Origin of the sequence: Microcoleus sp. Pol11C2 (assembly GCF_036701505.1) — a bacterium.
GTDB lineage: Bacteria > Cyanobacteriota > Cyanobacteriia > Cyanobacteriales > Microcoleaceae > Microcoleus.
Genome location: NZ_JAUBQX010000029.1, coordinates 20,111 through 77,781, shown reverse-complemented (window position 1 = coordinate 77,781; position 57,671 = coordinate 20,111). Strand labels below are relative to the sequence as shown.

Sequence of the window (57,671 nt, the reverse complement as noted above, 5' to 3'; positions counted from 1 at the left end):
CGAAAATCGCCGCGTATCGCGCACAGAAAAGGACGGCAAAGTTATCACATTGGCGGATAGATACGAGGGAAAAAGGCTCAATAGCCCGAACGATTTGGTCGTTAAATCCGACGGCAGCATTTATTTTACCGATCCGTCCTACGGTGTTAGTAAAGACCAGGAAGAATTGGGCTTTTATGGTGTTTACAGGCTGGCACCCGACGGGAAATTAACTCTGCTGGTTAAGGATTTGGTGCTGCCGAATGGCATTGCCTTTTCACCAGACGAGCAAAAGCTTTATGTTAACAATTCGGAAGCGGGATACATTGCTGTTTTTGATGTGAAACCGGACGGAACTGTGACCAACCAGCGGCTTTTTGCGGAGTTAAAAGATGCCGCTACTAAAGGCGGAGTTCCCGACGGTTTAAAAGTTGATTTAGAGGGGAATGTTTACAGCACCGGGCCGGGGGGAGTGTGGATTTTATCGCCGGATGGCAACCTTTTGGGGAGGATTTCTGTACCTGAGACGGCGACTAATTTGGCTTGGGGAGAAAGCGATCGCAAAACGCTTTATATTACGGCAAATACAAGTCTGTATCGGATTCGCCTTAAAATTGCGGGTGTGCGGCCTGGAAAATGATCTAAAATCGGGCGAAGTTGAAAGTAAAGCAGTTTTTATTAGGGGTAATTGACCGGGCATGATATAATCGTAGGTTTGAGAATCAGTCATTCCCGATTCTTTAATCTCGAATCTCAAATCTCTAATGGTATTAATAGCTCGGTTGCACAAATTTCTAACTGCTACAGTCGATCGCAAATCCCGATCGCACACAATATTTTGGTTGACTTTGAGCTTGACATTTGCTGCACTTTATGCGGTTTTAGGACTCAAGCAAGCCTTCAGGGCCGAGTATATGGTGCAAGACGATGCGAGGCAGCACGTTTTCTGGATGATGCGGTTTGTCGATCCTGAATTATTCCCCAACGATTTCATTGCTAATTACTTTCAATCAGTCGCCCCCGCAGGATACAGCACGCTCTACAAATTAGCCGCAACAGTTGGCATTCATCCGCTATTTTTTCACAAAATATTGCCGCTATTTCTCGCGTTAATCTCGACTTATTACTGTTTTAGTCTTTGCCTAGAAATGCTGCCAGTGCCGATGACTGGATTTATTGCATCTTTGCTGTTAAATCAGCATATGTGGATGACTGACGATTTGGCTTCTACAACGCCAAGAGCTTTTATCTATCCGATATTTCTGGGTTTTTTATATTATTTGTCGCGCAGTTCGTTGCTGCCTTGTTTGGGGGCGATCGCCCTTATCGGACTATTCTATCCTCCTTACGCCTTGGTTGCTGCCGGAATTTTAGTTTTGCGCCTGCTATGCTGGAAAAACGGCGGTTTGCGCTTGTCGGGCGATCGAACTAATTACCTATTTTGCACTACAGGTTTGGGAGTAATCTTTTTAGTAATGCTGCCCTATGCCTTAGATAACTCTGAATTTGGCCCAACTTATACCGCAGCAGAAGCAAAGCAAATGGCCGAATTTGCACCAGACGGCAGAAATGCTTTTTTTCGTCCAAACCCCAAAGATTATTGGTTGACAGGGCGGGGCAGCGGAATGTTTCCCAAGTCGCTGTTTACGCCTGTAACTCACTGTGTCGGGCTGTTATTTCCGCTGCTGCTGTTTTTGCGATCGGCTTTTCCCTTAGCAAATCAGATTCAAAGCAAAATCTGGCTTTTGCTTCAGCTATTTTTAGCATCCTCGGCGATGTTTTTTGCGGCTCACGCTACCATTTTTAAGCTGTATCAACCGGGTCGCTATACTGCCTACAGCTTGCGATTTATTGTTGTGTTGATAACTGCGATCGCCCTCACTTTAATTATCGATGGAGTCGGTCATTGGGCATTAAAAACCGCAACAACATTTGATGTAAAAAATCTAGTTGCACTAATTACGACAGCGATTATCGCTGTCGCAGTGGTGCTTTATCCCTGCTTGGCAAAAAAATTTCCCACAGTCGGGTATATAGAAGGTAAAAAGCCGGCTTTGTACAAATTTTTTCAGCAACAACCTAAAGATATCTTGATTGCTTCAATCGCGCCAGAGACTGACCATTTGCCAACATTTAGTCAGCGTTCAGTTTTGGTTGCAAAGGAATATGCAGTGCCTTATCAGAAAGGCTACTACAGCAAATATCAACAGCGACTTAACGATTTAATTCGCGCTCAATACACTCCCGATAGATCTGTAGTGCAAAATTTTATTAATCAATATGGAGTTGATTTTTGGATGCTCGATCGCAATGCTTTTACTCTTCAGTATATAAAGGATGATGGCTGGCTAAATCAATTTGATTCTACACCCGAGGCGAGCCTTTCTCTAGAACAAGGGAAAATTCCAGCCTTAGCTTCAGCAATGACAAGTTGTGCGGTTTTCCAGAATGAACTTGTAGTCGTTTTGGATGCGTCTTGTATTGTGAAATAGGCTGAGATTTCAGACGATGCAGAGCCTCGGGCTAGGCATTCATAGCCTAGCTTTGAAACTATCAAAAACCGGGTTTCTTGACTCAAAACTCGGTGGTTAGGTTGAACGGAAGGCCAAAAAAATATTTCATATCCTCAAATTAGTAGTTTAGTGATTTGTAGGGGCAATCCCCTTGCGGTTGCAACTCCTGATGGGTGATATTGCGGATATCGTGCAATTAAATAATCTCCTCAAAGGTGAATATAGATCCGGGGTCTGCTTGGTAGACAATGAAAATTCCACAAAAGCTCGATCGCCAATTATCTCTTTAACAAAAACATGGCAACACTTTACGTCAACCCGCAAATAGGCAGTGATGCCGCAGCCGGCACCCAATCGGCCCCATTCAAAACTATAGCCCGCGCGATCGCCCGCGCTGCATCGGGAAGCACTATTCAGTTAGCACCGGGAACTTACAGCGCTGCTAGTGGCGAAAAATTCCCCTTGGAAATTCCCTCGGGAGTAAAAGTTATTGGCAATGAAACTAACAAAGGTAGAGGCATTCTGATTCAAGGCAGCGGCAAATTTGTCAGTCCCACCGCTGCGGGCCAAAATATCACGATACTGCTAGCAACTAATTCGGAATTGTGCGGAGTAACTGTTACTAATCTCGATAGTGGCGGCACGGGAGTCTGGATTGAGTCAACTTCTCCGACTGTGGCTAACTGCACTTTCACACTTTGTAAGAGCGAAGGCGTTTTTGCCACGGGAACTGCTAATCCTGCGATTCTCGACAACATATTTGTGGAAAACTCAGCCGCTGGGGTGATTATGGCGGGAACTGCTAAAGGAGCAATACGGCGCAATATTTTTCAAAAGACGGGTTTCGGCATTTCTCTGCAAGCTCAGTCGGCTCCTTTGATTGTTGATAACCAAATTTTGGAAAATCGCTCCGGTATCGTTTTAGCGGGGGAATCTCAGCCGGTTTTACGCAAGAATCGCATTGAAAAAAATACCGAAGACGGTTTGACTGCGGTGGGGAAGTCGCTCCCAGATATTGGTACTGCTCAAGATTTGGGCGGCAATATTTTTCAGAATAACGGTGGATTAGACTTGCAAAACGCGACTGGGGTTAAGATTTCTGCGGTGGGAAATCAGCTCAATTCTTCGCGGGTAAAAGGTTTATTTGATTTGGGCAATGTGACACCAACTCCGACTCCTGGCAAGCTACAGTTTAGCGACATCAGCACGCATTGGGCGAAGGATTTTATCGATCGCTTGGCAAAGATGAATATTGTTAGCGGGTTTCCCAACGGCACTTTTCAACCTTATGAGATTGTAACTAGAGCTCAGTATGCGGCTATGCTGGCGAAGGCGTTTGAATTGGTGCCGCGCCGTGAGGCGACGGTTTTTAAGGATGTGGCGGCGGATTTTTGGGCCAAGGGAGCGATCGACCAAGCTAATCGAGCTGGCTTTTTGGCTGGATATCCAGACAGCACGTTTCGCCCGGAGCAGAATTTGACTAGAGTTCAGGCGATCGTATCTTTGGTAAACGGCTTGCAGTTGGCGGGCGGCAACCCCAATTCTTTGAGCGTTTATGTCGATCGAGCTCAGATTCCCAGTTTTGCCACCGACGAGATAGCAACCGCCACAGAGCGCAAAATCGTGGTCAACTATCCCGCGCGCGAAAAGCTTTCCCCCGCCCACGACATCACCCGCGGCGAGATATCCGCCCTCATCTACCAAACTCTGGTAGCCACAAAGCGGTCTGAGCCCATTAACTCTCCCTACATCATCTAAGGGAATTGGGAGACAAGAGAGAGGATAACTTGGGGTACAAAGAACTCACATCTTGCACCCTTCTCGATTAACACGCTTTCCGGCCTGTTCCACAAAGAGTAGATTTTCTTGTGGGGTGGGTAGGAGAGCCCGCTCTGAAAGGATTATTGACGATGGTGCAATATCTCAGAAGTACCAACCCCTCTCCCCTTTCTCTTGTCTCCGATTTCCCCATTCTGCCCCCCTCTCACCCACTGCCACTCTCCCAAGTCTTGATTTGCGAGTACCCGAATCGTTTTATGATTAAACATTAAGAAATTAAGCAATCCTTAAGGTTCGACTGTCAAATTATGGCTAAAATTCAATTTTCTCGGGGTATAGACGAAGATGCTGTGCCCGAAGTGCGCCTAACCCGTTCTAAAACGGGAGCTCAAGGCACTGCCACGTTTATCTTTGAAAATCCCAAAGCTCTCAGCAGCACCAGTACCGAAGACATTACTGGAATGTACATGATCGACGAAGAAGGCGAACTCCTCACTCGCGAGGTTAAGGCTAAGTTCATCAACGGTCAGCCTGCAGGTTTGGAAGCTCTTTATCTAATGAGAAGTCCCGCAGAATGGGATCGATTTATGCGTTTTATGGAACGCTACTCGGAATCAAACGGCTTAGGATTTAGCAAGGCATAATGGGTAGTTGGTAATTGGTAATTGGTAATTGGTAGTTAGCCGATCGCCGGTTGCCGGTTGCCGATTGCTTAGAAGAAGAAACTATGACGCAAATTCCTCACCCCGACTTATCTAAAATAACCGTAAACTGCGCTATCATTACTGTTAGCGACACCCGCTCGGCGGAAACAGACAATAGTGGCTTGTTAACTAAGAAGCTGCTAAAAGATGCGGGTCACTCTGTGGTAGCTTACACTGTTGTTAAAGATGATGCGGCCAAAATTGTATTGCAAATGCAGGCTTTTTCCCAGCGTGAAGATGTGGATGCAATCATTTTTAACGGCGGCACGGGCATCGCTCCCCGAGATACGACCTATGATGTGATGGAGAGTTTGCTTGACAGGATTTTACCAGGATTTGGGGAAATATTTCGGTTTTTGAGCTATCAAGAAATTGGTTCGAGGGCGATCGCCTCTCGCGCAGTTGCAGGCGTGTATAAAGGCAAGTTAGTCTTTTCTCTTCCGGGCTCTAGCAATGGCGTGAAACTAGCTGTGGAAAAGCTAATTTTACCTGAATTAGTTCACTTGGTGACGCAGTTGCGCGGAGGGTGAGAGCGAAAGTTCGGTTAATGGACTGACAATCAAGAAATTTGGTTAGAAGTCGCCCGAGGCATCCGTAGAGCGAGAAAAAAGCTCGCTCATCCTCATCGCCAGCCCCCGGGTTTAGCAGTGAGCTCGCTTTCTTCAATCTAAAATCTCCAATCTCAAATCGACTGACTGCATTCACCGCAAGAAACGGGTGGCTTTGAGCCTACTCTATGGCTAAAGTAAGGAAACATCAAAATTCCCTCGATTTAGACTAGATGATTTCGATGCAGAATGCGAGTGTCTATGCTAGCGAAGATTATCACCGGATTGCTCGGGCGATCGCCTTTATGCGACAACACCACCTAAACCAGCCGAATCTGGCAACTGTGGCCCAGCACATAGGACTGAGTGAATATCATTTTCAACGGCTATTTACTCAATGGGCCGGCATTAGCCCCAAGCGGTTTTTGCAATATCTGACAGTTGAATATGCCAAGTCAAAAATCACTCATACTAAAAGCCTTCTAGACCTGACATTGGACGTGAGGCTATCGAGTCCAGGACGATTGCACGATTTATTTGTGAACTTAGAAGCAATGTCACCAGGGGAGTTCAAAACAGGCGGAGCTGGTTTACAAATTCGCTATGGCATTCATGATACCCCCTTTGGCACATCTCTAATCGCGACAACTGCCCGTGGTATTTGTAATCTTTATTTCTTGGAGACAACAGACGAACAAACCGCCGCACAAAGACTGCGATTGGAATGGAAAAACGCTGAAATCATTCGTGATGAGCAAGCCACTCAATCATTGCGTGACCTGATTTTCAATTCAGAAACTCTCAGCGAGCAAAAACCACTAACGCTCTTGGTAAAAGGCACTAACTTTCAGATTCAAGTTTGGCGAGCACTTTTGAAATTGCCATTTGGTGCGATCGCCACCTATCAAACTATAGCTCAAATGGTAGCACGCCCAACTGCTGCTAGAGCTGTAGGAAATGCGATCGGTAACAATCCGATCGGCTATCTAATTCCATGTCACCGAGTAATTCGAGAATCTGGAGAACTTGGTGGCTATGGCTGGGGAATAGAGCGTAAAACAGTCATGTTAGGTTGGGAAGCTAGCCGTACAATCTGCGATTGATTATCCTTTTGGTTTGTTTGCGCGGCAATTATGAACCGCCCGGTAGGGAAAGCCTAAATAGCCTTCTCGACCGGATTATACAGTCCTACTTGAGACTCCGATTGTAGAAATCAGCAACTTTGTCAACGTACCTCTTTGGGTTAGTATTGTAGCTTTCTGGATGTTTGTTCGCATTGGTTTCCCAATATTCGGCCGAAGGATATGCTTCTCGAAGTTGGCGAGCGTTTTGTATAGGCGTATAAGGATCGATCGCACTATGAATAATCAAAACAGGCCTAGGGAAAATACGACCTATCTCCTGCACTGGCTTAGAAGAAGTTAGATCGTATCCAGTCAACAAATGTCCAAACATCATGGTAGAAAGAAGAAATATCCCAGGTAATCCTGAAGCTGAGTGCCAATGCTTCTGAATAATTGGATAAACCTCTGCGTAACTACTGTCAGTCACCACTGCTCCGATGTCAGAGTCATCTGCTGCTGCTCCAATTACAGTAGCAGAACCCATTGAAAAACCTAAAACCCCAATCTTTTTTGGCTTAAAGCCCCTGGTTTTAAGCCAATCCACTGCTGCAATAACATCTCGCCTTTCTGTAATTCCAAAGGTAAAGCGAGAATCAGCACTTTGCCCATGTCCTCGCAGATCGATCATAAGTATCGAAAAGCCTTTTTGATTCATAGCTGAACCAAACTCGGCAAACTTTCCAGCAAGCTCACAAGTTCGACTGGAATTCAATCCATGCACTAAAATTAATACCTTGTCTGTTGCTTTTTCTGGAATAAACCAACCAGCAATCTCCACGCCATCAGGTGTAAGAAATTTTACATTTTCAGGAAGAACAGCAAAAACAGATGCTTTAAGAGGGTCAAAGCATCTGTTTGGCTTTGAAAGAGTATGTCCTGCATAAGCGGAGATGCCCAAATAGCCCCCCAGTAAAAATGCTGAGATACCAGAAACTAACTTGATAAAAAGATGTTTTTTGACTTTCATCTATTTTGTTACCTAGTTCTTGAAGATTGCTTTAAGCGAATGTTCTATTCATAGTTCTGGGATAACTTACGCTCAGAAACCCGGTTTCTACCCAATGTCGATCGATCGCAGATAAATTTCAGGGTGCAAGGTCGATCAAAAACTTCGCAGTATGTCAAAATACACTAGAAATATTGTGTTTCGCCAGTTTTGCAATGACGCTGCCTACCGGATCTCGTTCTCCTGCTTTGTTCCAAACGCTTTCGCTGGTAGCTGATCCGATCGCATTTTTCGATCGCTACTCTGCCAAATACGGCGATACATTTACCGCCCGCGTGTTGGGGCCCGCTTCGCCCCCCGTGGTGTTTCTGGGCCGTCCAGAAGCGATTCAGGCGGTGTTTACGACCTTAGCCGATGCCTTTGAGTTTGGCAAAGTGACCAACGTATTTCGCCCGCTGGTGGGAAATGAATCCCTAATTATGAATGAAGGGCCGCGACATCTGCGACAGCGACAGCTATTAATGCCCGCGCTGCATCGGGAACAGTTGCACAGTCAAGGGCATTTGATTGTTGATTTGACGAAAAAGCAGACGATCGACTGGAAAGCCCCAGATGCGATCGCAGTCCGCGAAGAAATGTCAGAAATTTCGCTGCAAGTAATCTTGCAAGTCGTGTTTGGATTAGTGCCGGGAGAGCGCTACGAACGGCTGAAACAATTGCTCAGCAACCTTTTAGAGGCGATTACCTCTGAACTGTACTCGATGCAATTTTTCTTTGAACCGTTGCAGCAAAATTTGGGGCCTTGGAGCCCGTGGGGGCAATTTTTGCAGCAGATGGCGCAGATTGACTCGCTGATTTATGCGGAAATTGCCGAGAGGCGATCGCATTCTCTCGATTCGTCTCGCACGGATATTCTGTCAGTGTTGATGATGGCCCGCGACGACAGCGGCGAATCCCTCGGCGATCGAGAATTGCGCGATCAGTTGATGACGCTGTTGTTGTTGGGACATGAAACGACTGGATCGGCGTTGACTTGGGCGTTTTACTGGCTGCATCAGTTTCCCGAATGTCTCGCTAGATTGCGGCAGGAATTGGATGAATTAGGCGAGAATCCCGATCCGATCGCGCTTTCGCAGTCGCCCTACTTAACAGCAGTCTGCAAGGAAGCGCTGCGGGTTTATCCAATTGCCTTAATTTCGCAGCCGCGCAAGGTGAAACGGACGATCGAACTCGAAGGCTATACATATCAACGGGGAACGATTTTAATCCCCTGTGTCTATTTGGCGCACCGTCGCCCTGAAACCTACGAAAATCCGACTCTATTCAATCCCGATCGCTTTTTAGATCGCAAGTTTTCCGCCTCTGAATTTTTACCGTTTGGAGGCGGGAGTCGAAGCTGCATCGGGATGGCGTTATCGATGTTTGAAATGAAGCTCGTTTTAGCAACGGTGCTGTCTTCGCGTGAGTTTGTATCGAATCTCGATCGGCCCATTCGTCCGGCGCGCCGGGGAATCACCTTTGTGCCGCCCGATCGGTTTCGATTAACGGTTGTGGGCGATCGGCGTTAGATTCAGTAAAACGCCGTGTCAAGAAAGATAGGTTATTCTATAAAAATCCCAGCAACTTTGTCTCCATTCATAGTCATGTGTGCCACAAATTCATCTCCCCCATCTTCAAAACTCAGCTTCCACAAATAAATCGGAGAATTACCTTGTTTTATCTCACCAAAATAAGTAATTGAATATCCCTTTTGCAGGCGTGAAGCGAGCTGCTCGCTAACAGCGTCAAACATTTGTGGTGTAATGCTCGCTTTGTAGCCTGCATCGCCCACTGTGGTAAAAAGCTCGTAATTTTTCGATGCAGTGGCATCCAAAATAACATGCAAACAATTGATGACGTTTTCAGAGGGGGCTGTCGGGTTCATGATGATGTCCTTCTTTTAGGATTTTATTAAAATGTCTAACAAATGGCGCTGTGAATAGCTTCTACGGCTGTCCAATATCAAATCCGGTAGGATGGGAATTATTTATCGGTAGGGGGCGCGATCGCAGGAATGTTTAAATCCACAGATTAGACTATTTACACTCAGGCACCGTCCCAAGGATTAAATAATATCTATGTAACTTTACCATTTATAGCAGTTTTCAATCGAATTAAATAAATACAGCTTTAGACACGGCACTGCCGTGTCCTATCCGATATCTGTACTTCACTATACTGAAAACCGCTATATTGCCTCAGCAACAATAGTGCGGTGTCGGACTGTATTGCAAGTAATTGTCGGCTGTGCAAAACCCGAATCAACTAAAGCTTGCTCAATATCCAACCCAAAATACTGATCCAAATAAGGCTCCGTACTCTTGAGCAAAGTCAAAATATAAGGAGGCATTTTGGCATAAACTTCCGACTGAGGATTCATATCCATAATTGTCAAATGTCCACCAACACGCAGCAAACGCCTCGCTTCCCGGAACACTTCTCTAGTAGCTTTCTGCGGCAATTCGTGACAAACTAAACAAATAGAAACTAAATCAAAAGCAGCCGCCGGCAAACCAGTAGATTCAGCAGCAGCGTGAACCCAAGTCGGAGACTTTTGATTGGAAAATTCAGATTCTCGCTGTTGAGAACGGTATTTAGCAACTGCTAAAAAATAAGGCGACAACTCCACCCCAGTCATCTTCGCTTCCGGGTAAACCTCCCCAAGGGCAAAGGTACTCATTCCCACACTGCATCCCAAATCAACAATATCTTGCGGCGAAGAAGCAATTTTAGATTTGATGACTTCGTGATAGCTGGCGCGGAGTTTAGCATCGCCTTCTGCACCCGCTTCGGGCCAAATTCCCGCGTGAACTGTACGGGCGGCAACTTCAACTTCTGTAGCAGCTTCCCAACTCATATTACCTTGTTCGTAAGCATGGAATGAAGTTAGATAATATTTCGGGTAAACAAGATCGGGATTTTGGACGCTGAGCAATTCTGCATCCCAATTGCGAGCTAAAAGTGCTTGGGCTTCTTGTCGCCAATGCACTCCGATTTTTTGTGCTCTTGTTATCATCATTTCCCGCGCTTGGTGCTTAGCTAGATTAGCCAAAGGTTTGATGGAGAGTAAGCCATTTACTAAACGCGAGGCTAATCCGGGAGTTTTGTTAACTGCAACCGTCATATTTTATGTTTTTCTATTTTGCGCCCTCTATTTTAACACAGTGCGAGGATTTTGAGTCAATCGATATAATGAAACTTAACTTGGTGAGGGCGAGTGAAATGCAAATGTTTTGTGAAAAAGATTTTTTTTATGAACCGCAGAGAACGCAGAGTTAGAGAAGAGAGAAAAGAGCAGAGGATTGCAAAACTGGATAGGGTCGTGTAATATTTATTTGCGCTTACCTACTTAGTGCTGGAGAATTAACCGGGAATCTGGAATCGGATTTTCCGAAGCTGGAGTATTTGGAAGAACACTTTAAATCGGGCTATTCAGGAGTTTGTGATGAGCAAATCTATTGTGGAATTGGTTGACAATTTGCCGTCGGGTGGCGTCACTGTGATGATGCTCAAATCTCTCGATTTTGTAGTTCCGGGGGAGTGGAACAATATCACGGGTTTTGATAATACTATTCAAGCGGTGACAGGAGAAACAAAGCGCAAATTAGTTGGGAAAATTCGCGATCGCGCGATCGAGCTTTACGCTAACCCCAACGAACCCTATCAAGGCGTAGTCAGGCTTTACCAGTTAGCAGACAGCGCCGACAGTGCCTTAGGTGCAACGGCTATGGCGAATAAAATCGGCGAAAACATCGGCTTTCTTTCCTTTCTCAACCGCCTCACTCCCAAAGCTGACACAACTCAAACGATCGACTTGTGCGTCAAAGTGGCGATCGAGCTAATTGCCTTCTGCAAACTTAACAATATTTCCCTTGACAATGTGGGAAGCTTTGGTAATTATTTATCTCATTACAAAGGCGAATCTCTGATGCGGATGGCTGCATTAGTTTGTGCTGACGGTTTAATTCCCCTTGGCCCGGACTGCATTAGAGTAGCACAAAATACCCTAGGCGGATTGAATCCTTCAACCTTGCAGCAAAACTCAACATTCCAAAATATCAGCAACCTAATTCCGGGCGCAAATAATTCACAAAAGTTCGGATTTGTGACAGCAACTTTCGCCTCAGCCCAAGGTTGGATGAACAATTTAGTACAGTCTCGCGGCTTAACTCCCGCCATAGTTTTAGGCCATCTCAAGCAATACATTGATGTTACCGATGACAAATTGGATTATGTGGCGGCGTTTTTAGACATGACTACCAATTATTACGAACATACGGGAATTCAGACGGTTGCTCGCCGATTGATTGATCGAGCTTATGGCGAAATAGCCTCTGGCAGAGCCTAGAAAACTCGTTCTCAGGTGAGGGAACAGAGCAAGGCAGAGCCAAAGCATCTACGTTCCCAGGCAGAGCCTGGGAACGAGAGAATAAACCTCGCAATGTGAGTTAAAATAAGCAGATTATGTTAGCAAACCTATTTTAATCGCATTGTGAAAAACAAATCGCTTCCTTCATCCGTAACAGTCAAGCTAGGCAAATTTGTCTGGACATCAATGTGGCAATTAATGATGTCAAAACTAGCGCCGCCCGATCGCACCGGAGCATACATTCGCCCCACCAGCAGTTTCCGCAACTTTGTCAGCACTGCACCAGACAACCCTCACGGGCCCGCTGCGGGACGGTATCGCCTCTTGGTGGGTAAAGGGTGCCCTTGGGCGCACCGCACTCTGGTGACGAGGGCGCTCAAAGGGCTTGAAGATGCGATATCGGTGTCGCTTGTCTATCCCTCGGAAGGGGGAATGTGGGTGATGGAGTCGGAGACTTTTGGCTGCAACACGATGCCGGAACTTTACCAGTTGGCTTTACCGGGCTATCAGGGGCGGTGTACTGTGCCGGTGCTGTGGGATGACTCGAAAAAGACGATCGTCAATAACGAGAGTTCGGAAATTATTGTGATGCTAAACTCGGAGTTTAACGAGTTTGCTAGCAATCCTCAACTGGATCTTTATCCTCTGGATTTGCGAGAACAAATTGACGAGTGGAATGAGAAGATTTACCAATCGGTGAATAACGGCGTTTATCGCTGCGGTTTCGCGCAATCTCAAGCTGCTTATGACTCGGCTTGCAGTGAATTGTTTGCTGTTTTAGACGAGATCGATCGATCGCTCTTGAGGAGTCGTTACCTTTGTGGCGATCGGGTGACTTTAGCAGACGTGCGGCTTTTTACTACTCTATTCCGTTTTGATGCAGTTTACTACAGCTTGTTCAAATGCAATGTGCGCCGCATTCAGGATTACGAGCATTTGGGAGCTTATCTGCGCGATTTGTACCAGTTACCGGGAGTTGCTGGCACTTGCGATTTGGAGGCTGTGAAGCGCGATTATTACGGCAATTTGTTCCCGCTGAATCCCGGCTGCATTATCCCCGCTGGGCCCGATCCGGCGAGTTTGCTCAAAGCTCACGATCGCGCAGGGCTCAGAAACCGGGTTTCTTAACAAAATCGGGGGTGAAAATGCCAGAATTATCGCAGAAACCCGGTTTCTTGGATGGTCGCGTGGGGAGTCAAAAACCTCATGTAGCTCGTTACCAGGCTCTGCCTGGTAACGAGGAATTTTGTTTGAGTCCGCGCAGGCGGACTTTGTTTGTTTAGCCCCGAATTCTATTCGGCGGGTTCTATTCCGTAGGTTCCTAGCTTCCCGATAAAATCTCTTCGAGTGCTAATTTCAGCGTGGGATATTGATATTTAAAACCGCTAGCTAAAGTTTGTTTCGGCAACACTTTCTGCCCTTCCAAAACAAGTTTTGCCCCGTCTCCCAAAAGCATTTCTAAAGCAAAACCTGGCACCGGCAACCAAGAAGGCCGCTGCAAAACTTCCCCTAAAGTTTGACACAATTCATTCATCCGCACCGGATTCGGTGCTGTCGCATTCAAAACGCCTTGAACTTGCGAATTTTGCAAAGCATACAAAATTAAATCAACCACATCCTCGCGGTGAATCCAAGAAAACCACTGTTTCCCAGTGCCGAGGGGGCCGCCAGCAAATAGTTTAAAAGGTGGCAGCATTTTTGCCAACGCGCCTCCCATTCCCAAAACTATCCCCAGCCGCAAAATTGCTAGCCGCGTTCCCGCATTTTTTGCAGGTTGGGCCGCTGCTTCCCAGTCTTTGCACACTGCTGCTAAAAAATCGTTTCCCGCAGGGCTAGTTTCGTCAAACTCAGCGGTTTCGCTGGTTCCGTAATAGCCGATCGCCGATGCGCTAACAAACACCGATGGTCTAGGATTAGCATTGACGATCGCCTCCACCAATTTTGCCGTCGTCAGTCTGCGACTGTCCAGAATTGCTTGCTGGCGCGCCTCCGTCCACCTTTCCTCCGCAATCGGAACCCCTGCTAAATTGACAACAGCGTCGCAGCCAGCGATCGACTTTTGCCAATCACCAGACTCCGCTGGAGTGTAGGCGACAACTTCCAAATTCGGATAAGCTGAAGCGGGAAAAACTCGGCCAGCCTTCGCCGCATCCCTGCTCAAAACCACCACTTGATGTCCCGCAGCTTGCAGCTTCTCCACCAGCCGGCTACCTACAAATCCCGTTGCTCCCGCGATCGCTACTTTCATCTTTTACCAATAATGCACAGTTCTAGCAGTTTAGACGATCGTCCAAACTTGTTTTGAATTATACAAAAATAAAGAGCAGCCTCGATCGCCTCCCCACAAGCTTTCTGTATTTTGATTAAACTGATATGGGACGCGAGGAAAACAAACCATGCCTGCAAAAAAATCAAAGCTTCTAATTGCTGCCTCCATCGCCGCAGCAGGTAGCGCTGCGGTCTACTTTTACTTCCAGGGTTTGAGCCAACAAGTATCTAACCCTCAAGACAGCGCCAAAGTTGTACCCGACGAAGCAATGATGGCCGCGTTCATCTCCCCCAATCCCCAAGCGTTGTCAAAGTTGCAGCGATTTGGCACGCCAGGGGCTCAAAAGTTGGTCGGGATGGGTTTGAAGACCTTTCAAGAACAAAGCTTGGCAGGCACTCAAATCGACTTTGACAGGGACTTAAAACCTTGGCTGGGGGGGGCGATGGTCGCTTTGTTGCCCCCTGATGCTGCGGCAAAAACCGAGCCTCCTAAGCTGCTGGTTGTAGTCAGCGTCAAAAATAAAATTAGCGCTTGGAATTTTGCGAATAAATTAAAATCTCAGCCCGGTGCAACTACTCAAGAAACCGAGTATAAAGGAGTTAAAATTTCTGAGATTGCAGAGCCAACTGGCAAGCGCTACAGTGTGGCTTTGCTGAACGACCAATTAGTGATGGCTCCTTTGAGAAAGCCTGTGGAATTGGCGATCGATACTTTTAAAGGAGAACCCTCCCTCGCTACGCAGCAGAGTACAACTAAGTTTTTTGCAGAGAGTGCTGGTGTCAAGAATCCGATCGCAACTGTTTATATTGCTGATTATCCTGCTGCAATTGAGCAATTGAAAGCTAATTTGCCCGCAGATATTCAGTTGCCTTGGACAGTGTTTTCGCAGTTCAAACAAGTTAAGTCTTTGGTAGCGGGAATTGGAGCGGATAGTGAGGGATTGAGGGTAAAAACTATTGCTCAGTTAGACCCGAAATTCGTGCAGCAAAATCCACAAGTCGCATCGAAATTGTTGCCCAGATTTCCGGATGAAACTATTGCTTTAGTCGGCGGCAAGGGAATCGATAAAATTTGGTCGCAAGCAACCGCTGAGGCAAAAGATAGCCCGGAAGTTGACAGGGGAGTTCAGCAGGTGAGGGATAGTTTTAAGCGGTTGGATCTGGATGCGGATCGAGAGGTTTTTGGTTGGATGAACGGGGAATTTGCGATCGGGGCGATCGGTTCCAATCAAGGGATTTTGTCTCAGTTGGGGATGGGGGCGGCGATGATTTTTGAAACGAGCGATCGCCCTGCCGCCGAAGCAACTCTGAAAAAGCTCGATGCGATCGCCAAAAGCAATCCTACAGTCAGTGTCGCCCCCAGACAAGTTCAAGGCAAAGAAGTTACGGAGTGGCAAATACCCCAGCAAGGCACTTTATTCGGGCACGGTTGGCTGAATGAAAATTCTGTGTTTGTAGCTTTCGGCGGGCCTTTAGTTGATGTGATTACTTCGACGCCACCGCAACCGTTAAGCAGCAGTCCGAGTTTTCAGGCGATCGCTACTTCTTTACCGCGGGCCAATCAAGGTTATTTTTACATAGATATGGAAAAAACCATGTCTTGGGCTAACCAATATTTGCTCGCAGTACAGCCAAATTTAGTTTCCCCGCCCGTCGCTGAATTGCTGAATTCTCTCCGAGGAGTTAGCGTAGCCACAGCTTCTACACAACCGACAACTGCTGAGTTGGAGATGCTTTTTGCCTTGAAATCTAACCGGTAATTTTTCCTTCTATCCTTCTATCCCTTAAATCTCGATTCACTGCGCGTGGCCGGAGTTTTTCCTGACCAAAAAAAGATGCTGCCCTCCACAGAGGGCAGCTACTCAAATAAAGCATCTTAAAGTCTCTCAAAACTTCAGAATTAACCTTCAGACATTCCGGATTTATTCGGCAATTGCAAGTCATCAGGATCTACATAGTGACAAACTGCTTTGTCCATGCAAATCAAGGCCCAGCCAGATTTATCGATGCTCATCAATTTGTAAGAAGCGGGCTGAATAAAGAAACCTTTGTGGTTGCGGGTTGCTGGTTTGATGTTAACGTGGCTGTCATTGCTCATGTTTTTACAACTCCTAGTATTATCGTAGTAAAATCTGAAAACCGCTGAGCGGGTTTGTCAATCGTCTAAGTCTTCAAATACTAGCACTGACTTTCTGAGTTTTCCATAAAGTTATTTATTGATTTATTACGATGTCGTAATAAACCGCAACGCCACTTTCGTCGCTCCCCGCCCACACATCGACTTGTTTGCGGGGTTACGGCTCCAGAAGCCACTGTTTAACGCGGGCGAGACTCTTCCAGTCGGGTTTTCTGCTTAATCCTTCTTCAAAATTTTTTTTAACTTCGTCGAGCAACTCTTCGGAAGCCATCAGTAATTGCTGAGCCACTTCTACATGGGGGCGCACTCCTTTCTCTTTGAGATCGAGGATCGCTACTGCTAGATTGATTCGAGCTTGAGGGTCGTGAGGGTTCAATTTAACGGCGGTTTTCGCTGCCTTTTGAGCCGGTGCGGGTTTATTTTCTAACAGGTAGAGCCACGCGAGGCTAGCCCAGGCATTGCCATTTTTGGGAGCTTTCTCGCACACTTCTTTAAACACGGGGATCAGATTAGCCGGGGCTTCGCCAGCTTGGTAGCGATCGAAACCGTCTTTAAACAATTCTTCAGGGGTCATTCGATTTTAGATTTTAGATTTGGGATGTTGCATGGAAAAGGGCATGGGGCAGTTAACAACTTTCTGCCCCATGCCCTCTTTTCCGATTTATGTAGAAAAAGAACTGCCACAACCGCAAGTTTGAGTTGCGTTGGGGTTAGTAAACTGAAAACCGCCCCCGATCATAGCATCGCTGAAGTCGAGAACCAAACCGTAGAGATAAAGAATGCTCTTGCGATCGCAAACTACCTGAAAACCGTCGTAGTCGAATACTTCATCGTCGGATTTCACAGTGCTTGGGTCTGCGAAATCCATCACGTAGGACATTCCAGAGCATCCGCCCTGGCGCACCCCTACCCGCAAGCAAAGGTCTTTACCTTGTTTTTCTCTCAGGGCTAAAACTTGACGGACAGCAGAGTCCGTCATTTGAATGCCCCGCTTTTCAGAAATGGCTTGAGTCATAATTTGCCGAACTCCTGAGACTGTCTAATGCTAAGAGTTTAATCTTATTGCTCCATTGTACAGGCATTCGCCAGAAGGCATTCGGTTAAATGCTGAAGGCAGAATTTTTAGCTTCTAATTTTTAATTCCCGTGGGGCCTCGTTCCCAAGCTTGATGCCCTCTCCCCCTATAGGGTTTATGATTGAGAAGCAGCGGTTGACCGACTACCGGCACCGCAACAATGCTTCACTCAACGGGCTTACTCTATGGCAGCGCTGAATCGCTCTACTCTTCGTCGGCTACAAAACTTACCTCAAATTCCCAGCGTGTGGGAGGGCGATCGCCGACCCTTATCTAATGCTGACTCGCACATGATGCTAGATGACGATGACGTTCTAGAAGCTGGTGGCGAGTGCATTCTCTGGGTCGATGGCTCCGAGGGAGTCGTGAGGGCTATGGACATGGTAGGCCCAGATGCCGGCCCAGAGGCGATCGTCCGAGCCCTGCTACGGGCAATGGAACATCCCCAAAGCCCGGCTCCTGCAGGTCGGCCCCAAAAAATAGTAGTCAAAAACCGAGAAATTCAATTTTATCTGCGGGGCGTACTTCAAGATTTAAGCATTTCCATTGACTACGTGCCGGAATTGCCCTTAATTGACGAAATATTTCGCGGCATGGAAGAGGTCGCGATCAACAGACCTCCTGAGTTGCCCCCTCAGTATGCTGAAGTTTTAATGGAAAAAGCTGCTCAAATTTGGCAAGATGCTCCGTGGCGAACTTTGAGCGAACATCAAATTATATCTATTGAAATCAATCAGTGGGATGTCGCCAGCCTCTACGTGTCCGTATTGGGGCAAGGCAGAATGGATTACGGAGTTTTACTGTACCGCTCTCTAGAATCCTTGAAGCGGTTTCGAGAACGAGTCGTCAACGATGAATCTTTTGAAGATTTAGAACAGGCTTTTTTAGGGCAAGACTGTTTGTTTGTTACCTTTGAAAGTGCAGCAGATATTGATGAGGACGACGACGAGGACGAAATTGATTTAGCTGATTTGCCTCCATCGGAAATTGAACCCAATTTCGGCAACCTACATCCTTTAGAAGGATTGCGATCGATTCTTTACGAAGAAGAAGCCCTCACGATGTTAGTTGCTCTCGAAGCATTTCACCGCTTTTTCCGCAACGCCCGCCGGAAATTGGGTTCAGAGACTTTTCCCAGTCTTAGCAGCCGCTACCGCATCCCAGTTCCGCAGCCTGACGGAGAAATTCAACAGGTATCCGTTAAAGTTTCAACGATGCCGGATGTGTCAGACGAATTATTACAGATGCTCGGTGATGATGACGATGATGACGAGGATGATGATGATGAATTTGACAAGCCACTGCTGCGGGACGATTTGGTGCCGCAAAATTCATTTTTGAGTCTCGGCGCCGTACCTTGGGAAACAGTAGAGTTCCTGCGCCAAAGTGTCCAGTTTCACCAAGGTGCAGAAATTGATATTAATACAGCCGGAGATGGTTTGCCGGTGGTGATGATCCAAACTTCTCATCCGAAGGCAAAAACTATGATTCAGGATTTGAAAGAAGCTGGAGGCGTGAAGGGGATTGGTTTTAATCCGGGCGAAAATCCTTTTCAGGATGAGCAATATGACTTGGGTATTCTGCAAACTAAAAATGGGGAGCTGTATTTGTTTGGGGAGTTTAATGAAGACGATCCCGTGCATCAGGAAGCTCGCAAGAAGTGGGATCGCCGCTGTAAATTAACCAACGGTTGGTGCGGTTTGATTATTGCTAAAGGGTTGATGGGTGCTTCTCGCGGTCAGCCTCAGTTTAAGGATATGATCGCTTTGCTTGAGGTGCGCTGGGTGTCTGCTAAAGACTTGGGAATTGGCCCACTTCAGTTGATGCCGATGTTTTAAAGTTAGTTGACTGTTGACTGTTGACTGTATGACTGTTTTGAGAAGAAAGAGGTAAAAGTAATTTGTAAGGTGCGCTGGAGCGCACCATAGTTGTTAAATTTTCAAAGAAAATGATGATGTCAAATTCTGCTCAAAAGCGAGAAGTGTTAGTCGCCCTTGATACTGAATTCGCGGATAAAATAGACAAACTTACTGATGATTGTACGGAGACGATCGAACAAGCTCTCCGTCTCTGGTACGCTAAGCAAATAGAAGATAAGTTGGGAAAATTTTATCAAAACCGCAGCCAAGAAGATATTGAGTTTGAGGAAGAAGGGGCAACATTTGCTCAGGAACAAATGGAAGAAATTTTAATAGAGGAAGGTCTTTGAGACAATGACAGAAACTTATCCGCGACAAGGCGCAGTTTATCTTGTTAGAGCTTTGCGAACGATCGGGGATACCAAAAAGCGTCCTGTTGCCGTTGTTTCCATAGATAGCCGGAATGAATTGAGCCGTACTGTACTGATTGTCCCTTTTACTAGCGATTTGAGAGGGGGCGAAACTCCGACTCGGGTTTTGATTACGGCACGGTGAAGGAGGGTTGGAATCTGACTTGCTTGCTGTCTGCGAGCAAATTATAACTGTCCAAAAGACTTATCTGGAACAAGGCCCTTACGGTCAACTTAGTGCCGATGTCCTAGCAAGAATTCAGAGGGGTGTACAAGTGTCGATCGGCATTTATGAACTTTGAATGTTTCGGAAATTCTAAAATTTGTTACAATCTGTAAAAATACGGGAAAGGATAGGTAAAATGCGGGTTGCGATCGCAGGTGCGGGACTGGCTGGAATGACCACAGCAGTCGATTTAGTGGAGGCCGGCCACGAAGTAGAAATTTTTGAATCCCGCCCCTTTGTCGGCGGCAAAGTTGGCAGTTGGGTAGATCCCGACGGCAATCACGTTGAAATGGGTTTGCACGTTTTCTTCGGCTGCTATTATAACTTATTTGCCCTGATGAAAAAAGTGGGGGCTTTTGACGATTTGCTCCTCAAAGAACACGTCCACACTTTTATCAATCGAGGCGGCGAAACTGGTTCTTTGGATTTTCGGTTTCCGGTGGGTGCTCCTTTGCACGGGTTGAAGGCATTTTTTACTACATCCCAGCTATCCGTACAAGACAAAATTCAAAATGCGATCGCCCTGGGAACTAGCCCGATCGTCCGAGGTTTGATAGACTTTGACGGAGCAATGAAAACTATCCGCGATTTGGATAAAATTAGCTTCGCTGACTGGTTCCGCAGCCAAGGTGGCAACCAAAACTCGCTCAAAAGAATGTGGAATCCGATCGCCTACGCACTGGGCTTTATCGACACTGAAAATATTTCTGCCAGGTGTATGTTGACAATCTTTCAATTCTTTGCATCAAAAACCGAAGCCTCTGTCATGCGGATGCTAGCCGGTTCTCCCAATGAATATTTGCACAAACCAATTGTGGAATATTTGGAAAGCAAAGGAACGAAAATCCACACGCGGCGCCGAGTTCGAGAAATCCAGTTTCAAGAAGGTGCAGAAACTCATGTAACTGGTTTGGCAATAGCTAGCGGCGAAACGGAAGAAACTATTACCGCCGATGCTTATGTTTTTGCATTAGATGTGCCGGGAATTCAGAAAATATTGCCTCCAGCTTGGCGCAAATGGTCAGAATTTGACAACATTTATAAGTTAGATGCGGTGCCAGTTGCTACAGTACAATTGCGGTTCGACGGTTGGGTAACGGAACTGGAAGACGAAGCCAAGCGCAAACAGTTGAGCCATGCTGTAGGAATCGATAATTTGCTGTATTCAGCAGATGCAGACTTTTCCTGTTTTGCAGACCTAGCGCTGGCAAGTCCCAAGGATTATTATAAGGAAGGACAAGGCTCGCTGCTGCAGTTGGTGCTGACACCGGGAGATCCGTTTATTAAACAAAGCAATGAGGCGATCGCCCAACACGTACTTAAGCAAGTTCAGGATTTATTTCCGTCAGCGCGGGAACTAAATATGACTTGGTACAGTGTAGTTAAGCTCGCTCAATCTTTGTATCGCGAAGCACCGGGAATGGATGTTTTCCGCCCTGCTCAAAAAACTCCGATAGCCAATTTCTTTCTAGCAGGAAGTTACACTCAGCAAGACTACATTGATAGCATGGAAGGAGCGACACTTTCAGGTCATCAAGCAGCTAAGGCCATTCTCGAAGCTTACAGTCATTAGTCATTAGTCGTCTCGCTCCCCCCTGAATAAGCAGGGGGGGAAAAGAGCGTTATCAAAGTCCTCCTTATTAAGGGGGATTTAGGGGGAGCGAAAAATCGACTACAAGCGATATTCCTCGTTCCCAGGAATAGCCTGGGAATGCCTATCAGGAGGCTCTGCCTCCCGTATTTAGACAGAAAACGCGAAGCAGAGCAATAGTGAAATGGCTTACCAGGCACAGCCTAGTAACGAGAAATCCACAATCTAAAATCTACAATCTAAAATCTAAAATCGCATGACTGATTGGTTAGAACACAGCGTCCAAGTAGAAATAGCAATTCCCATCGAATTAGCGTGGCAACTCTGGTCAGACTTAGAGCAAATGCCGCGCTGGATGAAGTGGATCGAATCAGTTCGCATTCTCGAAGACAACCCGGAATTGTCGCGCTGGAAACTCGCAACTGGCGGGTTAGAATTTAGCTGGCTTTCTCGGATTCTCAAAGTAGTGCCACATCAGATAATTCAGTGGGAATCGGTAGACGGTTTGCCAAATCGGGGTGCGATCAGATTTTACGATCGCAAAAACAGCAGCATTGTCAAACTGACGGTAGCTTATGGAGTTCCCGGCTGGCTGGCAAAATTGATGGACAATTCATTTCTAGCGCGAGTAGTTGAATCGACTCTTATGGCTGACTTGGAAAGGTTTAAAGAGTATGCTCTGAACGTTAAAGCGACTTCTTGAATTCTGATGACTAAAGTTATGACTACTAACCAGTTTGTAGTCATGATTTTAGTTTTTTAATTTCTAAATTAGGACTTATGCACCCGAACAAAGAAACCGGGTTTTTGAACCGAGAGTGAAAGTTTTAAGCAAATATTTGGGTTAAACACCAGGTTTCGGGTCGCCCGTGCGTCCAGGACTATAATTGTAACGCGAGAGTCGATCGGCCTTTTGCCTCAGTATCATAGAGAGATGCTGCTGATTCCTTCTCGGTTCAGTTATGAGTTACTGCCTAAACCCCGCCTGTCAAAACCCGCAAAATGCCGATCGTACCCAATTCTGCCTGAATTGCGGCTCCAAACTGTTGCTGAGAGAACGTTACCGCGCCATCAAACCCCTCGGGCGCGGCGGTTTCGGTCGGACTTTTTTAGCAATAGACCAAGACAAACCCTCAAAACCCCGCTGTGCAATTAAACAGTTTTTCCCGCTATCTCAAGGTACCAGCAGCAGCGAAAAAGCAGCAGAATTATTCAACCGAGAAGCAGTGCGGCTGGACGAATTGGGGAAACACCCGCAAATTCCCGAACTGCTGGCGCACTTTCAGCAGGAACGCTATCAGTATTTGGTACAGGAATTTATAGAAGGTCAAAATTTACAGGAAGAGTTGGCGCGGACTGGGCCTTTCAGCGAAAGTAAAATTCTCAGTCTGCTGAAGGATTTATTGCCAGTATTGCAGTTCGTGCACGATCGCAGTGTAATTCACCGAGATATTAAACCGCCCAACATTATCCGGCGCCGCATTTCTCAAACTCCCATCATTTATACTTACCCAACATTAACCGGGGAATTAGTTTTAGTTGATTTTGGCGCTGCAAAAGTTGTGGAGGGTTTGAGAGAAACCGGTACAGTCATCGGTTCTCCCGAATTTGTGGCGCCGGAACAAATTAGAGGTCAAGCGGTTTATGCGAGCGATTTGTACAGTTTGGGAGTAACTTGCATTTATTTGCTGACTCAAATATCTCCTTTTGATTTGTTCGATCTCAATCAAGATGCTTGGGTTTGGCGAGACTTTTTGAAGGTTCCAATCGATCCGAAATTAAGTCGCATCCTCGACAAAATGATTGAATCGAGTCTCAGTCGGCGCTACAAATCTGTAGCTGAGGTATTGAAAGATTTGCAGCCGCAGCAGTCGGCGGCACAGGTTCCGACTCCGGCGGCCCCTGCTATTTCCATGCCGCAGAGGACGCCTGTGGTGCAGAATGCAGTGCCGCCAACGGTTGCAGGCACAATCATACCTGTGCCGCCGATGCAGCGGGTTGTACCCGCACGCGCGCCTACTTGGAGGTGTGTTCATACTCTGGTAGGGCATTCTAATGCTGTCACGTCGGTAACTTTCAGTCCTGATGGCGCGACTTTAGCTAGCGGCAGTGAGGATAAGACGATTGAGATGTGGAAGTTGGATGCGGGTAAGCGGTGGTACACCCTCACGGGTCATTCTGACTGGGTGACTTGTGTGGCGTTTAGTCCTGATGGCGCGAGTTTGGCTAGTGGCGGCCGGGACAAAATGATTCATATTTGGGATTTGAATAAGGGTAAGTGGTGGTACGCTTTGGCTGGTCATTCTGACAGGGTTGCTGCTGTGGCCTTCAGTCGGGATGGTCAGGTTTTGGCTAGCGGCAGTCGGGACAAAACTGTGCAGTTGTGGAATTTGAATAAGGGAAAGGGGATGTCGGCTTTGACTGGTCACGCTGGCGGGGTGGAAGCCGTAGCTTTTAGTGCTGGCGGGGAGTTTTTGGCTAGTGGGAGTCGGGACAAGACTGTGCAGTTGTGGGATTGGCAAAAGGGTCGATCGATTTGTACTCTGGCGGAGCACGGGGATTGGGTGCGGGCGATCGTTTTTGCGACTCCCCCCAGCCCCCCCTTGGTAAGGGGGGGAGTAGGAGAAGGATTAATTTTGGCGACGGGGAGTCGGGATGGTACGGCGAAGCTGTGGCGGGTGGATGCACAGGCGCGTGGAACGCTGTTGCGGAGTATGAGGGACAATTCTGGGGATGTTTTGTGTGTGGCGTTGAGTCCCGATGGTCGGGTTTTGGCGACGGGGAGTCGGGATGGCACGATTTATTTGTGGGATGCGGGTACGGGGGGTTTGCTGGAAATTCTGACGGGCCACGGGGGGGAAGTTTTGTCGGTGGCGTTTAGTGCTGATGGGGAGAGTTTGGCTAGCGGTGCGGGCGATCGAACTGTGAAGATTTGGCGGGCGATCGGGCATTAGGGGCGATGTCAAGAGTGCCTGCTTAAAAATCTTATATTTATGCTTGACAGGCGATCTAGTGTTCTGCTACATTAGGAATTCGTGAGGACGCATAGCTCAGTTGGTTAGAGCACTACGTTGACATCGTAGGGGTCACTGGTTCGAGTCCAGTTGTGTCCATACCTAAAACCCGCCCAGAGAGCGGGTTTTGTTGTTTCTAAAACTTGTTTCTATAACCAAACTGCTAGATTTGGCATTCTCAATTAGGAATGACAGAATATGTCTAGGTCAGAGATTTAGTAGGGTTGCCACGTTTCGTCGAGGCTGTTACTGAGCAGTTGCATAGTTTGCATGAGTTCGGTGTTAAAGAAACGCTAGCCCGATTCTCGTAGGCACCATCCCCATCCGTGAACAAAGCGCAAGCAAGCAGAACAAGAAAAAGAATAACTTTTAGAACGCGATCGCCTTGCACGCTCCGAAGCAGAAGCCGCTAACCGGATTAAAGACGAATTTTTAGCGGTGCTGTCCCATGATTTGCGATCGCCCGTGTGCTTAAACACTGAATGGCTTAGGTTTTGGGCATATTATATCTTGATTCCCTAACAATAACTGACATAATAGGTAAATAGGCAGGACTAACCGCAATGAATGTAGAACGTACAAACTCCTTGAATCATCGAGAAGAGCTTACTGTAAATTTTCCTCAAGAGCTATGTACGCACTGCCAAGCACTCGAAGCACGACGATTTGCGGTGATAGTAGATCACATAGCTGAGGCCTTTATTTCTATTAATTCAGAGTGGCGCTGCACCTATGTCAACCATAAAGCAGAGGAGCTTTTAAACAGGAAGCGACAACACCTAATCGGCAAAAATATATGGACTGTATTTTCGGTAGATTTTACCTCGGAGCTATATAATTATTCCCATCGAGCGATCGCAACGCAAACTGCCATCGAGTTTGAAGAACACTACCCCTCACTCAACAAGTGTTTGAGAATTCGCCTCATCAAGAGTGAAGATGGCTTACTTATTTACTTCCAAGACACGACTGAGACATCTCAAATTGATCGACAATTGAAAGCCGAAATCGCCAAGTGCCAGGAGGTGGAAGCCACTCTTCAGAAAGAACAGGACTTTTTGAAGGCAATCCTAAACAACGTTCAAGCTGGTATTGTCGCTTGTGATGCAGATGGCATATTGACTGTATTTAACCAAGCAGCTAAAGATTTTCATGGATTACCTCAGCAGCCAGTTCCACCGGCTCAATGGGCTCAGTATTATAACTTGTATTTGCCCGACGGCAAAACACCCATGAATACAGAGGATATTCCCCTGTTTCAGGCATTGCAAGGACACAACGTTCGTAATGTGGAAATGATGATTGTTCCACAGCAGGGAACTGCGCGAATGCTGTTAGCAACTGGACAGGCGATTATTGCCGCCAACGGCGAAAAACAGGGTGCTGTTGTCGTGATGCACGATATTACACAACGCAAGCAGGCAGAAACTGCTCTGCGTGAGGGTGAAGCGCAATTATCCAGCATCTTCCAAACTATTCCTGATGGCATCACTATTCTAGATTCTACCGGACAGATTATTGCCGCAAATAAGGCAGCAGAGAGGATTTTAAGATTAACTAGCAGCGACATTGTGGAGCGAGGCTATAACGATCCATCCTGGTTCATTACAACCGTGGAAGGTCATCCTTTCCCAAAAGATGAACTGCCGTTTGCGAGGGTTATGCAAACAGGTGAGCCTGTTTATGGTATTGAACATGGCATTAGCCATGCCGATGGAACTCGCACGATTCTCTCGATCAATGCTTCCCCTTTGTTTGACGCAGAGGGACAAATTATCAATATCATTGCTGCTTTCAGCGACATTACTGAACGCAAGCAAACCGAAGACGAACGAGTACAGCTTGTTCAAGAACAGGCAGCCCGTGCTTTAGCAGAGAATTCTCAGGAAAAATCAGCATTTTTAGCGGAAGTGAGTGCTGTTCTTTCGTCTTCGCTGGAGTATGAACAAACTCTCCAAAGCGTTGCAAAGCTGGCAGTTCCTTATTTTGCAGATTGGTGTAGTGTCGATCTGCTGAATGACGATCGCACAATTGGTCGTGTTGCAATGGCTCATTCAGATCCCGAAAAAGTGAAGTTTGGCTGGGAGTTGGCTCAACGCTTCCCCAGACATCTCGATGATGGGTATGGCATTGCTAAAGTCATGCAAACAGGACAGGTTGAAATTGGGATTGAGATTACAGATGAACTGTTAGTTGCCGCAGTGCCGAATGCTGAATACCTGGAAATCTTACGTGGAGTTGGGTTAAAGTCCTGCATCATTGCACCGCTACAGGCACGCGGGCGCGTGTTGGGTAGCATTACCTTTGTGTTTACTGAATCCGATCGCCGCTATCGCCTGGAAGACATTGGCCTGGCTGAAGAATTGGCTCAGCGAGCAGCGATCGCCATTGATAATGCTCGTCTCTATAATGAAACACAACAAGCGAAATTAGCCGCCGAACTCGCTGCTAACCGCACGGCTCGACTGCTGGCGGTGATGACGGCTGTGTCTGAATCACTAACCTCGGCTCAAGTGGCTCAGGTCATTATTGAACAGGGAATGTCGGCACTGGGAGCGAGTTCTGGTTTGGTTGCCGTATTAAATCAGGATGCAAGCGAACTGGATATTATTCAATCGATTGGCTTTGAGCACGTAGGAGAATTTAAGCGCAGTTTTTCGATTCATGCACCCTATCCTCTCGCAGAAGCCGTGCGAACTGGGCAACCTGTGTGGCTAGAAACTATCGAAAACCGAATTGCCCGTTATCCTGATTTAGCCCAAGCTTATGCCAAGGTTGGTTCAGAAGCCTGGATTTCAGTGCCATTGTTGATTGAAGGACAAGCCGTTGGTGGGCTATCGCTTAGTTTTTCGACCGTTCCCCGACTTTCCGAAAGCGATCAGGCTTTCGTTTTGGCACTGGCACAGCAGTCGGCGCAGTCGATCGACCGAGCACGGCTCTACGAGTCAGAATCGCAAGCACGGACACAAGCAGAAGCAGCTAACCGAATTAAAGATGAGTTCTTAGCTGTCTTGTCGCACGAATTGCGAACTCCGTTGAATCCGATTCTGGGTTGGACTCGACTGCTGCGAAGGGGAACCCTGGATTCTGGCAAGACGGCGGTAGCTCTCGAAACGATTGAACGCAATACCCAGTTGCAAGTTCAACTGATTGAGGATTTGCTCGATATTTCTCGCATTCTGCAAGGCAAGCTGAGTTTGAACTCTACTCCTATTAATTTGAAAACAACTCTTAAAGCTGCGATCGAAACAGTTAGTTTAGCCGCCGAAGCGAAAAACATTCAAATTGAAACCCAGCTAGAACCCAATGTCGGCGATGTGTTAGGAGATGCTACCCGATTGCAACAGGTTGTGTGGAATTTGCTGACCAATGCCATTAAGTTCACCCCAACTGGAGGTCGAGTTGAAGTTGAGCTAAAAACGATTGATTCCTCTGCTCAAATTCAAGTCAGGGATACAGGAAAAGGGATTAAGCCCGAATTTATTCCCTATGTATTTGACACATTTCGACAAGCCGATAGCAGTATTACCAGAACATTTGGTGGGTTAGGGCTGGGATTAGCGATCGTGCGTCACGTCGTTGAGCTACATGGTGGAACTGTCAAAGCCGAAAGTTTTGGAGAAGAACAGGGAGCAACATTTACTGTCACGCTTCCCTTATTAGCCAGAAGCAATGATCCAAACAGTGAGCAGAAGGACATTCTATCACTCAATGCTCACACTTCACCCTTGGCTAGATTATGTATCCTGGCAGTTGATGACGAAGTAGACAATTTAGAGTTAGTTCAATGTATTTTGGAGGAAGCGGGAGCCACAGTTATCTCTGTATCTTCAGCTAAAGATGCGCTACAAAAGCTCAATGAATCTAAGCCAGATGTTTTGATTGCTGATATTGGAATGCCACAAATTGATGGCTATATGTTGATTCGTCAAGTCAGACAACTATCCACACAGGAGGGAGGAGAGATTCCCGCGATCGCGCTCACTGCGTATGCAGGTAAGACCAATCAACAGCAAGCACTAGCAGCCGGATTTCAAAAGCATCTTCCCAAGCCTGTCGATCCTGAAACGTTAGTGGAGACAATTGAGCAATTGCTTCATCCAATTGAGTAAGGCAGGGTATTAGACATCTGCATAAATTAAGATTCAGCTACCTCGGTACAAGGATTTCAAGTTGATTATTGGAAATGTCTTTTGAGTATAGTCGGAGAATAAAATGTTACGAATTTAGGGCTAGCCTAATGCTGCTTGGCCTAGATGTAGCAAAAGGCTCTGCTAAGGCATTGCTCCCCAAACCCCATAAAACATTGTTGACACCAACCCTCCGCCCACAACGCGGGAACTTTAAACTTGGCCCCACTGTTGGGAAATTCCGATCGCAATAGCAACTAATGCCGATCGCCCCCAGCCCACCAGTCCGCCAGTCCATCTCAGGACACGGCACCGCGCCGTGTCCTTAGCCGTAACTTATCGGCGACAGCCTTCGGCGATCGCTCTTAACACCGCTAGCCGCACTTCTGGATGAGATTTTTCCAGCCCGTTAGCCCGAAAAATCCAGTGTCCGCCGCCCGCGTGCTCGATCGCAATCTTCTGACCGTCAGGCAAAACTATTTGCCACCAATTCAACACAGTGGCTTTAATAAGGTGGCACTGAATTTCGTTCAGTTGAACCTCCATTAATTTCAGTTGACGCATGATTGGATTTTGGGCAGATGACTTCATGATTTTTCTCATTAAATGAATTCGACTGTTTCTCGGCTTTGATTTCAGCTTGCCGATTTTTTAACTTAACTTCAGCTTCAGAACTTTTCGCCTTAACTTCCCCTTCAGAACTTTTCGCCTTAACTTCCTTTTTACCACCTTTCGGCTCAACTTTCACTCCAAAACCTTTAGACTTAACTTTGCCTTGGGCAGAAGTTGAACTCTGTCCCGTTGCTGGCTTCTTAAACTCCGCGTCTAATTGGTCTAAAATCTCCTCTTGTTCGGGAGTATGTTCTGCTGGCCGCTCTAAGTTTCTGGGATTGTATTCGTCCACCAACCTTGCCAAAAATTCGGAAATTGACAGGCCGGCTGCGGCTGCTTTTTTCGTTAAAATGGCGTAAGTGTCGGTTTTAATCCGAATTTGTTTGAGCCGGAGGTTGGGATTGTTGTCAACTGTTTCGGCAATAGTTACTGCGGTAATCCTTTCTTTGGGTATGACATCAACAACTTCTTGCCACTTTTCCTGCAAAGGACTGTCGCCGTATTGGTCGGTGATTGCGTGTTTAAACAAAGGGACAACTTGAGCGACGCAGCTAGGCAAAATCTCAAATCCGGCTTTAATCAAGCGCAGGCAAATGCCAGCAGCTTTGATAATTTGCGTGCAGTAAAAATACTGCCTGCCTAATGCTTGTTCGCAGTAAGTTTTAAAAGTTTTGAACTTGTCTTTGTACAATCGCAGCTTTCGGATCGCGTCCAGCATGATTCCTTGACGCACGTAGTCTAGGAATCCCCTTTTAATTTCGCCTGTCAGGTAGTCTAAATCGTGAAAGGGAGATTGATTCTGGATTTCTTCTTCAAAGTCTAGCAGCGGGCCTGCAAAGTGAAAGTTGGAGGCGACATCGCCTAGGTAGAAGTTGTCAATTGATGTGGACATGATCTGGAATGGTTCGAGAAAGGGCACGATAGCACGGAAGCTGTGCGATCGCAAAGTAGAAGTTTTGGTCTGGATCTTTGATACAATTTTGAGTTGGACTGTGCTGTGAGGTCGATCGACCTTTTACATGGCATCACCTCCTCGGCGTTGAGGAAAAAGGGCTTGAGGTATGCGCCCTTGCCCCGAAAATACGCTTGGGTATGCAGGCACAATTGATAGACACTAAAAATAAGGCGGTCTTTCAAACCTGCATTTTGACGAAAGTAGGCTCGCCAGGGGGCCTTTGTTTGGTCGCTATACATGAAGTCTACTTCATCTAAAAAACCATGTCAAGAGGTTCGCTTCATGAAACAAACTTCATGTACTGTGGAAGAAAATTTGCAAGAAAAGGAGAAGTCTCCATTAAGGCTTCTCAGAGAACAAGCTGGCCTAACCCGCCCTCAAGTCAAACAACATATCGGCGTTTCTGAGCGGATGCAAGCTGACTGGGAATCAGGAAAGTCCATGCCAACTGTTGAAAACGTAGCTGCACTGGCTAACCTGTACCAGGTTTCTCTAAAAACTATGTTTGAGCTTTTAGGATTAGACGTAACTAAAATTCCCGATGACTTACCAAGTCGATCGCCCTCGCCTAACGACAACTAACCCGCAGGGGTTCGGAAATGTCTAGGGAAACGGGTTTGAGTCATGCACCCAAGCCCGGAAAATACAAACGCTATAACTAAAAACTCAGAAGCCCGATCGACCTTTCATCGCTCAATCCGTGACTTTCCCTCTCAGAGCTTTAATCTGGCCTCGCTTGGTTTTGCTGTCGAGACGCTTGCGCTGGGAACTACGAGTTGCTTTGCTGGGTTTGCGCCTTTTCGGTATGACGATCGCACTTTTAATCAGCTCTTGCAGCCGTCTCAAAGCCTCCTCCCGGTTTTGTTCCTGGCTGCGGTGTTCCTGGGCTTTAATCACAATCACACCTTCGGAGGTGATGCGCTGGTCGTTGATTTGCAACAAACGCTCCTTGTAGCGATCGGGCAATGAGGAAGCTGGGATATCAAAGCGCAAGTGAATCGCACTCGCCACCTTATTTACATTTTGCCCCCCCGCGCCTTGAGAGCGAATCGCACTAATCTCGATTTCGCGATCGTCCAGGAACACTGTATTAGAAATTTGTAGCATGATTCATCAGTGAGGTTAAAGATGATGGGAAATTAGTGCATCTTTTATATATAACTTAGTTTAGTATATAAGTTATTGACAATTTTTAGCTGTCAAGATGAATTCGATGATTTTTTTTCTATCCCATAACTCTACGTCGTTAGATTTAGCAAGATTGTAAGCATTTTCTGTAAATCTGTTGTTCGTAATTACTCTTCCTTTATTTCCTTTGTAATGTCTGACGGCTCCTGCTACTTCTTGAACTGCTTTAATCCCAACTGGATTTTTGCTTCTTTTCGCTTGAACCACGGTTTTGGAGCCATCTTTGTATAAAATTAAATCCGCCCCATAATCTTGACTATCTTGAGTTAAAGTCACAGTATAACCAAAGTTTATAAAATGAACCTCTAGAAATCTTTCAAACTCTTTTCCCGTCATTTCATCCACTTGCAGAATACCACTGTCTAATAAACGCTTTTTTTCCTCTTCTTCTTTCAATGTATCCAATACCGATGTCGCAATCACACCCAAAACGGCAGCGGCTCTTCCAATAAAAGATTTCATAAAATTAATTTTTTTTTTAAAGGAGTAGTTATGATGGTAGCAGATTGGCTCAGTATAGTTATCTACTAAGACCGCAAGTAAGATCACAAGCACATTGTGATCTTAATTACTGATTCTTTTAGATCCCCGATATTGAACTGGGGCTTTGTGTCTGCACTCAAGTTCAAGTATGGTTCAAAGAGTCAGGCGAAAGTCAAAAGATTTTATAGTAGAGAAATGTAACAAAACTTTAATCACACCCCAACCGGAGTTTTAGAAAAAATTAATGGGGAGACAGTGACAATGGGCAAGGCTGTAGCCTAAGATCGCCTTAAATTGTCAGTATCATCTCAAGGCAAGGGTGCAAAATGGCAGATATCAACGGCACGATGATGCAATATTTCCACTGGTACATTCCCGATCGAGGAACCCTGTGGGATGAGGTGAAAAACCAAGCGAAAGAATTGGCTGATGCGGGTTTTACGGCACTGTGGCTGCCCCCAGCGTACAAAGGAAGTGGCGGCAAAAGCGACGTTGGATATGGGGTTTACGACTTATTTGATTTGGGAGAATTCGACCAAAAAGGTTCTATTCGCACCAAATATGGTACTAAGCAGCAATATTTGGATGCGATCGCAGCCCTGCACAAATCTCAGATTCAAGTCTATGCCGATGTAGTTATCAACCACAAAATGGGTGCAGATGCAGCAGAGATATTTAAGGCAACTCCTTATCCTCACGACAATCGGCTACATCCCAAAGGTGGATTGCAAGAAATCAAAAGCTACACCCATTTTAACTTTCCCGGACGCAAAGGTAAATATTCCCCATTTGAATGGCACTGGTTGCATTTTGACGCAGTAGACTACAACGAGTACAATAAAGACGATCGCAGCACAGTCTATTTGGTAGAAGGGAGAATTTTTGATGACTATGTTGCCCTAGAAAATGGCAATTTTGCATATTTAATGGGGTGCGATCTGGATTTCCAGGATCAATGGGTACGAGATGAAATTACACGCTGGGGTAAGTGGTATCTCGACACAACAGGTGCCGACGGTTTCCGTGTAGATGCCATCAAGCACATATCGTCTTGGTTTTTTCCGGAATGGTTGGATGAAATGGAGCGATATGTCGGCAAAGATTTGTTTGTTGTCGGTGAGTATTGGGCACCAAATATCGATATCCTGCACTGGTATGTCGGTTCAGTTAAGGGCAAAATGTCAGTTTTTGATGTGCCGCTGCATTACAACTTTCATTACGCCAGCCAACAGGGCGGTAACTACGATATGCGGCGCATTTTAGACGGTACAATGATGCAGCAGCAACCGGCTCATGCAGTAACGTTTGTCGAAAACCACGACTCCCAACCGCTGCAAGCACTTGAATCTGTTGTAGAACCGTGGTTTAAACCTCTTGCTTATGCGATTATTCTATTGCGAAGAGAAGGTTATCCCTGCGTTTTCTACGGCGATTATTACGGTGCAGAATATGAAGACTGGGGGCGGGATGGCAATCGCTATAAGATTGTTATGCCCTCTCATCGATCGCTAATTGACAAGTTGCTCCATGCTCGCAAACACTTCGCCTACGGCCCTCAATATGACTATTTCGATCATTGGAATACCATTGGCTGGACGAGATTGGGCAATGGGAAACATCCACAAGCAATGGCAGTAATTATGAGTGACGGCCCGGAGGGTTCCAAGTGGATGGAAGTTGGTAAACCTCATGCTAAGTTTGTGGACTTAACAGGGCATATTCAGGAACCTGTTTCTACTAACGAGTGGGGTTGGGGCGAGTTTCGCTGTCAAGGCGGTTCAGTATCTGTGTGGATTCAGGAATAAGATCGGTTGGTAGTAATATTATTGTCTATTTGTAAGGTGCGCCGAAACGCACCCTACAAAAATTAATTAATCGGTAGTACCAGTTTGCAGCGATTCTTTAGCAGTCTGCGTCCACTCTGAGTGGAAGAATTCGCCGCGCGGTTTGTCGGTGCGCTCGTAGGTGTGAGCCCCGAAATAATCCCGCTGAGCTTGCGTGAGGTTTTGCGGCAATCTTTCGCGCCGGTAGCTATCGAAATAGTCCAGGGAGGCGCTAAATGCTGGCACTGCAATCCCCAGTTGGCAAGCAGTAGCTAACACGTCTCGCCAAGCCGATTGGCGATCGAGAATGCTCTGTTTGAACTCCGGCGCTAACAGCAAATTCGGCAGCGTGGGGTCGTCCTTGAAAGCTGTTTTAATCTTGTCCAAAAAGCCAGCCCGAATGATACAGCCACCTTTCCAAATTCGGGAAATTTCGCTCAAACTCAAGTCGTAATTGTACGACTTCGATGCCGCGCTCAACAGCGCCATGCCTTGCGCGTAGGAGCAAATCTTCGAGCAGTAAAGCGCATCCCGGACTTTGTTCACAAACTCTTTAGTATCGCCTTCGTACTTGCCGCTAGGCCCCGTCAGTTCTTGGGAAGCTTTGATGCGCTCGTCTTTGTAAGAAGACATGATTCTCGCATTCACAGCAGCGATAATTGTGGGAATGCTCACGCCCAATTCCAAAGCACTCATTACAGTCCAGCGACCCGTGCCTTTCTGACCGGCTGCGTCCATAATTACCTCAACTAAGGGTTGCTTAGTTTCCGGGTCGTTGTACTTGAAAATATTAGCCGTAATTTCAATCAAAAACGAGTTGAGTTCGTCTGTGGTATTCCATTCGGCAAAAACTTCCTGCAACTGCTGGCCGTTCAATCCACCAACGTTTTTGAGCAAATCGTAGGCTTCAGCAATGAGCTGCATATCCCCGTACTCAATACCGTTGTGAACCATCTTCACGTAGTGGCCGGCACCCCCAGGGCCGATGAATGTGACGCAGGGGCCGTCATCTACTTGAGCCGCAATTTTGGTGAGAATTGGCTCTAGTAGACCATAAGCAGTGCGGGTGCCACCGGGCATCAAGCTAGCACCGTTGAGCGCGCCTTCTTCGCCGCCGCTGATGCCCATGCCGACAAATCCCAGCCCCATCGATTCTAAATCTTTGGTGCGGCGTTCGGTGTCGTCGTAGAGCGAGTTGCCACCGTCAATAATCATGTCGCCCGGTGAGAGCATGGGTTTGAGCTGGTCGATGACCGCATCTACGGGTTTCCCAGCTTGCACCATGACTAAGATTCTGCGCGGGGTTTCTAGGGCATCGACGAATTCTGTCAGAGTCTTGGCGGCTACAATGTTCTTGCCGGGGGCGCGTAGGGCCATGAAGTCGTCGGTTTTGGCTGCTGTGCGGTTGTATACAGCCACGGAGAAGCCTCTGCTTTCGACGTTGAGCGCTAGGTTTTCGCCCATCACTGCTAGACCGATTAAACCAAAATTTTGCTTTGTCATGCTAATAACCCGCTTGTTGTTCCCGCTTGATGATAGGTTTGCGAGAGAGGAAAGCGAGGCGGGGTGTACCGCTTTCCGGTGGACTAAAAGTATTGGACAATAGACCTAGGAGGTTTAAGTTTATTTTTATATTCCCAGAATTGCTGTTTGGTAAATCAGTAGGGTTTTTTTAAGATTTAAGGGATATTAATGGCGCGGGCAGGTGATGATAAGGCAGGTATTATGTCGATCGCAGTAACGGTAGATACAAACAAGCGGACATTTTGAGGAAAATTGAGGAGACTGTTGTAACTATGGAAGATTTGCAGTATCTCGCGGCCTGGGTAAAGGAGCAACACGCTCGCGAGTATATTTTGACTTGGCTGCTGAGTCAACAGGGGCTGTGGTGGTCGGATGGGGATATTTATCAGGCCGTTTTGCAAAAGTCGGGAAAGCTTTTGAAAGCTTATGTTCAAAAAAGGCAAGCGGGAGAGTTATTTGAGGGAATTTCTGAGAAGTTGGTGGGAGATGATAATTGGGATGATTTGGCGGCGAGTTTGGCGCGGATTGTTGCGGTTTATCAAGAGGAATTATCGCATTTGCAAGAGCGCGATCGCAAGGGGGATGGGGTAAAAAAAAATTTGATTAGCCAACCGTTGACTGGAGATCCTTTGCCGCTTTTGGAGGTGCAGCAAGCTTTGCCCGATCCTTATGCGGATACCTTGACGGGGAGATAATTGCTCATCATTTTTGTGGATGGAGGCTCATCTCAGAAACCGGGTTTCTTCCCTTATTTCTCGTACTCAACCCAAATTGTCACAGAAACCCGGTTTCTCGCTACTTGGGCGACAGTTCTGGATCTAGATTCAAGGATTGAGAATAGGTGTAAGATCTAGAAGAAATCCGGGAAGTACATCTTCACCCGAAAGTGTAGGCGGTTGGTCAAAAGAGAAATTAATCACTTCTGCTACATCTTCAGACAACCGATAGATTTCTACTAAAGGCGTTTGGGGGTCAATTAGCCAACCTAAGCGACAGCCGTTAGTTCGATAATACCGCATTTTAGCCCGCAATGTTTCTAGGGAATCACTTTGCGAACGCAATTCTATTACAAAGTCCGGGCACAGGGGAGGAAATTTGCGCTTATCTTCTGCGGATAATGCTTCCCAACGTTCTAGGAGTACCCAAGCTGCATCAGGGGAACGCTTCGCACCGTTGGGTAATTGAAAGACGGTGGAAGAGGCAAACACTTTTCCCAATCCAGTCTGACGATTCCACAAATTTAGGTCTGTAGTCAACTCGGAATTTCTAATGCCGCTTTCGCCGCCTGTTGGAGGCATAATAATTAGTTCTCCTTCGGGGGTTTGTTCTAATCGCCACTCTTCATTAGCGATGCACAATTGATAAAATTGTTCGTCGGTTAAAGCGACGGCGGCAGGTAGGTTGAGAGTTATAGTTTCCATCGTTGATATTATCGCCAACTAGGTTGGTTTTATTATAGTCGATCGCACTTTCCGACAATTTTCTCAAAAAGCTCGCATTCAACAGTAAAAGAGGTATTTCTGCTTTACCTCGAAGGCTAGATCCCCCTAAATCCCCCTGAAGAAGGGGGACTTTGAATCGAACTTTTGTCCCCTCGTTAAGAAGCGGGAATTTGTATTTGACTATTGTCCCCCCCTTTTTAAGGGGGGCTAGGGGGGAATCGAGACTTTGCCACAAAACAAAGGAGATTAATCAATCATAAATTTCTCTCGCACAATCATCCCAGAAACCGGGTTTCTTCCGATATTTATCGTACTCAACCCACATTATTCGCACAAACCCGGTTTCTCGCCACGCAGCGGCACAAAGGCGATCGTGAGGGCGGGTTTATATAGATTGTTTGTGGGAATTCAAGATGGTTGATGAACCCGCGCCTATGGGAATTCTGTTAATATAACTCTAAATGTAACTGCTAGCTTGACGGGTGAACATCGCACAATAAATTCCGTTTGATGCTATCAATTCGTCGTGAGTTCCTATTTCTGCTATTTTACCGTTTTCCATGACGGCGATACGATCGGCAATTTTGGCTAATCCCAATCTGTGACTGATGACTATTGTTGTTTTCCCGGCGGCTATTTGGCGGAAGATGCTGTAAATTTCGTGTTCTGTCTTGGGGTCTAGGGCGGCGGTTGGTTCGTCAAAAATTAGCACTTCGGCTGTAGAAAGCCGCATTAAGGCGCGGGCGATCGCAATTCTTTGCCACTGTCCCCCCGATAAGTCGATGCCGTCTTCTAATTGTTTCCCCAATGGTGTTTCTAAACCTTGCTCTAAACTGTTGACTTTAGCTGCAATTCCTGCTTCGGAAATAGCTTCGTTAATTGCGGTGTCATCCGAGAGTGAAAGCAAGTCGCCGAAACCGACGTTTTCGCGGACTGTGGAGGGGAAACGGGCGTAATCTTGCATAACTACGGCGATGCGCGATCGCACGTATGCTAGAGAGTACGATCGCAAATCTTTGCCGTTCCAGTCGATCGTACCACTTGTCGGGTCGTACAGGCGACCGAGGAGTTTGCCAAGGGTTGTTTTACCCGCGCCATTTTCACCAACAAGCACTAGCATTTCACCCGGATTAATGGTTAAGTTGATATTTGCGATCGTGCTTTTATTGCTACCGGGATAGCAGAAAGATAAATGCTTAATCTCGATGCCAACTTTATCTTTTGTGGGGCGGGCATCTTGCCTGCTATCTGGTAAACTAGGCAGGCGAGACGCCACATCTCCAAGCGGAGACTGCAATTCTGGTTTGAGTTCCAACAGTTGAAAAATCGGGCTAACGCCGAGGGAAATATCGTACAAATTAGTATAATTGCCAATCAATAATTGCAAACTTTGCTCCACCTGGACAATCAAACCAGAATAAAGCGCCACATCCCCCAAAGTATAGCGCCCTCCCAAAGCTCCCATTACCACATAAACAAATGGCAACGCTACTCCTATTCTACTAAACACTGACCAGAAAAGTACAACAATTGCTCCTTTTTTTCGGATGCGTTGCATCTCGCTAAAAAACTGCAAAAACTGACTTTGCCAGCGTTTGAGCCAAACTTCCTGCAAGCCAAACAAACGCAATTCTTTAGCGTATTCTTCCCCCGTCAATACTCTAGCGGATAAGTTCATCTCGCGGGTAATTTTAGCTTGCTTTTTTTGAACTCTCCAGATGATTCGGCTATATTTTCTTTTGATGTAAATTGATGGAGATGATGAAATCAACATCAGGACTGGCACCCACCAAGCTATGGTAGCAGCAAGGCTAATAGATGGAATAAATATAAAAATTCCCGTGATGGTCATGCTGAGGGTAAATGCTAGTTGCTGTATTTTGGATACTCCGGTTTTTGCGAGTTCTACAATATTTAATAGTTCGGGGTTTTCAAACAGGGCGATATCGTCGAAATTGGCGACTTTTTCGAGGACTTTTCCTTCGACAAAGCCTTGAACGCGATCGCGCAACGATGTCGCAGCAAAAGAGCTCATTGTTTCCAGGGAGTCGCCGACTAACTTGAGACTTAAGACTCCGCCAATACTCCACAGCAATATTGGGTGGGAAAGCATCAAAGCAAAGGGCTGTGCTGTTTGGGTTTGCGACAGCAACCGAGATACTTCATCAATGATTAATTTATCTAAAAATAGGACGGCAGAGGGGGCACCACCGCGGATAATGTTGAGTAATATTAAATTGCGGAGTTCTATTGGTGCGGCTTTGATTATCAGGCCCAAGCTGCGCCACAGAGCTTGGAATGTGGTAATTTGGATCGGTTGCATTATTTGTGAGTAGGTGCCGGGTCTAGTCATCCCCGGACGGTATATTATAACAGTAGTTGTCAAGTAATATGGTTTCCTAACAATTAGGCCGGCAGGAATTTAAATTCCTGCCTCATAGCTAAAGTCCTCTAAAGAGGACTGTTGGTTAATATTTACAATTTGAGTCTGTTAGCTTCGTTTAAACAAAAGTGCCGCTCAATATGTACAGGATTTACATCAAGCCGGCTAGCCTGTTTCTTCAGTCCACTTCACTGGACTTGAGCTGTGAGACGGGGGTTTTAACCCCCGGCGGGTGAGTGGGAAAGCGGCAAATATCTCACATCTTGCACCATTCTCAAGAACAGGCAAGATGCCTGTTCCACAAAGAAGGAATTTCTTGTGGGGTGGGCATCCTGCCCGCCCAGAAAAATCTTATTAAAAAGGGCGCAACATCTCAGAAATATCAAACTATCCAAATGTCAAACGCCGCGACGTACCGTCATCTGTAAATCGCTGTTCGCCAACGCCAACAACTTCCACAATAACTTCGCGTTCAGAAATCGAAAATTGACCCTCGCGCGCGGCAATTTCAACGATGATTTTTTCCCCTTCCAAATACACCTTGTAATTAGTCGTTGCCCAGACACCTTGTTCGTGTTCAAAACTGTGTCCGTCGTCTTCATAAAGCGTCCATTCACCGCTTCCGGGCCAAATTCGCATTTTTAATGACTCAAGCGGTTCTTCGCTGACAAATTGCCTCACAGGTGCGATCGCAATTATGCCCCCGGCCCGCACGTAAAGCGGCATTCTCTCCAAAGGTGCATAAGCTAAAATGTGCGTCGGGCCCTGATAGCATTCGCCCGTCCACCAATCAAACCAAGTCCCCTCCGGCAAATACACAGCGCGGTGTTCAACTCCCGGCCGGTAAACGGGTGCAGCCATCAGCGACGGGCCGAGCAATACTTGATCGTAAAGGTGATAAGTTGCCCGATCGCGCGGAAATTGATATAGTAACGGTCGCAAAATCGGTGTTCCCGTCGTCGCAGCTTCCCAAAACAAGGTGTAAATGTAAGGCAACAACTGATAGCGCAAATTCATGTATTCGCGGCAAATCTTCTCAGTGCGATCGCCAAAAACCCACGGTTCGTGTTGGGCCGTATTTATCGCCGAATGACCGCGCATCAAGGGATACAGCATTCCCACCTGCATCCACCGCGCGAACAATTCAGCGGTTGCATTCTCCGCAAAACCCCCGATGTCGCAACCGACAAACGCCACGCCGGAAAGCCCCATATTGCAAAGCATCGGTAGCGACATTTCTAAGTATTCCCACTGCGATAGATTGTCGCCCATCCATACCGACGAGTAACGCTGAACGCCCGCAAAACCCGATCGCGTCAGCACAAAAGATCGCTCGCCCGATCGCACTTTTTGCAACCCTTCCGAACAAGCTTTCGCCATCATCAACCCATACAAATTGTGCGTTTCCGCGTGGGTGGCGCCCTCGGATTCCGGGCCTTGCGGTGCATCCAGCGGAAACCAGACGTGTTGGTGGCCGTCGCCAAAAGGTCGTTCTGCGATCGAAGGTTCGTTCATGTCGTTCCAAATCCCCGCAACCCCCATATCTGTAAGGTTTTTGTGCAATTCGCCCCACCACTGGCGCACCTCTGGCCGCAGGAAGTCGGGAAACACCGCTTTTTCGGGCCAAACGTAACCGTGGAATAGCCTTCCCTCTGCGGTGCGGACGAAATAGTCATTTTCCACACCCTCATCGAATACTTCATAATCTCCTTCCGGTTCGTACTTGACACCGGGATCGACAATCGTGACAACCTTAAAACCGGCTGCTTTCAAGTCTGCGAGCAGTTTCGCGGGATCGGGGAAACGCTTCGGGCTCCAGGTAAAAATGCGGTAGCCGTTCATATAGTCGATATCGAGGTGGATGACATCGCAGGGAATCGCCCGATCGCGAAATTCCTTCGCCAACTCCCGCACAACGTCCTCGGAGTCGTAGCTCCAGCGGCATTGGTGGTATCCCAGCGCCCATTTTGGCGGAAGCGGCATCCGGCCGGTTAACTGCGTGTAGGTGGCGAGAATTTGGGCGGGTTCTGGGCCGTAAATGATGTAGTAATCGAGTTCCGGGCCTCTGGTTTCCATCCGCAAAACCCCCGGTTGTTGGGCGCCGATGTCGAACTGACTCCAAAATGTAGTGTTGAAAAAGAGGCCGTAAGCGCGATCGGGATTCAGGGCGATGTAAAATGGGATCGCCTGGTACATTTCATCGGTGAGGGAATTGTAGTCAAGCGCGTCTATTGTCCAGTGTGTCTTGACTTCGGAGAGTTTGTCGAGAAAGCCGGTGCGTTCGCCGAAACCGTAGAAGTGTTCGTCTGCTTCGATGCGTTTCCAGCCTGCGGTTGCGCCGGTGCGCCATCCCATACTAGGAGCGCAGTCGCTAGCAAAGGGTTTTCCCGATTTGTCAAAGCACTCAATTGCAGAGCTAGATCGCTTGACAGAAATCAATATTTGTGATGTTTCAATTTCTATCTTTTCGTCTGTTTCTCGCACTTCAAAGGGTACAATTTCCCACTCTTCGTCAGGGACAGTTATTGACTGCGATCGGCTTTTGAATTCACCTGTCGGGGACATTCGCACTCTGATTAAATTCGGCGCGAGGATGCTGAGGTTTAGGGAAGTTTCACCGCAATTAAAGTGAAAGGTGCGATCGGTTTTAGTTATGGATTCTACCGAACCGATTGTTGACCAAGGCTGTTCGGTTTTTTGAAGTTTTCCGAAGTATTGTGGCATCTACTCTGACTCGAAATATTATCGATTTTGGTCTGAGCAGTTAAGGGTTGTCATCTGGCAAAAGGCTGAACTAAGTAAATGGGCCTAATTAAACCTAAAGCTATCTCGGTGTTAGAGCCCCGACTGCTTTAAAAAGTCGGGGCTCACTGTGGGTGTGAAGTGGGCTACTTACAGGCTATTCTGTTTTTGATTGGATAGAAACTGATGGCAAAGAAGAAGAGCGAGCAACAAAAGGCTAGTAGATCATTTAGTGGATGGCTTTCGCGAAATTCCTTAATTTCGTCCTTAATTTGGCCTATTACTCTTTTCATTGGTTTTTTCCTCCTTTGTCGCCGTCATCGGTAGACAGGCTTTTTGATTTTGTTGATCGCTTACTCGCCACGTAAACGATGAACGGTCTAGCCAGATCCGCAAAGCTTTTTGCATTTGCCAACCAATCCCTCCCTTCCGGGGAGAAGCTTTTGGATCTCAGAAACAAAAGAATTGATTTTTGCCCTAATGATCGATAGCTATATTCTAGACGGGTTTTCAGGGACCGTCCTCTAGCTAAAGGAGGAATATAACTTGTCAGCATTATATTATCGATTTTGCTTTCACGAGTTAAGGGTTGTCATCTGGCAAAAGGCTGAACTACAACCATCGATCTCATGCAGCAAAACCCCAATATCTCCGATCCGTCCGATCGACCGCCTGATTAACCCGATCGCCTGGGAGTATTGTAAAGGTGAGAGCTAAAGAACCTAAAAGAGATTTAACCTAAGTTTATTAAACCTTTAACTTATGCCTCTTACCGAAATTTTACCCCTCCTCAAATAGTTATCTCACTCCGATCGACTGTTGGTATTAAATTTAGTGGTAGCCTAATTATTGAATGAATCAGGTTTAATCCCATTGGATGTTCAGAACAAAGTAGCTAGTCAAGGTTTATATGATACTTTTGAAGATGCTGCTGGTTTAGCGACAGCATAGTTGCAGAGGAAAAAGCGAAGACACATGGTTAATATCGTGCTTTGGTGGTCTAGATGGTAGCTTTTTCATCGATCGCCTACTACCTTTATTTTGGGTCCACTAAAACTTGATAGAAAACCTGCCTTTGTCTGTGGGAGTTGTTTTCCTCCTCACAGTTCGGGGCGTCTCACGAACAGCGGTGAATTTGCTGATTGTTGCGTACATCACAAATTAGCCCAAGTACAGTCTCGGTATTTTTAAAGATGAGGGTAGCCATGAAACGTAAAAAACAAGACCAACTCAGCCGCCGCCATTTTCTACTCGGTTCGGCAATTGCAGGTAGCGGTATTGTTGTCGCAAACCTGCGATCGAAATCTGGGTTAGCACAATCTTCTGCACCGGCAATTATCACCTCGGATCGGATGCGGCCCAGCATTCCATACGGTGTTGCTAGCGGTGATATTACTGGCGACAGTGCGGTGATTTGGAGTCGGTGCGATCGCTCCTCTCGAATGATAGTCGAATATGACACCGCCGACTCTTTCGGCAACGTGCAGCGCATCATCGGACCTGCAGCGTTGGAAACTAGCGATTACACGGCACGTATTAACCTGATTGACCTACCAGCCGACCGGCAAATATTCTACCGAGTCAGCTTCCAGAATTTAGCCGATCCAAACATCTACAGCGTCCCCGTTACGGGGAGTTTCCGCACACCTCCAAACAGCAAGCGCGACATCTTTTTTGCCTGGTCGGGAGACACCGCCGGACAGGGTTGGGGTATCAATTCTGAATGGGGCGGCATGAAAATCTATGAAACTATCAGGCAGCTTAAGCCAGACTTCTTCATTCATTCTGGCGATTACATCTATGCAGATAGTCCGATTAAATCTGAGGTAAAACTTGACGACGGTAGCATCTGGAAAAACATCACAACAGAAGAAAAGTCAAAAGTAGCTGAAACCTTAACAGAGTTTCGCGGAAATTACATCTACAACCTGCTAGACAATAACATCCGGCGCTTCAACGCCGAAGTGCCTCAGCTAGTTCAGTGGGATGACCACGAAACTACAAACAACTGGTATCCCGGCGAGATGCTAATGAGCGATGACCGCTACAAAGTCAAAAGCAGTTCTTTACTGGCAGCGCGAGGCAAGCAAGCATTTATGGAGTATACGCCGATCCGCTTCGATGCCAACGACCCAGAACGGATTTACCGTTCGTTCAATTACGGTTCTTCCCTGGAAATTTTTATGCTGGATATGCGTAGCTACCGAGGAATAAACACTACCAACCGTCAGACAGCAGCAAGTGAAGAAACGGCGTTTTTGGGTAATGCCCAAGTTAGCTGGTTAAAGAACAAATTGCAGAATTCAAAGGCAAGGTGGAAAGTAATTGCTAGCGATATGCCAGTCGGATTGGTGATTGAAGATGGCAAAAACAGCGGCAACTTTGAGAACCTCGCCAACGGAGATGGCCCTGCATTAGGGCGCGAACTCGAACTTGCCCAATTGTTGCGCTTTATCCAGCAAAACAATATCCAAAATGTCGTTTGGCTGACCGCTGACGTGCATTATGCTGCCGCGCACTACTACGACCCCGGTCAAGCTCAATTCACTGATTTTAAACCGTTTTGGGAGTTTGTTGCCGGGCCGCTTCACGCTGGAACTTACGGACCAAACAAGCTTGACAATACTTTTGGTCCCCTAGTTAAGTTCCAAAGTTTGTCGCTGCCAGAAGTAGAAAATCTACCTCCTACAAAAGGTTTTCAGTTCTTTGGTACGGTTAAAATTAATGGCGACAGTCAGGTGATGACTGTGGCGCTGCACAACCTTGAAGGCAAAATTCTCTACAGCGTGGACTTGCCGCCGGAGGTTTAAAACAGCTTCAAGGGCGCTGGACAAGTCGATCGGCAAAATTACAAAATCTACGAGTTAGTTGCTCGTAACTTAAGCCTAACAGCCTTTGAGTTTCTGAGGGATGTTTTTCTATGTGTTCCAGGAGTTGATTCATTTTTTTCAAGTAAAATTCCCTTATAACATACGTGCGATCGCCCGCCTATTTATTTTTTGGAGTGGTCTAATTTAAAAGGAAGGGCGAGCGCGCTCATTTCCCATTCAACTATTGTTGAATCGACTGAGTGATGCCATCCCACAAACAATGGCGTGCTTGCAGAGCATTGTTAGCAGCATTTACAGCTTGCATCCATTTTAGAGAGTCATTGTCACAAATGTTTCTTAATAGTTTTTGTCCCATTGGTGCGTGTTGCTCTTCATCAAGATGGGTGTGTCGTTCCAGGTAAAGACGAAACGAATTGCAGGGAATACCTTGAGCATCTTCTAGTTGGGTAAGGATTTGTTGAAACATCTTGGGAATCACATCCTCTCTACCTAATAGAAAAACTGCGGCAACTTCGTGATTCAATCCGCTTGCTGCTTTTAATGTGGTCATTACAAAAGTTTTAGTGGCTTCGGGGATAGCCAGATTTGCCAGAGCTTCATTAGCAGAAAAACCTTGTTGAATAGCAGCAAGAAAACTCTGAATTGGTTTGCTATCTGCACCAACTTCTTCCATGGCAGCTAGGTAGAGATGAAAGTGACTTGAGTAATAACCGGGAGAAATTTCATCTGTTTCTTCTGCCAAAACTATTTCATTAACTAATCGCGCCGAATGGATATCTATTGGAGGAACCCAAGGTAATTCGATACAAGTCAATCGACGTTGCAGCGTTTTGAGAAGTGTCATAAAATCCCAGACAGCAAAAACATGAGATTTCATAAACACTTGCAGAGATATCAAGTCATTGACTTGCTGATAAATTGAGTGAGTGAGTAGTGCCTGGCGGGCTGTGGAGGTTTGTGCTAATAACTGAATGTATGGATCTAAGGTTTCTGAAATTTGATGGTGATTCATAATTTACTCCAGAGTATTGTTGGTAATTTGCTCGAATTACACCCTGATACAGCACTTTGCCTGACTAAGAGGTACAGTAACAGCAATGAGTAAAATAACCTTGCACTCTACTATTGTACCTCCAATAGTCCGGACAGTTTTTGAGACCGAGGCTGAAACCCTCATTCTACCATTAGCATTTGACCTCACTGAGAAGGTCCAAACCCGCATTCTGCGCTTAGTGATTGAAAACTGTCCGGACTATTGGTACCTAATCTTTAAGCAAAGTGCTGTATACCTGGCAGCTTTGCTTTTTTCACCCAGAAAAATATTAATTTAATCTGAAATAATTACTTAGTAACTGTTGCGACTGCTGGTATTTTTTAGACCACCCTCTATTTGTAAACTTTATTAACGTTCCATCGCCAGTTAGATATAGTCGATCGCCCTCCCAGCATTTTGACCTAATGCACGGATTGCTTGTTTTAGCAAGATGCTTGTGGCAAAGCCCCAACACGCATCTGTTTTCCAGCTAGCAAACTCAAGAAATTAGTGATAAAACAGAGGCCGGATGCGATCGCGGAAATTAGGCCCGCCCGTGCAATTCCACAAGTTAAAATAAATGGGCGATCGGCTGCTGACCGGCATCATGTATAATGAAATTGGCAATATAATCGAATCACCACAACGATCGCCTGTATACTGATATTCTGCCGTTGCTAGTCGGTTTCGACACTTCCGGGCGATCGCCCGCAGTTAAGAAAAACCTTTGATTTAATTACGCGGACTTAAATCAAGATTATGATGCCATCCGTGAAGAACGAAGCAATCCCAAGTCTGAGCGATTGCTGCATTTCTATCTGCTGTTTCCTTAAACTTTGATGATTTTTGAGTGCCTTGAAATACTATAGCCAACATCCTAACGCTTTCTTGATCGACTACCTCAACGACTTGCGAGGAGCAATTCTAGCCTCCCCTTATCTAGCAATCAACAACCTCAACCGCGATTTCATTGGCACAAAAGGTTTTTCCGTGGTGTTTCAACGTGCGGAAATCGCCGAAGTAGAACGGCGGTTCCCTTTGTTCAAACCCTATCTAGACAAAGCATTACAGCCTGAATGCAATGCTTTTTACCTCAACCCTTTGTTGCTGGGTGAAGGTTCCCGCGTCGATCCGCATATCGATCGATCTTTGCGATCGTACTGCAAAACTGTTGAACCTCCCGCAGCCGTCAGCGTTTTGTACGTGCAAGTACCGCCGAACTTGCAAGGGGGAGAGTTGATACTGCGGCGCAACAAACAGCAAGTCGGGCAGATTAAGCCGCAAGCGAACTCGCTGGTCTATTTTCAAGGAGATTTGACTCACTCTGTCAACGCCGTTAAAAGTACCGGAACTCGTTTGAGTTTGGTTTGCGAACAGTACAGTTTGAGCGAAACAGAACTGCAAGATATTCCAGGATTCACCGTGGAATCTAGGGCCGTGAAAGCCAAAAGCAAGTAAGGTTTATTATCTAAAAAAAACAGCTTATTTGACAATCAAAATGTCTCCCTAAGCAAGAATTACTGTCCGACTACCTACAAAACAAACTTAAATACCTAGCTCTATGTTGGGCGCTTGTTTATACCCGAAAAAAAAGAAGGCAACTGTAGGCACCTGAACGAAACCCTTAGTTCATTAGTTGTTGCCAAATCTTTAATCTCAAGACTTACGCAACTGTCACAAGACTTTTAGGTATGTTATTGCGCTTCAGCGCTCTTAGGATATGAAAGAGCGCTGAAGCGCAACAACATACCTTTGTTTAAAGTGCCACTTGTGTAAATCCTGTTTTTTAAGGATTGCAGATTTCGGGGAGCGCTTTTTCTTCGGGATGATTAGCAATATAATTGCTCAGCCATTGGCAACTCAGTTTCATTAAATTATCTACATCAAGTTCCAAATTCCAGATCCTTAAAGTAGAATCATCGCTGGCAGAAACAAGAGTTTTGCCGTCGGGACTGATGTTAACGTCATTAACTCGATCGCTATGTCCCTCAAAAGTTTGTAGGGGCAGCACCTCCGATCCCGTTTGGCCGTCTGCTACATTCCACAATTTAATTGTGTGATCGAAACTTGCAGATGCGATCGTTTTGCCGTCGGGACTGAAACTAATGCTTTTTACCCAAGTTCCGTGTCCTTTGATCGTTTTGAGTTCGGTGCCTGTTTCTGCCTTCCACAATTTAATTGTGCTGTCATCGCAGGCGGATGCTAAGATTTTGCCGTCGGGACTGAAACGGAGGCTGGTAATTCGGCTGTTATGGGCTCTCAGAATCCTTCTGGGAGTAGATTCTAAATTCTTTAAATCCCAGAAATAGATCCCGCGATCGTTCCCTGCGGATGCTAAAATTTTGCCATCGGGACTGAATGTGACACTTCTAACTCTTTCGAGATGTCCTGTGAGGGTTTTAATTTCAGTACCGCTTTCTAGGTTCCACAATTTAACAGTTCTATCGTTCGCTGATGATGCTAAAATTTTACCGTCGGGACTGAAAACAACGCTGTCAATTCCCCTCTGATGTCCTGAAAGAGTTTTGATTTCAGTGCCCGTTTCTAGGTTCCACAATTTAATAGTTTTATCGCTGCCTGTGGATGCTAAAATTTTGCCGTCAGGGGCGAAACTGACGCTGGTGACGGCACCTCGATGTCCTAGAAAAGTTTTGATTTCGCTGCCGTTTTGTGCATTCCACAATTTAACAGTGCGATCGTTGCTACCGGAGGCAACAGTTTTGCCGTCGGGCGAGAAACTCGCACTGAAAACCTGACGGCGGTGGCTTTCAAGCACTTTCGGTTCGATGCCGGTGAGGTTCCAGAGTCGTACAGTGCGATCGGTACCTGCCGTTGCCAAAGTGCGGCCGTCGGGACTGAAACTAAGGCTGGCAACCCTGCCGGTGTGTCCTTTGAGCGTTTGCGGCTCGATGTCTCCTAACTGCGATAAATTCCACAATTTGACGGTGCCGTCTTCGCTAGCGGTAGCCAGAGTTTGGCTGCGGCTGTCTCTGGGACTGAATTTGACGTTCCATACTTGCCTGGTGTGGGCTTGCAGGGTTTTGAGGAGAGTCAGGTTTTGGACATCCCACAGCTTGACTAAACCGTCTTCACCCGAAGATGCTAGGGTTTTGCCGTCGTCGGAGAAACTGACACTTCTGACAGCATTGGTATGGCCCCTCAGCGTTGCGATTTCCGTTCCGTCTGCTGGATTCCAGAGTTTGACAGTGCGATCGCTACCCGAAGATGCGATCGCTAACCCGTCGGGCGAAAAAGTGACGCTTGTTGCCCAGCCCCTATGCCCAGTAAAGGTTTGGATCAAAGTGCCGTCTGCTGGATTCCAGAGTTTGACAGTGCCGTCGGAACCCGAAGATGCGATCGCCAATCCGTCGGGAGCAAAACTGACTCCTCTCACCCAGCCCCTATGCCCCGTAAGGGTTCTAATTTGTGTGCCGTTTTCAATGTTCCAGAGTTTGATAGTAGCATCGTCACTAGCAGATGCGATCGTCTTGCCGTCAGGTGAGAAACTGACAGTCCAAATGTTGTCGCGGTGTCCGGTGAGGGTTCTGAGTAAGATGCCGTCTGGATTCCAGAGTTTGACAGTATCGTCTTCGCTAGCGGATGCGAGGATTTTGCCATCGGGCGAGAAAACGACGTTTCTGAGGACAGCTTGGTGGCCAAGGAGTCGATCGCGCTCTCGGATGCTGTAAATTGCTTGTTGGAGGGCGATCGATACTTGCATCTTAGTTTCGGATTTTGCCGGACTGAATGCCTCTAATTTTTTAAGTTTATGTGCTGCTTGCAGTGCTTCGATCAGTGCTGGAAAAGGGTTTGAGGCTAAAGTTGTCTTTGACGACAAACTTTCGAGGACTATTTTGGTTTCTGCCAGTTCTCGATCGGCTTTAATTACTTGCAATTGTACGCCGATAGCTGCTGCTAAAGATATCCCTAAAATTGTCGAACCGATCGCAATTATTTTTCTAGCTTGTTTTTTAGCTAACATTAACTCTGTTTTAGCTTGATGCTGAGCCAGACTTAAAGTTTCATTAGCTTGTGCCAATATTTGACTTTCCTCAGCTTGCAGTGCAAAAGCCAATTCAACTTCTCGCTTTTCCAAATCCTGGGCCGCCGCTAAAAAGCGGTAATCCAGATGGCTTAAACTTTGATATTTTGCCCATTCCAAAGCTTCCTGCAGCGCCTGACCCCGCAGCAGCCGCGAATTATCCTCAAAATTGGCAGCATTCCAAGCATTAAAATTTTCCGAATAAGGTCGCAGCTTTCCTAACTGTTTTTCCACCCATTCAAGATTGAAAACTTCGGCATAAATTCGGTTATAAACTTTTAATTTTCCGTGCTGTTGCACCACTAAACCTGACAGTCGCAATTCCGTTTGTTCGGGACTGCCATCAGCAAGAACCCCCCCCAGCCCCCCCTTGCTAAAGGGAGGAGCAAGAGTGGCTATTTCTTGCTTTCCCAGGGGTGAAATAGCAGCATTTAGCCCCCCCTTGCTAAGAGGTGGCTGGGGGGGGTTCGCGGATTGCAAAACCTGCTGGTAAAGCCCCAATAACTGCCCCGCTTTTTGCTGATTTCTCAAAAGGCGATCGCGAATAGTTTTCAAATGTTCAGGCTCATCCTGAGATTCCCAATTCTCCACAATCCGCAACTTCACCAACCTCTCAACTCCGTCCTCCTGTGTGGAACAGGCATCCTGCCCGTCTGTGGGGGTGGAACAGGCATCCTGCCTGTCTTTCTCAGCGCCCTCTGTGTCTCTGCAGTTAACTTTATTCAACTCCTTTTCCAGCATTAACTTGCACAGCTTTTGGGTCAAAAAAGGTTGTCCCCCCGTCCAATCCAAAATATCTGCGATCGCACTTTCAGGATTGGCAACTTGCCCCTGCCAACCATTAATTAAAGGCTGCACTTCATCAATCTGAAAACCGCGTAAATTTATCGCCTTACCAATATTAAAAGGAGTTTGAGTTTTATCAGCAATCAAATCCGAAGGCGTCGCCACCCCCAACAGGGCAAAAGTCAAACGCCGGTACAGAGGATTGTCAACTCTTTGATTGTAAAACCAGCGAATCAGAGCAAAAAACTCATCAGCCGAAAAATTCATGCTCAATACTCGATCTATCTCGTCAATAAAAATAACAATACTTGCTTCAATTTCAACTAAAACAACTTCTTCAATAAACAAACTAAACCGTTGGACGGGCGATAACAAATCCCGGCGTTCGCGCCACCAATTCCGCCAATTAATTTTATTACCTAGCTGACAGCTACTGACCAAAGAATTGACAATGCCTGCATACCACTTTTCTGGAGTTACATCTTCCTTGCCAATCCCAGTTAAATCGATAAAAGCGCAAACAGTACCTTCAGCTTGCAATTTTTGCATAGCCCGCACCCGCAAACTAGATTTGCCCATTTGCCGCGAATTCAAAACGTAGCAAAACTCACCCGCTTTCAAACTTTCGTAAAAGTCCAAGTCTGCTTGTCGCGTCACGTAACTCGACGCATCTGCGGGGAGACTCCCGCCAATCTGATATTCATAACTAACTAGAGATTCTTTCATCATTGCCTGCACCAAAATCTAGATTTGATTGTACTATCGCCAACCTGACTATGTAGAGATTTATTAAAAAACCTGATTTTTGCTGATTTTGATGATGCTTTGTCAGGCTGCACCTGATTTTTTCCGATAAATTCCGAGTGCGAAGCTCTTTATCAGTTCCTATAATACCTGATTTTATCACCATTGCAGTTCAAGAGTTTTACGAAGACACTGATAACAGAAAGCGAAAGGTGCAGCAAACAAATACAAACACTTAGCGCTTTGACAAACTCAGAATACACTCATAAATAGGATTACTACCATGACAGAACTTAGAACTATCGCCGACGCTAACATTTCTACCCTGAGATTCGGTTTAATTGAAGACTTGACCGACGTTCCCCGGACTGAAGACCCTGATTCAGATAATCCGAATCCTAAGCCTAATAAATTCGGTTTGCTTGAAGACTTTACCGATGTTCCCCGGACAGACCCCGATGGCGACCCGAATCCCAATAAATCCCCTTTTATTGAAGACTTCACCGATGTTCCCCGGACAGAAGATGATGGTAATCCAATGGTAGAAATACGTGAAGTAATCGCCGCAGATAGCAACTCTACTAACAGCTTATTCGGCCGCATCGATAAAATCAGTGGCTTACCCAATGACAACATACAGGGAACGCCAGGAAATGACTACCTAGTAGGAAAGCATTACACGGACGATGACATCTTTGGCGGTGGCGGTGCAGATACACTCAAAGGCCTTGACGGTGACGACTTCCTATTTGGCGGTACTGGCAATGATAAAGTCTATGGCGGTGGCGATTCCGATTGGCTAGAAGGGAATAGCGGCAACGATTTTCTTGTTGGTCACGCCAATGGTGACGGATACGATTATTATGAAGTCGATACCTTAATTGGCGGTTCCGGAGCCGATACATTCTCGCTAGTTATCGACGGCCCAGAGTTTGAAGTTCCTTACTTAGATGGCTTAGGCGAGCACGCTTATGCAATTATTCGGGACTTTAAGAAAGCAGATGGAGATGCAATTTTGATGGTCGGTCAAAAGCAAGACTACGAATTTGTATCGGGATACTACAATTACGGCAATGACTCTCTGAAAGACACAAAAATATTTTATCAAGGTGACATGATTGCCGTAGTTTCTGACACAATGGCTGCGGATTTAACCCTGTCATTCGTCTAATTATCTCTGTATGGCGCTGCACACCTGCCACTTCGCTTCGCCCATTCTTGGCGTGTCAACTTAAGGGAAAAAACCCCGCTTGCCTGCGGTTGGAAACCGCTCGTCTGGGTGCAAGTCGAATGTGGCAACGCCCGTCATCGAACTTGCACCCTTGCCTACACAAACAAAATTCATCTAGGTGGGTTTCGATCAATCTCTACGCCCTAATTTTGAAGAACAAGGAGCAACTGAAATGGCAATTATTAATGGAACCCCTTTCAATGACGACGATACCTTCAATAACGGTCAATTCCGACCCAAGTTAGTTGGTAAAGATCCTGAATGGATGCAAGGCCCCAATGGCCCTGTATTAACGCTGGGATCTGACACAATCTATGGTGATGCAGGAAGCGATATATTGTTGGGTCTTGGTGGAAATGACTATCTAGATGGTGGGTCTAACAACGACGTTCTCGATGGTGGCGCTGGTAATGACACTTTATATGGCGGCGTTGGCTACGACTATCTAGTTGGCGGCCCTGGTAACGATCGGCTGATTGGTGGTAATTTAGACGATGCTCTGCTTGGCGGTATCGGCAATGACAGTCTCTTGGGCGGAAGTGGTAACGATCAACTTACTGGTTTCGGCTTTGGGGAAAATGAATTCGACATCCTCACAGGTGGCATTGGAAACGACAGGTTCGCGTTGGGTGACGCAAATAGCGTTTACTACCTCGGAAATGGCTACGCTACAATTACGGACTTTAGCTTAACTCAAAGCGATAAAATCCAAATTCAAGGCATTCTAACAGACGGTTATTCGCTTGGACTTGGCAACTGGGAAGGTAGCAATGCCCAAGACACTGGAGTTTTCTACAGGGGTGATTTGATTGGTGTTGTGCAAGACCAAAATATTACCAATGTCAACCCCAATCAGGTGTTAATCTCCGCTTTTTAACCTAAAACGCGGCAGAAATATTCGCGGTACAAATTGCAACGCGGCATGACATAATTGTTTTGCCGCCGCACAATTCCCATGCTGTGCAATTTGTAAATTTGCATCGAATCTAATTCAACTGGTTCGGCAGCCTTGACAACTTTTTTCAACGCTAAAGCTAATTCTGGATTGTGTTGCAGTATTTCCAAATGCTTTCGCAAATGACTGCTGTAAATTCCAGATTCTGATGCCGCATTTTCTAATAGCTGAGTTAATGAAATTTTGCCACAACTAATCTCATACATTGCCAATCTTACTAAATAAGGATGTCCGCCGATCGCACTTATTAACTCTCGCAACTGCCCCTCATCCCAATCCAAGCCGTGCAGCCGAGCTAAATCGTGAATTTGCTGGCTCTCAAACTCCAGCAACTCAACGGGAACCCCCGCATTAAACGGAGATTGATTCATGTCCAAAGGAATATAAACTTCCGTAGAATGCGCCATTACCAACCGCAGTTTTTTCCAGATATCCGAAATCTTGGCTTTTTCGTGCCAGCTTCGCAGCATCCCCAGAAAATCTTCCACTACTTCGGTGTAGGGAAATATGCGATCGACTTCATCTAACCCCAAAACCAGAGGCGTTTCTGTTTCTGCCAGCAAATACTCTTCAAAGTAAACCGTACAGTTATCGTTGCTGCCCAAAATATCCGTATCCCAATACTCGTTTAACTTGTTTTCTAGCTTTAACTGTCGGCTTACCATCAAGCACAGCCAGCGCAGAAATTTATCCAGATTTGTTAATATTCCTCGGTCGGCGGCGCTCAAATCGAGATAAACTGCGTGATAGTTTTCCCGAACAGCGCCAGCTAAAATTCGGTTCATCAGTGAAGTTTTGCCCATCATCTCCGGTGCTTTAATCCGAATCAGAGAACCGGGTTTTACAACTGTCTCGCAGCACAAAGATTCAATGTTGCAACGCTCCACATAAAAAGGAGAATCTAGTGATACCGAGCCTTCGGGAAACTGCAAATTTGCCGCCGTCAGCGGTTGTAAGAGCAGGTTGGTGCTAATATATTGAGTTGACTCTTGGGAGGCAAATCTCCTCAGAGCTTCTTTAAAATTTTTCTTCGTAATTTTTTCGGCTAAGGCTTCTGAAAGCTTGTGCCACAATTTATTGCCGACATCTTTGTTGAGGTATTCAGCACTGTAGCCGTAAGTTTTGGCGATTTCATCGTAACTTTTGCCTTCCCAGGAACCTTGAAGGACTTTCATTTCGATGTCGCTGAGATGTTTGCCGGTATTTTGAGCAAAAATGCGATCGGCAGATTCTTTGGTTTTGCTCCAAGAGAATTCTAATTCTGAGTTCATGGGATTGACGGGTAAGTACCCATATACGTAAGTATGCAGATGCTTGCAAGAGAGCAGTTGTTCCTGCACTGGAAAGTTACCCTGACTTTTCCCTATTTTAACTGATTTAACCTGAGTTTTTACTGTCAGTCCTTGTAGAAACGTCTGATTTTACTCCCCTGGTCGCTTTTGTTCTTAGAAAATAAACTGGTTTACAAGCAAGTTGATTGCCGAGCCCGATCGCAATTATCGATCGCCTCACCAACAATAGCCGAACCTCGCCAACACCAGGGTATAAGGAGAAACATTATGGCTGCTACCATTACCGTTAATAGCACAGATGACTCGAATATCAGGAATGCCGTCCTCACCCTCACAGAGGCAATTCTGGTTGCGAATGGCACTCTGAATTTTGCTACTTTGACAGTGGCAGAACAAGCGCAAATTAACGGCTCTGTCGGTACTGGTGCCGATCGGGACACGATCGCGTTTAATATCGGGGCGATTGGTTCTCAGCAATTAATTCAGCCTTTATCCGCACTGCCGCCGATCTCCGATCCAGCGATCGTCGATGGTTGGAGTCAAGGCGGCGCGGGCTATAACGGTTTGCCACTGGTGGAACTCAGCGGCAACCTCCCCGGAATTGAGATCGTCGGACTTGATATCACTGCTGGGAACAGTACCGTGCAAGGTTTAGCGATCAACAGATTTTACTCGGCAGGCATCCGCTTGCAAACCAATGGCGGCAACGAGATCCTCAGCAACCACATCGGCACGGATCTGGCGGGTACGGTCGATCGGGGCAACCGCAGGGGGATCTGGATTGATGGCGTTCCAGATAATCGGATCGAGAACAACTTAATCTCTGGCAACAACACTGTTGGTGTCGGGCTTGGCATCGAGATTTCCGGCATTGCTGCGCGCAACAACCAAGTAATCAGCAACCGTATTGGCACTGATGTTACTGGTACTGTTGCGATCGGCAATGCGATGGCCAACACCGCTGGCATCATCATCCGAAATGCGCCTGAAAACGTGATTCAGAACAACCTGATTTCTGGCAATGGTAGCGGAATTGCCATTAACGGCCCAACTGCCAATCAAAATCGAGTTGTCGGCAACCTCATCGGCACTGATATCACGGGTAATGTAGCGCTAGGAAACACTATCTATTATGGCATCTCTATTGGCAGCGCTTCTAACAATATTATCGGCGGAACGACGCCTCAAGAACGCAATATCATTTCTGGCAATGGGACTGCGGGTATTGCTTTTCTACAAGCGCCCGCAGTTTTAGGCGAACCTTCAGGCGGTGTACCTGCGACAAACCGAGTTGTCGGCAACTATATCGGCACAAATATCAGCGGTACTGCCGCTTTGGGAAATCCGATCGGCGTCTTTATCGGTGTTGGCGAAAATAACATCATCGGTGGCGCGACGGCGCAAGAACGCAATGTCATTTCTGGCAATCAAATGGGCGTCTTATTGCTTGGCAACCAGGTAACTGGCAACCGCGTTATCGGCAACTATCTCGGCACGCAAGCTGATGGCAGCACTCCTTTACCCAATACTTTGTACAGCAACGTCATAGCTGACAGAACTGGCGTCAATAACCGCATCGGCGGTACCGCAGCAGGAGAAGGAAATACGATCGCATTTAGCGGTAGCAGCGGCATTCAAGTGACCGGTGGCAACGGTTTAGCAATTTTAGGCAATTCTATCTTTTCTAATAATGGTTTAGGCATCGATCTCGATAACGATGCCGATCCCTTAACTAGCGACGGCGTTACACCAAACGATTTGGGAGACGGAGATACAGGCGGAAACGGCTTGCAAAATTTCCCGGTGTTAACCTCCGCAACTGCTAGCAACGGCAACATTACCCTTAGCGGCACTCTCAACAGCATTCCCAATACGACTTTCCGCGTCGAATTTTTTGACAATATTGCCTTAGATCCCAGCGGTAACGGCGAAGGACCAACTTATCTCAACTTTGTTAATGTCATCACTGATGCTGCTGGGAATGCTAATTTTACATCGCCGCCTTTAACTGCAACGGGGGCGATCGTCACTACTGCTACTAACTTAACAACTAACGATACTTCGGAATTTTCTCAACCTTCCCCCGGCTTACTGCAATTTAGCAATCCCGCTTACACTTTGAATGAAAACGGTACAGTTGTAGGTACTGAAATTACCGTCAATCGCATCGGTGGTAATAAAGGTGCAGTTGGGGCAACGCTGACGCTGACGGATGGTACTGCTGTTGCTGCTGACTACACCAATACGCCGATCGCGATTAACTTTGCCGCCGGCGATACGACACCAAAAATTGTTACTATTCCGATCGCCGATGACGCGATCGACGAAGCTGACGAAACGGTAAATTTATCTCTAACTAATCCAACGGGAAATGCTACAGTTGGCGATCGATACAACAATGCAGTTTTGACAATTGCAGATAACGATAACCCTCCAACTGTCAGCATCGCCCCCGCCACGATTAACCAAGCTGAAGGCAATACAGGCACAACTACCTACAACTACACAGTTAGCCTCTCCAATGCTTCTGGTTTGCCCATTACTGTTAACTACAAGACAGATGACGCTACTGCTACTACGGACGATCTCGACTACGAAGATAATGACGGTAATCTCATCTTTAATTCGCCAGAAGCGCTAACAAAAACGATCGCTGTAATTGTTAACGGCGACACCAAATTCGAGGCGAATGAAACTTTCAGCGTTACCCTCAACAACGCCACCAACGCCACCATCGATCCCGCCGCCAACCAAAGTACGGGCATTATTGTCAATGATGATAGTGATGACTCTAATCCCACTCCAACACCAACACCAACTCCGACACCAACTCCGACAGAAACGCCGACACCGACACCAACTCCGACACCAACTCCGACAGAAACGCCGACACC

The 57,671-nt window shown here is 46.6% G+C and carries 44 protein-coding genes and 1 tRNA gene (1 of these 45 cut by a window edge); 26 read left to right on the top strand and 19 right to left on the bottom strand.

All coding sequences use genetic code 11. From position 1 onward, the window contains the following. The 6 genes from QUA42_RS17450 to QUA42_RS17425 form a co-directional block, all read left to right on the top strand. Window positions 1-619 carry the 3' portion of an SMP-30/gluconolactonase/LRE family protein gene (locus tag QUA42_RS17450; protein ID WP_333138594.1) on the top strand. Its footprint begins 230 nt before the window's first position, so the window shows 619 of its 849 coding nt (coding positions 231-849); its start codon lies off the left edge, out of view; it ends in the stop codon at window positions 617-619. A 124-nt stretch (window positions 620-743) separates the two neighbouring features. After that, window positions 744-2,471 carry a hypothetical protein gene (locus QUA42_RS17445; RefSeq protein WP_333138592.1) on the top strand — a complete coding sequence of 576 codons (1,728 nt, stop codon included), beginning with the start codon at window positions 744-746 and terminating at the stop codon, window positions 2,469-2,471. A gap of 318 nt (window positions 2,472-2,789) precedes the next feature. Beyond that, window positions 2,790-4,250, top strand: coding sequence for a DUF1565 domain-containing protein (locus QUA42_RS17440; RefSeq protein ID WP_333138590.1), 1,461 nt, complete (start codon window positions 2,790-2,792; stop codon window positions 4,248-4,250). A 329-nt stretch (window positions 4,251-4,579) separates the two neighbouring features. Beyond that, the gene (psb28, locus tag QUA42_RS17435) at window positions 4,580-4,915 is read left to right on the top strand and encodes a photosystem II reaction center protein Psb28 (RefSeq protein ID WP_333061896.1); all 336 of its coding nucleotides are present in this window, start codon (window positions 4,580-4,582) and stop codon (window positions 4,913-4,915) included. Between the two features lie 83 nt (window positions 4,916-4,998). Further along, on the top strand, window positions 4,999-5,505 hold the full coding sequence (locus QUA42_RS17430; RefSeq protein ID WP_333138588.1) for a MogA/MoaB family molybdenum cofactor biosynthesis protein: 507 nt from the start codon (window positions 4,999-5,001) through the stop codon (window positions 5,503-5,505). Window positions 5,506-5,765: 260 nt separating this feature from the next. Further along, window positions 5,766-6,626: a methylated-DNA--[protein]-cysteine S-methyltransferase gene (locus tag QUA42_RS17425; protein ID WP_333138586.1), complete on the top strand. Its 861-nt coding sequence runs from the start codon at window positions 5,766-5,768 to the stop codon at window positions 6,624-6,626. A gap of 85 nt (window positions 6,627-6,711) precedes the next feature. Here QUA42_RS17425 and QUA42_RS17420 read toward each other — a convergent pair whose 3' ends face one another. Then, window positions 6,712-7,614, bottom strand: a complete 903-nt coding sequence (locus QUA42_RS17420; protein WP_333138584.1) for an alpha/beta fold hydrolase — start codon at window positions 7,612-7,614, stop codon at window positions 6,712-6,714. A gap of 194 nt (window positions 7,615-7,808) precedes the next feature. On the opposite strand from QUA42_RS17420, the gene QUA42_RS17415 reads away from it, so the two are divergent. Next, on the top strand, window positions 7,809-9,161 hold the full coding sequence (locus tag QUA42_RS17415) for a cytochrome P450 (RefSeq protein WP_333138582.1): 1,353 nt from the start codon (window positions 7,809-7,811) through the stop codon (window positions 9,159-9,161). Between the two features lie 32 nt (window positions 9,162-9,193). On the opposite strand, the gene QUA42_RS17410 is transcribed toward QUA42_RS17415, so the two are convergent. Beyond that, entirely contained in the window at window positions 9,194-9,517 is a 324-nt protein-coding gene (locus QUA42_RS17410) for a hypothetical protein (protein WP_333138580.1), read from the bottom strand. 303 nt (window positions 9,518-9,820) lie between these two features. Further along, window positions 9,821-10,756, bottom strand: a complete 936-nt coding sequence (locus QUA42_RS17405; RefSeq protein WP_333138578.1) for a class I SAM-dependent methyltransferase — start codon at window positions 10,754-10,756, stop codon at window positions 9,821-9,823. A gap of 321 nt (window positions 10,757-11,077) precedes the next feature. On the opposite strand from QUA42_RS17405, the gene QUA42_RS17400 reads away from it, so the two are divergent. Then, window positions 11,078-11,980 (top strand): hypothetical protein, encoded by a 903-nt coding sequence (locus QUA42_RS17400; RefSeq protein ID WP_333138576.1) that lies wholly within the window; start codon window positions 11,078-11,080, stop codon window positions 11,978-11,980. A 207-nt stretch (window positions 11,981-12,187) separates the two neighbouring features. Beyond that, a complete protein-coding gene (locus QUA42_RS17395; RefSeq protein WP_333138602.1) occupies window positions 12,188-13,129 on the top strand; it encodes a glutathione S-transferase C-terminal domain-containing protein in 942 nt (313 codons plus the stop codon). Between the two features lie 193 nt (window positions 13,130-13,322). Here QUA42_RS17395 and thyD read toward each other — a convergent pair whose 3' ends face one another. Then, the gene (gene thyD / locus QUA42_RS17390; protein WP_333138574.1) at window positions 13,323-14,249 is read right to left on the bottom strand and encodes a thylakoid membrane protein ThyD; all 927 of its coding nucleotides are present in this window, start codon (window positions 14,247-14,249) and stop codon (window positions 13,323-13,325) included. A 148-nt stretch (window positions 14,250-14,397) separates the two neighbouring features. On the opposite strand from thyD, the gene QUA42_RS17385 reads away from it, so the two are divergent. Then, window positions 14,398-16,029 (top strand): DUF3352 domain-containing protein, encoded by a 1,632-nt coding sequence (locus tag QUA42_RS17385; protein WP_333138572.1) that lies wholly within the window; start codon window positions 14,398-14,400, stop codon window positions 16,027-16,029. A 140-nt stretch (window positions 16,030-16,169) separates the two neighbouring features. On the opposite strand, the gene QUA42_RS17380 is transcribed toward QUA42_RS17385, so the two are convergent. The 3 genes from QUA42_RS17380 to QUA42_RS17370 all read right to left on the bottom strand — a co-directional run bounded on the left by QUA42_RS17380 (window position 16,170) and on the right by QUA42_RS17370 (window position 17,421). Continuing rightward, window positions 16,170-16,367, bottom strand: a complete 198-nt coding sequence (locus QUA42_RS17380; RefSeq protein WP_172187588.1) for a hypothetical protein — start codon at window positions 16,365-16,367, stop codon at window positions 16,170-16,172. A 196-nt stretch (window positions 16,368-16,563) separates the two neighbouring features. Continuing rightward, window positions 16,564-16,980 (bottom strand): tetratricopeptide repeat protein, encoded by a 417-nt coding sequence (locus QUA42_RS17375; protein WP_190743632.1) that lies wholly within the window; start codon window positions 16,978-16,980, stop codon window positions 16,564-16,566. Between the two features lie 87 nt (window positions 16,981-17,067). Beyond that, a complete protein-coding gene (locus QUA42_RS17370; protein WP_006632680.1) occupies window positions 17,068-17,421 on the bottom strand; it encodes a HesB/IscA family protein in 354 nt (117 codons plus the stop codon). Between the two features lie 245 nt (window positions 17,422-17,666). Between QUA42_RS17370 and QUA42_RS17365 the strand changes: the two genes are divergently transcribed. From QUA42_RS17365 to QUA42_RS17330, 8 genes are all read left to right on the top strand, one after another. Beyond that, on the top strand, window positions 17,667-19,319 hold the full coding sequence (locus tag QUA42_RS17365; RefSeq protein ID WP_333138570.1) for a DUF6930 domain-containing protein: 1,653 nt from the start codon (window positions 17,667-17,669) through the stop codon (window positions 19,317-19,319). Window positions 19,320-19,429: 110 nt separating this feature from the next. After that, window positions 19,430-19,690 (top strand): hypothetical protein, encoded by a 261-nt coding sequence (locus QUA42_RS17360; RefSeq protein ID WP_333138568.1) that lies wholly within the window; start codon window positions 19,430-19,432, stop codon window positions 19,688-19,690. A 4-nt stretch (window positions 19,691-19,694) separates the two neighbouring features. After that, entirely contained in the window at window positions 19,695-19,895 is a 201-nt protein-coding gene (locus QUA42_RS17355; protein WP_333138566.1) for a type II toxin-antitoxin system PemK/MazF family toxin, read from the top strand. Window positions 19,896-20,112: 217 nt separating this feature from the next. Then, on the top strand, window positions 20,113-21,549 hold the full coding sequence (zds, locus tag QUA42_RS17350; RefSeq protein WP_333138600.1) for a 9,9'-di-cis-zeta-carotene desaturase: 1,437 nt from the start codon (window positions 20,113-20,115) through the stop codon (window positions 21,547-21,549). A 274-nt stretch (window positions 21,550-21,823) separates the two neighbouring features. Then, window positions 21,824-22,270: an SRPBCC family protein gene (locus tag QUA42_RS17345; protein WP_333138564.1), complete on the top strand. Its 447-nt coding sequence runs from the start codon at window positions 21,824-21,826 to the stop codon at window positions 22,268-22,270. 259 nt (window positions 22,271-22,529) lie between these two features. Then, on the top strand, window positions 22,530-24,521 hold the full coding sequence (locus QUA42_RS17340; protein WP_333138562.1) for a serine/threonine-protein kinase: 1,992 nt from the start codon (window positions 22,530-22,532) through the stop codon (window positions 24,519-24,521). 85 nt (window positions 24,522-24,606) lie between these two features. Then, window positions 24,607-24,680: transfer RNA gene (locus tag QUA42_RS17335), tRNA-Val, on the top strand. Between the two features lie 464 nt (window positions 24,681-25,144). After that, window positions 25,145-28,693: a PAS domain S-box protein gene (locus tag QUA42_RS17330; protein WP_333138560.1), complete on the top strand. Its 3,549-nt coding sequence runs from the start codon at window positions 25,145-25,147 to the stop codon at window positions 28,691-28,693. Window positions 28,694-29,047: 354 nt separating this feature from the next. Here the strand turns inward: QUA42_RS17330 and QUA42_RS17325 are convergent, their stop codons facing one another. After that, window positions 29,048-29,209, bottom strand: a complete 162-nt coding sequence (locus QUA42_RS17325; RefSeq protein ID WP_246276752.1) for a hypothetical protein — start codon at window positions 29,207-29,209, stop codon at window positions 29,048-29,050. Between the two features lie 7 nt (window positions 29,210-29,216). Continuing rightward, on the bottom strand, window positions 29,217-30,215 hold the full coding sequence (locus QUA42_RS17320; protein ID WP_333138558.1) for a hypothetical protein: 999 nt from the start codon (window positions 30,213-30,215) through the stop codon (window positions 29,217-29,219). A gap of 345 nt (window positions 30,216-30,560) precedes the next feature. On the opposite strand from QUA42_RS17320, the gene QUA42_RS17315 reads away from it, so the two are divergent. Next, entirely contained in the window at window positions 30,561-30,860 is a 300-nt protein-coding gene (locus QUA42_RS17315; RefSeq protein WP_172187562.1) for a helix-turn-helix domain-containing protein, read from the top strand. A gap of 111 nt (window positions 30,861-30,971) precedes the next feature. Here the strand turns inward: QUA42_RS17315 and arfB are convergent, their stop codons facing one another. Continuing rightward, window positions 30,972-31,385 carry an alternative ribosome rescue aminoacyl-tRNA hydrolase ArfB gene (gene arfB, locus QUA42_RS17310; RefSeq protein ID WP_190732410.1) on the bottom strand — a complete coding sequence of 138 codons (414 nt, stop codon included), beginning with the start codon at window positions 31,383-31,385 and terminating at the stop codon, window positions 30,972-30,974. A 72-nt stretch (window positions 31,386-31,457) separates the two neighbouring features. Continuing rightward, window positions 31,458-31,928, bottom strand: a complete 471-nt coding sequence (locus tag QUA42_RS17305; protein WP_333138555.1) for a restriction endonuclease — start codon at window positions 31,926-31,928, stop codon at window positions 31,458-31,460. Window positions 31,929-32,275: 347 nt separating this feature from the next. Here QUA42_RS17305 and QUA42_RS17300 point away from each other — a divergent pair, with 347 nt between their 5' ends. Continuing rightward, window positions 32,276-33,754, top strand: a complete 1,479-nt coding sequence (locus QUA42_RS17300) for an alpha-amylase (RefSeq protein WP_333138553.1) — start codon at window positions 32,276-32,278, stop codon at window positions 33,752-33,754. A 66-nt stretch (window positions 33,755-33,820) separates the two neighbouring features. Here the strand turns inward: QUA42_RS17300 and gnd are convergent, their stop codons facing one another. Continuing rightward, entirely contained in the window at window positions 33,821-35,275 is a 1,455-nt protein-coding gene (gene gnd, locus QUA42_RS17295) for a decarboxylating NADP(+)-dependent phosphogluconate dehydrogenase (protein ID WP_333138551.1), read from the bottom strand. A gap of 293 nt (window positions 35,276-35,568) precedes the next feature. Between gnd and QUA42_RS17290 the strand changes: the two genes are divergently transcribed. Continuing rightward, window positions 35,569-35,991, top strand: a complete 423-nt coding sequence (locus QUA42_RS17290) for a hypothetical protein (RefSeq protein WP_333068923.1) — start codon at window positions 35,569-35,571, stop codon at window positions 35,989-35,991. Between the two features lie 129 nt (window positions 35,992-36,120). Here the strand turns inward: QUA42_RS17290 and QUA42_RS17285 are convergent, their stop codons facing one another. From QUA42_RS17285 to QUA42_RS17275, 3 genes are all read right to left on the bottom strand, one after another. After that, the gene (locus tag QUA42_RS17285; protein WP_333138549.1) at window positions 36,121-36,717 is read right to left on the bottom strand and encodes a Uma2 family endonuclease; all 597 of its coding nucleotides are present in this window, start codon (window positions 36,715-36,717) and stop codon (window positions 36,121-36,123) included. 478 nt (window positions 36,718-37,195) lie between these two features. Further along, complete coding sequence (locus QUA42_RS17280; protein WP_333138547.1) at window positions 37,196-39,061, bottom strand: ABC transporter ATP-binding protein; 1,866 nt, start codon at window positions 39,059-39,061, stop codon at window positions 37,196-37,198. A gap of 447 nt (window positions 39,062-39,508) precedes the next feature. Continuing rightward, window positions 39,509-41,845, bottom strand: a complete 2,337-nt coding sequence (locus QUA42_RS17275; protein WP_333138545.1) for a glycoside hydrolase family 31 protein — start codon at window positions 41,843-41,845, stop codon at window positions 39,509-39,511. Window positions 41,846-43,068: 1,223 nt separating this feature from the next. Between QUA42_RS17275 and QUA42_RS17270 the strand changes: the two genes are divergently transcribed. Then, window positions 43,069-44,673, top strand: coding sequence for an alkaline phosphatase D family protein (locus QUA42_RS17270; RefSeq protein WP_333138544.1), 1,605 nt, complete (start codon window positions 43,069-43,071; stop codon window positions 44,671-44,673). A gap of 7 nt (window positions 44,674-44,680) precedes the next feature. On the opposite strand, the gene QUA42_RS17265 is transcribed toward QUA42_RS17270, so the two are convergent. After that, window positions 44,681-44,806 (bottom strand): hypothetical protein, encoded by a 126-nt coding sequence (locus QUA42_RS17265; RefSeq protein WP_333138542.1) that lies wholly within the window; start codon window positions 44,804-44,806, stop codon window positions 44,681-44,683. Window positions 44,807-44,914: 108 nt separating this feature from the next. Then, the gene (locus QUA42_RS17260) at window positions 44,915-45,706 is read right to left on the bottom strand and encodes a DUF3050 domain-containing protein (protein ID WP_333138540.1); all 792 of its coding nucleotides are present in this window, start codon (window positions 45,704-45,706) and stop codon (window positions 44,915-44,917) included. An 867-nt stretch (window positions 45,707-46,573) separates the two neighbouring features. Here QUA42_RS17260 and QUA42_RS17255 point away from each other — a divergent pair. Then, window positions 46,574-47,185 carry a 2OG-Fe(II) oxygenase gene (locus tag QUA42_RS17255; protein ID WP_333138538.1) on the top strand — a complete coding sequence of 204 codons (612 nt, stop codon included), beginning with the start codon at window positions 46,574-46,576 and terminating at the stop codon, window positions 47,183-47,185. 328 nt (window positions 47,186-47,513) lie between these two features. On the opposite strand, the gene QUA42_RS17250 is transcribed toward QUA42_RS17255, so the two are convergent. Continuing rightward, the gene (locus tag QUA42_RS17250) at window positions 47,514-51,284 is read right to left on the bottom strand and encodes a WD40 domain-containing protein (protein WP_333138536.1); all 3,771 of its coding nucleotides are present in this window, start codon (window positions 51,282-51,284) and stop codon (window positions 47,514-47,516) included. Window positions 51,285-51,582: 298 nt separating this feature from the next. Between QUA42_RS17250 and QUA42_RS17245 the strand changes: the two genes are divergently transcribed. Both QUA42_RS17245 and QUA42_RS17240 read left to right on the top strand, forming a co-directional pair. Continuing rightward, the gene (locus tag QUA42_RS17245) at window positions 51,583-52,470 is read left to right on the top strand and encodes a calcium-binding protein (RefSeq protein WP_333138534.1); all 888 of its coding nucleotides are present in this window, start codon (window positions 51,583-51,585) and stop codon (window positions 52,468-52,470) included. 232 nt (window positions 52,471-52,702) lie between these two features. Beyond that, entirely contained in the window at window positions 52,703-53,407 is a 705-nt protein-coding gene (locus QUA42_RS17240) for a calcium-binding protein (RefSeq protein ID WP_333138532.1), read from the top strand. On the opposite strand, the gene QUA42_RS17235 is transcribed toward QUA42_RS17240, so the two are convergent. Beyond that, window positions 53,404-54,756, bottom strand: coding sequence for an AAA-like domain-containing protein (locus QUA42_RS17235; RefSeq protein WP_333138530.1), 1,353 nt, complete (start codon window positions 54,754-54,756; stop codon window positions 53,404-53,406). The two genes, QUA42_RS17240 and QUA42_RS17235, sit on opposite strands and share 4 nt — an antisense overlap. Window positions 54,757-55,044: 288 nt before the next feature. Between QUA42_RS17235 and QUA42_RS17230 the strand changes: the two genes are divergently transcribed. Next, on the top strand, window positions 55,045-57,671 hold a 2,627-nt coding region (locus tag QUA42_RS17230; protein ID WP_333138528.1), incomplete at its 3' end, for a Calx-beta domain-containing protein.

Excerpts from the sequence above, each read along its gene's own strand:
- QUA42_RS17445 (WP_333138592.1), top strand. The coding sequence starts at position 744 with ATGGTATTAATAGCTCGGTTGCACAAATTTCTAACTGCTACAGTCGAT.
- QUA42_RS17440 (WP_333138590.1), top strand. The coding sequence starts at position 2,790 with ATGGCAACACTTTACGTCAACCCGCAAATAGGCAGTGATGCCGCAGCC.
- psb28 (WP_333061896.1), top strand. The coding sequence starts at position 4,580 with ATGGCTAAAATTCAATTTTCTCGGGGTATAGACGAAGATGCTGTGCCC.
- QUA42_RS17430 (WP_333138588.1), top strand. The coding sequence starts at position 4,999 with ATGACGCAAATTCCTCACCCCGACTTATCTAAAATAACCGTAAACTGC.
- QUA42_RS17425 (WP_333138586.1), top strand. The coding sequence starts at position 5,766 with ATGCAGAATGCGAGTGTCTATGCTAGCGAAGATTATCACCGGATTGCT.
- QUA42_RS17420 (WP_333138584.1), bottom strand. The coding sequence starts at position 7,614 with ATGAAAGTCAAAAAACATCTTTTTATCAAGTTAGTTTCTGGTATCTCA.
- QUA42_RS17415 (WP_333138582.1), top strand. The coding sequence starts at position 7,809 with ATGACGCTGCCTACCGGATCTCGTTCTCCTGCTTTGTTCCAAACGCTT.
- QUA42_RS17410 (WP_333138580.1), bottom strand. The coding sequence starts at position 9,517 with ATGAACCCGACAGCCCCCTCTGAAAACGTCATCAATTGTTTGCATGTT.
- QUA42_RS17405 (WP_333138578.1), bottom strand. The coding sequence starts at position 10,756 with ATGACGGTTGCAGTTAACAAAACTCCCGGATTAGCCTCGCGTTTAGTA.
- QUA42_RS17400 (WP_333138576.1), top strand. The coding sequence starts at position 11,078 with ATGAGCAAATCTATTGTGGAATTGGTTGACAATTTGCCGTCGGGTGGC.
- QUA42_RS17395 (WP_333138602.1), top strand. The coding sequence starts at position 12,188 with ATGTGGCAATTAATGATGTCAAAACTAGCGCCGCCCGATCGCACCGGA.
- thyD (WP_333138574.1), bottom strand. The coding sequence starts at position 14,249 with ATGAAAGTAGCGATCGCGGGAGCAACGGGATTTGTAGGTAGCCGGCTG.
- QUA42_RS17385 (WP_333138572.1), top strand. The coding sequence starts at position 14,398 with ATGCCTGCAAAAAAATCAAAGCTTCTAATTGCTGCCTCCATCGCCGCA.
- QUA42_RS17380 (WP_172187588.1), bottom strand. The coding sequence starts at position 16,367 with ATGAGCAATGACAGCCACGTTAACATCAAACCAGCAACCCGCAACCAC.
- QUA42_RS17375 (WP_190743632.1), bottom strand. The coding sequence starts at position 16,980 with ATGACCCCTGAAGAATTGTTTAAAGACGGTTTCGATCGCTACCAAGCT.
- QUA42_RS17370 (WP_006632680.1), bottom strand. The coding sequence starts at position 17,421 with ATGACTCAAGCCATTTCTGAAAAGCGGGGCATTCAAATGACGGACTCT.
- QUA42_RS17365 (WP_333138570.1), top strand. The coding sequence starts at position 17,667 with ATGGCAGCGCTGAATCGCTCTACTCTTCGTCGGCTACAAAACTTACCT.
- QUA42_RS17360 (WP_333138568.1), top strand. The coding sequence starts at position 19,430 with ATGATGATGTCAAATTCTGCTCAAAAGCGAGAAGTGTTAGTCGCCCTT.
- QUA42_RS17355 (WP_333138566.1), top strand. The coding sequence starts at position 19,695 with ATGACAGAAACTTATCCGCGACAAGGCGCAGTTTATCTTGTTAGAGCT.
- zds (WP_333138600.1), top strand. The coding sequence starts at position 20,113 with ATGCGGGTTGCGATCGCAGGTGCGGGACTGGCTGGAATGACCACAGCA.
- QUA42_RS17345 (WP_333138564.1), top strand. The coding sequence starts at position 21,824 with ATGACTGATTGGTTAGAACACAGCGTCCAAGTAGAAATAGCAATTCCC.
- QUA42_RS17340 (WP_333138562.1), top strand. The coding sequence starts at position 22,530 with ATGAGTTACTGCCTAAACCCCGCCTGTCAAAACCCGCAAAATGCCGAT.
- QUA42_RS17330 (WP_333138560.1), top strand. The coding sequence starts at position 25,145 with ATGAATGTAGAACGTACAAACTCCTTGAATCATCGAGAAGAGCTTACT.
- QUA42_RS17320 (WP_333138558.1), bottom strand. The coding sequence starts at position 30,215 with ATGTCCACATCAATTGACAACTTCTACCTAGGCGATGTCGCCTCCAAC.
- QUA42_RS17315 (WP_172187562.1), top strand. The coding sequence starts at position 30,561 with ATGAAACAAACTTCATGTACTGTGGAAGAAAATTTGCAAGAAAAGGAG.
- arfB (WP_190732410.1), bottom strand. The coding sequence starts at position 31,385 with ATGCTACAAATTTCTAATACAGTGTTCCTGGACGATCGCGAAATCGAG.
- QUA42_RS17305 (WP_333138555.1), bottom strand. The coding sequence starts at position 31,928 with ATGAAATCTTTTATTGGAAGAGCCGCTGCCGTTTTGGGTGTGATTGCG.
- QUA42_RS17300 (WP_333138553.1), top strand. The coding sequence starts at position 32,276 with ATGGCAGATATCAACGGCACGATGATGCAATATTTCCACTGGTACATT.
- gnd (WP_333138551.1), bottom strand. The coding sequence starts at position 35,275 with ATGACAAAGCAAAATTTTGGTTTAATCGGTCTAGCAGTGATGGGCGAA.
- QUA42_RS17290 (WP_333068923.1), top strand. The coding sequence starts at position 35,569 with ATGGAAGATTTGCAGTATCTCGCGGCCTGGGTAAAGGAGCAACACGCT.
- QUA42_RS17285 (WP_333138549.1), bottom strand. The coding sequence starts at position 36,717 with ATGGAAACTATAACTCTCAACCTACCTGCCGCCGTCGCTTTAACCGAC.
- QUA42_RS17280 (WP_333138547.1), bottom strand. The coding sequence starts at position 39,061 with ATGCAACCGATCCAAATTACCACATTCCAAGCTCTGTGGCGCAGCTTG.
- QUA42_RS17275 (WP_333138545.1), bottom strand. The coding sequence starts at position 41,845 with ATGCCACAATACTTCGGAAAACTTCAAAAAACCGAACAGCCTTGGTCA.
- QUA42_RS17270 (WP_333138544.1), top strand. The coding sequence starts at position 43,069 with ATGAAACGTAAAAAACAAGACCAACTCAGCCGCCGCCATTTTCTACTC.
- QUA42_RS17265 (WP_333138542.1), bottom strand. The coding sequence starts at position 44,806 with ATGAATCAACTCCTGGAACACATAGAAAAACATCCCTCAGAAACTCAA.
- QUA42_RS17260 (WP_333138540.1), bottom strand. The coding sequence starts at position 45,706 with ATGAATCACCATCAAATTTCAGAAACCTTAGATCCATACATTCAGTTA.
- QUA42_RS17250 (WP_333138536.1), bottom strand. The coding sequence starts at position 51,284 with ATGATGAAAGAATCTCTAGTTAGTTATGAATATCAGATTGGCGGGAGT.
- QUA42_RS17245 (WP_333138534.1), top strand. The coding sequence starts at position 51,583 with ATGACAGAACTTAGAACTATCGCCGACGCTAACATTTCTACCCTGAGA.
- QUA42_RS17240 (WP_333138532.1), top strand. The coding sequence starts at position 52,703 with ATGGCAATTATTAATGGAACCCCTTTCAATGACGACGATACCTTCAAT.
- QUA42_RS17235 (WP_333138530.1), bottom strand. The coding sequence starts at position 54,756 with ATGAACTCAGAATTAGAATTCTCTTGGAGCAAAACCAAAGAATCTGCC.